General features: G+C 58.2%; 56 protein-coding genes and 6 tRNA genes (2 of these 62 only partly in view). 35 read left to right on the top strand and 27 right to left on the bottom strand.

Annotated features, from left to right (window positions below):
* Positions 1-566: the 3' portion of an ACP phosphodiesterase gene (locus R0I78_RS09805; protein WP_317075198.1), read on the top strand. 22 nt of this gene lie to the left of the window's left edge; 566 of the gene's 588 nt are visible here — the last part of the coding sequence; the start codon falls outside the window, past its left edge; its stop codon occupies positions 564-566.
* Here R0I78_RS09805 and R0I78_RS09800 read toward each other — a convergent pair.
* From R0I78_RS09800 to R0I78_RS09780, 5 genes are all read right to left on the bottom strand, one after another.
* Positions 530-2,353 carry a protein kinase domain-containing protein gene (locus tag R0I78_RS09800; RefSeq protein ID WP_317075197.1) on the bottom strand — a complete coding sequence of 608 codons (1,824 nt, stop codon included), beginning with the start codon at positions 2,351-2,353 and terminating at the stop codon, positions 530-532. The two genes, R0I78_RS09805 and R0I78_RS09800, sit on opposite strands and share 37 nt — an antisense overlap.
* Positions 2,353-3,585, bottom strand: a complete 1,233-nt coding sequence (locus tag R0I78_RS09795; RefSeq protein WP_317075196.1) for a 2-oxo acid dehydrogenase subunit E2 — start codon at positions 3,583-3,585, stop codon at positions 2,353-2,355. Before R0I78_RS09795 ends, R0I78_RS09800 begins: the two co-directional genes overlap by 1 nt.
* A 9-nt stretch (positions 3,586-3,594) precedes the next feature.
* Positions 3,595-4,572 carry an alpha-ketoacid dehydrogenase subunit beta gene (locus R0I78_RS09790; protein ID WP_019934306.1) on the bottom strand — a complete coding sequence of 326 codons (978 nt, stop codon included), beginning with the start codon at positions 4,570-4,572 and terminating at the stop codon, positions 3,595-3,597.
* Positions 4,569-5,729 carry a thiamine pyrophosphate-dependent dehydrogenase E1 component subunit alpha gene (locus tag R0I78_RS09785; protein WP_317075195.1) on the bottom strand — a complete coding sequence of 387 codons (1,161 nt, stop codon included), beginning with the start codon at positions 5,727-5,729 and terminating at the stop codon, positions 4,569-4,571. Before R0I78_RS09785 ends, R0I78_RS09790 begins: the two co-directional genes overlap by 4 nt.
* 145 nt (positions 5,730-5,874) lie before the next feature.
* The gene (locus R0I78_RS09780; protein WP_317075194.1) at positions 5,875-7,473 is read right to left on the bottom strand and encodes an isocitrate lyase; all 1,599 of its coding nucleotides are present in this window, start codon (positions 7,471-7,473) and stop codon (positions 5,875-5,877) included.
* Positions 7,474-8,278: 805 nt separating this feature from the next.
* On the opposite strand from R0I78_RS09780, the gene ahpC reads away from it, so the two are divergent.
* Together ahpC and ahpF are read left to right on the top strand one after the other, a co-directional pair.
* On the top strand, positions 8,279-8,845 hold the full coding sequence (gene ahpC, locus R0I78_RS09775; RefSeq protein WP_019934309.1) for an alkyl hydroperoxide reductase subunit C: 567 nt from the start codon (positions 8,279-8,281) through the stop codon (positions 8,843-8,845).
* An 80-nt stretch (positions 8,846-8,925) separates the two neighbouring features.
* Positions 8,926-10,467 (top strand): alkyl hydroperoxide reductase subunit F, encoded by a 1,542-nt coding sequence (gene ahpF, locus R0I78_RS09770; protein ID WP_317075193.1) that lies wholly within the window; start codon positions 8,926-8,928, stop codon positions 10,465-10,467.
* Positions 10,468-10,516: 49 nt separating this feature from the next.
* Here the strand turns inward: ahpF and yejK are convergent, their stop codons facing one another.
* Entirely contained in the window at positions 10,517-11,518 is a 1,002-nt protein-coding gene (gene yejK, locus R0I78_RS09765; RefSeq protein WP_317075192.1) for a nucleoid-associated protein YejK, read from the bottom strand.
* Between the two features lie 77 nt (positions 11,519-11,595).
* On the opposite strand from yejK, the gene R0I78_RS09760 reads away from it, so the two are divergent.
* Positions 11,596-11,823 carry a DUF1414 domain-containing protein gene (locus tag R0I78_RS09760; RefSeq protein WP_019934312.1) on the top strand — a complete coding sequence of 76 codons (228 nt, stop codon included), beginning with the start codon at positions 11,596-11,598 and terminating at the stop codon, positions 11,821-11,823.
* Positions 11,824-11,856: 33 nt separating this feature from the next.
* The gene (locus tag R0I78_RS09755; RefSeq protein WP_317075191.1) at positions 11,857-13,707 is read left to right on the top strand and encodes a DUF3413 domain-containing protein; all 1,851 of its coding nucleotides are present in this window, start codon (positions 11,857-11,859) and stop codon (positions 13,705-13,707) included.
* 62 nt (positions 13,708-13,769) lie between these two features.
* On the opposite strand, the gene R0I78_RS09750 is transcribed toward R0I78_RS09755, so the two are convergent.
* Positions 13,770-14,213: an NlpC/P60 family protein gene (locus tag R0I78_RS09750; RefSeq protein ID WP_395536348.1), complete on the bottom strand. Its 444-nt coding sequence runs from the start codon at positions 14,211-14,213 to the stop codon at positions 13,770-13,772.
* 153 nt (positions 14,214-14,366) lie between these two features.
* On the opposite strand from R0I78_RS09750, the gene R0I78_RS09745 reads away from it, so the two are divergent.
* Positions 14,367-15,077 (top strand): 4'-phosphopantetheinyl transferase family protein, encoded by a 711-nt coding sequence (locus tag R0I78_RS09745; RefSeq protein WP_317075190.1) that lies wholly within the window; start codon positions 14,367-14,369, stop codon positions 15,075-15,077.
* 12 nt (positions 15,078-15,089) lie between these two features.
* Complete coding sequence (locus R0I78_RS09740; protein WP_019934316.1) at positions 15,090-15,926, top strand: tetratricopeptide repeat protein; 837 nt, start codon at positions 15,090-15,092, stop codon at positions 15,924-15,926.
* 147 nt (positions 15,927-16,073) lie between these two features.
* On the opposite strand, the gene R0I78_RS09735 is transcribed toward R0I78_RS09740, so the two are convergent.
* Genes R0I78_RS09735 through R0I78_RS09725 form a run of 3 tightly spaced genes read right to left on the bottom strand, consistent with a single transcriptional unit; the run spans position 16,074 to position 18,746 of the window.
* On the bottom strand, positions 16,074-17,411 hold the full coding sequence (locus tag R0I78_RS09735) for a sodium-dependent transporter (protein ID WP_019934317.1): 1,338 nt from the start codon (positions 17,409-17,411) through the stop codon (positions 16,074-16,076).
* Between the two features lie 33 nt (positions 17,412-17,444).
* Positions 17,445-18,515, bottom strand: a complete 1,071-nt coding sequence (locus R0I78_RS09730; protein ID WP_317075189.1) for an AI-2E family transporter — start codon at positions 18,513-18,515, stop codon at positions 17,445-17,447.
* 9 nt (positions 18,516-18,524) lie between these two features.
* Positions 18,525-18,746 (bottom strand): sulfurtransferase TusA family protein, encoded by a 222-nt coding sequence (locus tag R0I78_RS09725; RefSeq protein WP_019934319.1) that lies wholly within the window; start codon positions 18,744-18,746, stop codon positions 18,525-18,527.
* 114 nt (positions 18,747-18,860) lie between these two features.
* Here R0I78_RS09725 and R0I78_RS09720 point away from each other — a divergent pair, with 114 nt between their 5' ends.
* Positions 18,861-20,303, top strand: a complete 1,443-nt coding sequence (locus R0I78_RS09720) for a M48 family metalloprotease (protein WP_019934320.1) — start codon at positions 18,861-18,863, stop codon at positions 20,301-20,303.
* A 53-nt stretch (positions 20,304-20,356) separates the two neighbouring features.
* Here the strand turns inward: R0I78_RS09720 and R0I78_RS09715 are convergent, their stop codons facing one another.
* Positions 20,357-20,803 carry a TlpA family protein disulfide reductase gene (locus R0I78_RS09715; RefSeq protein ID WP_019934321.1) on the bottom strand — a complete coding sequence of 149 codons (447 nt, stop codon included), beginning with the start codon at positions 20,801-20,803 and terminating at the stop codon, positions 20,357-20,359.
* A 50-nt stretch (positions 20,804-20,853) separates the two neighbouring features.
* Here R0I78_RS09715 and arsC point away from each other — a divergent pair, with 50 nt between their 5' ends.
* On the top strand, positions 20,854-21,204 hold the full coding sequence (gene arsC, locus R0I78_RS09710; protein WP_019934322.1) for an arsenate reductase (glutaredoxin): 351 nt from the start codon (positions 20,854-20,856) through the stop codon (positions 21,202-21,204).
* Positions 21,201-21,575: a DUF2069 domain-containing protein gene (locus tag R0I78_RS09705; protein ID WP_019934323.1), complete on the top strand. Its 375-nt coding sequence runs from the start codon at positions 21,201-21,203 to the stop codon at positions 21,573-21,575. The genes arsC and R0I78_RS09705 overlap by 4 nt, the downstream gene beginning before the upstream one ends.
* 167 nt (positions 21,576-21,742) lie before the next feature.
* Here the strand turns inward: R0I78_RS09705 and hda are convergent, their stop codons facing one another.
* The 4 genes from hda to upp all read right to left on the bottom strand — a co-directional run bounded on the left by hda (position 21,743) and on the right by upp (position 25,427).
* Positions 21,743-22,465 (bottom strand): DnaA inactivator Hda, encoded by a 723-nt coding sequence (gene hda, locus R0I78_RS09700; RefSeq protein WP_317075188.1) that lies wholly within the window; start codon positions 22,463-22,465, stop codon positions 21,743-21,745.
* Positions 22,462-23,412 carry a DUF2066 domain-containing protein gene (locus R0I78_RS09695; RefSeq protein WP_317075187.1) on the bottom strand — a complete coding sequence of 317 codons (951 nt, stop codon included), beginning with the start codon at positions 23,410-23,412 and terminating at the stop codon, positions 22,462-22,464. The genes hda and R0I78_RS09695 overlap by 4 nt, the downstream gene beginning before the upstream one ends.
* Before the next feature lie 62 nt (positions 23,413-23,474).
* Positions 23,475-24,743, bottom strand: a complete 1,269-nt coding sequence (locus R0I78_RS09690) for a uracil-xanthine permease family protein (RefSeq protein WP_317075186.1) — start codon at positions 24,741-24,743, stop codon at positions 23,475-23,477.
* A 57-nt stretch (positions 24,744-24,800) separates the two neighbouring features.
* Positions 24,801-25,427, bottom strand: a complete 627-nt coding sequence (gene upp / locus R0I78_RS09685) for a uracil phosphoribosyltransferase (RefSeq protein ID WP_019934326.1) — start codon at positions 25,425-25,427, stop codon at positions 24,801-24,803.
* 253 nt (positions 25,428-25,680) lie between these two features.
* Between upp and purM the strand changes: the two genes are divergently transcribed.
* Complete coding sequence (gene purM, locus R0I78_RS09680; protein ID WP_019934327.1) at positions 25,681-26,718, top strand: phosphoribosylformylglycinamidine cyclo-ligase; 1,038 nt, start codon at positions 25,681-25,683, stop codon at positions 26,716-26,718.
* Positions 26,715-27,353, top strand: a complete 639-nt coding sequence (purN, locus tag R0I78_RS09675; RefSeq protein WP_317075185.1) for a phosphoribosylglycinamide formyltransferase — start codon at positions 26,715-26,717, stop codon at positions 27,351-27,353. The genes purM and purN overlap by 4 nt, the downstream gene beginning before the upstream one ends.
* A gap of 46 nt (positions 27,354-27,399) precedes the next feature.
* On the opposite strand, the gene R0I78_RS09670 is transcribed toward purN, so the two are convergent.
* The 4 genes from R0I78_RS09670 to R0I78_RS09655 form a co-directional block, all read right to left on the bottom strand.
* Positions 27,400-29,790 (bottom strand): ATP-binding protein, encoded by a 2,391-nt coding sequence (locus tag R0I78_RS09670; RefSeq protein WP_317075184.1) that lies wholly within the window; start codon positions 29,788-29,790, stop codon positions 27,400-27,402.
* 46 nt (positions 29,791-29,836) lie between these two features.
* Positions 29,837-30,628, bottom strand: a complete 792-nt coding sequence (locus R0I78_RS09665; RefSeq protein WP_317075183.1) for a class II glutamine amidotransferase — start codon at positions 30,626-30,628, stop codon at positions 29,837-29,839.
* 5 nt (positions 30,629-30,633) lie between these two features.
* Positions 30,634-31,215, bottom strand: a complete 582-nt coding sequence (lpcA, locus tag R0I78_RS09660) for a D-sedoheptulose 7-phosphate isomerase (RefSeq protein ID WP_019934331.1) — start codon at positions 31,213-31,215, stop codon at positions 30,634-30,636.
* A 78-nt stretch (positions 31,216-31,293) separates the two neighbouring features.
* Positions 31,294-32,205: a LysR substrate-binding domain-containing protein gene (locus R0I78_RS09655; RefSeq protein WP_317075182.1), complete on the bottom strand. Its 912-nt coding sequence runs from the start codon at positions 32,203-32,205 to the stop codon at positions 31,294-31,296.
* A 115-nt stretch (positions 32,206-32,320) separates the two neighbouring features.
* On the opposite strand from R0I78_RS09655, the gene R0I78_RS09650 reads away from it, so the two are divergent.
* The 3 genes from R0I78_RS09650 to R0I78_RS09640 all read left to right on the top strand — a co-directional run bounded on the left by R0I78_RS09650 (position 32,321) and on the right by R0I78_RS09640 (position 35,891).
* Positions 32,321-32,935, top strand: coding sequence for a LysE family translocator (locus tag R0I78_RS09650; protein WP_317075181.1), 615 nt, complete (start codon positions 32,321-32,323; stop codon positions 32,933-32,935).
* Between the two features lie 72 nt (positions 32,936-33,007).
* Complete coding sequence (locus R0I78_RS09645; RefSeq protein WP_317075180.1) at positions 33,008-34,462, top strand: AAA family ATPase; 1,455 nt, start codon at positions 33,008-33,010, stop codon at positions 34,460-34,462.
* Position 34,463: 1 nt separating this feature from the next.
* Positions 34,464-35,891: a VWA domain-containing protein gene (locus R0I78_RS09640; protein WP_317075179.1), complete on the top strand. Its 1,428-nt coding sequence runs from the start codon at positions 34,464-34,466 to the stop codon at positions 35,889-35,891.
* Here R0I78_RS09640 and R0I78_RS09635 read toward each other — a convergent pair.
* Positions 35,888-36,322, bottom strand: coding sequence for an N-acetyltransferase (locus tag R0I78_RS09635; RefSeq protein ID WP_317075178.1), 435 nt, complete (start codon positions 36,320-36,322; stop codon positions 35,888-35,890). The two genes, R0I78_RS09640 and R0I78_RS09635, sit on opposite strands and share 4 nt — an antisense overlap.
* A 115-nt stretch (positions 36,323-36,437) precedes the next feature.
* Here R0I78_RS09635 and R0I78_RS09630 point away from each other — a divergent pair, with 115 nt between their 5' ends.
* From R0I78_RS09630 to R0I78_RS09620, 3 genes are read left to right on the top strand one after another with little or no spacing between them, the layout of a single operon-like run.
* Entirely contained in the window at positions 36,438-36,803 is a 366-nt protein-coding gene (locus R0I78_RS09630) for a hypothetical protein (protein ID WP_317075177.1), read from the top strand.
* Positions 36,800-37,771, top strand: coding sequence for an NfeD family protein (locus tag R0I78_RS09625; RefSeq protein WP_317075176.1), 972 nt, complete (start codon positions 36,800-36,802; stop codon positions 37,769-37,771). Before R0I78_RS09630 ends, R0I78_RS09625 begins: the two co-directional genes overlap by 4 nt.
* On the top strand, positions 37,768-38,568 hold the full coding sequence (locus tag R0I78_RS09620; RefSeq protein ID WP_317075175.1) for a slipin family protein: 801 nt from the start codon (positions 37,768-37,770) through the stop codon (positions 38,566-38,568). The genes R0I78_RS09625 and R0I78_RS09620 overlap by 4 nt, the downstream gene beginning before the upstream one ends.
* 224 nt (positions 38,569-38,792) lie before the next feature.
* On the opposite strand, the gene kdsA is transcribed toward R0I78_RS09620, so the two are convergent.
* From kdsA to hemA, 5 genes are read right to left on the bottom strand one after another with little or no spacing between them, the layout of a single operon-like run.
* Positions 38,793-39,638 (bottom strand): 3-deoxy-8-phosphooctulonate synthase, encoded by an 846-nt coding sequence (gene kdsA / locus R0I78_RS09615; protein ID WP_317075174.1) that lies wholly within the window; start codon positions 39,636-39,638, stop codon positions 38,793-38,795.
* 9 nt (positions 39,639-39,647) lie between these two features.
* The gene (locus tag R0I78_RS09610; RefSeq protein ID WP_317075173.1) at positions 39,648-40,454 is read right to left on the bottom strand and encodes a SirB1 family protein; all 807 of its coding nucleotides are present in this window, start codon (positions 40,452-40,454) and stop codon (positions 39,648-39,650) included.
* On the bottom strand, positions 40,447-41,289 hold the full coding sequence (prmC, locus tag R0I78_RS09605; RefSeq protein WP_317075172.1) for a peptide chain release factor N(5)-glutamine methyltransferase: 843 nt from the start codon (positions 41,287-41,289) through the stop codon (positions 40,447-40,449). The genes R0I78_RS09610 and prmC overlap by 8 nt, the downstream gene beginning before the upstream one ends.
* Positions 41,289-42,374 (bottom strand): peptide chain release factor 1, encoded by a 1,086-nt coding sequence (gene prfA, locus R0I78_RS09600; RefSeq protein WP_317075171.1) that lies wholly within the window; start codon positions 42,372-42,374, stop codon positions 41,289-41,291. The genes prmC and prfA overlap by 1 nt, the downstream gene beginning before the upstream one ends.
* Positions 42,375-42,396: 22 nt before the next feature.
* Positions 42,397-43,656, bottom strand: coding sequence for a glutamyl-tRNA reductase (hemA, locus tag R0I78_RS09595; protein WP_317075170.1), 1,260 nt, complete (start codon positions 43,654-43,656; stop codon positions 42,397-42,399).
* 125 nt (positions 43,657-43,781) lie between these two features.
* On the opposite strand from hemA, the gene lolB reads away from it, so the two are divergent.
* The 4 genes from lolB to R0I78_RS09575 all read left to right on the top strand — a co-directional run bounded on the left by lolB (position 43,782) and on the right by R0I78_RS09575 (position 46,371).
* Positions 43,782-44,360 carry a lipoprotein insertase outer membrane protein LolB gene (lolB, locus tag R0I78_RS09590; protein ID WP_317075169.1) on the top strand — a complete coding sequence of 193 codons (579 nt, stop codon included), beginning with the start codon at positions 43,782-43,784 and terminating at the stop codon, positions 44,358-44,360.
* Positions 44,357-45,187, top strand: a complete 831-nt coding sequence (gene ispE / locus R0I78_RS09585; RefSeq protein WP_317075168.1) for a 4-(cytidine 5'-diphospho)-2-C-methyl-D-erythritol kinase — start codon at positions 44,357-44,359, stop codon at positions 45,185-45,187. The genes lolB and ispE overlap by 4 nt, the downstream gene beginning before the upstream one ends.
* A 46-nt stretch (positions 45,188-45,233) precedes the next feature.
* The gene (locus R0I78_RS09580; RefSeq protein ID WP_281162849.1) at positions 45,234-45,356 is read left to right on the top strand and encodes a hypothetical protein; all 123 of its coding nucleotides are present in this window, start codon (positions 45,234-45,236) and stop codon (positions 45,354-45,356) included.
* A gap of 67 nt (positions 45,357-45,423) precedes the next feature.
* Positions 45,424-46,371: a ribose-phosphate pyrophosphokinase gene (locus tag R0I78_RS09575; protein WP_040614524.1), complete on the top strand. Its 948-nt coding sequence runs from the start codon at positions 45,424-45,426 to the stop codon at positions 46,369-46,371.
* Between the two features lie 82 nt (positions 46,372-46,453).
* Here the strand turns inward: R0I78_RS09575 and R0I78_RS09570 are convergent, their stop codons facing one another.
* Complete coding sequence (locus tag R0I78_RS09570; RefSeq protein ID WP_317075167.1) at positions 46,454-47,182, bottom strand: TSUP family transporter; 729 nt, start codon at positions 47,180-47,182, stop codon at positions 46,454-46,456.
* 171 nt (positions 47,183-47,353) lie between these two features.
* Between R0I78_RS09570 and pth the strand changes: the two genes are divergently transcribed.
* From pth to R0I78_RS09530, 8 genes are all read left to right on the top strand, one after another.
* The gene (gene pth, locus R0I78_RS09565; protein WP_019934348.1) at positions 47,354-47,950 is read left to right on the top strand and encodes an aminoacyl-tRNA hydrolase; all 597 of its coding nucleotides are present in this window, start codon (positions 47,354-47,356) and stop codon (positions 47,948-47,950) included.
* A gap of 14 nt (positions 47,951-47,964) precedes the next feature.
* On the top strand, positions 47,965-49,056 hold the full coding sequence (gene ychF / locus R0I78_RS09560) for a redox-regulated ATPase YchF (RefSeq protein ID WP_019934349.1): 1,092 nt from the start codon (positions 47,965-47,967) through the stop codon (positions 49,054-49,056).
* Between the two features lie 232 nt (positions 49,057-49,288).
* A tRNA-Met gene (locus R0I78_RS09555) sits at positions 49,289-49,365 on the top strand.
* A 4-nt stretch (positions 49,366-49,369) separates the two neighbouring features.
* A tRNA-Gln gene (locus R0I78_RS09550) sits at positions 49,370-49,444 on the top strand.
* 44 nt (positions 49,445-49,488) lie between these two features.
* Positions 49,489-49,563: transfer RNA gene (locus tag R0I78_RS09545), tRNA-Gln, on the top strand.
* An 80-nt stretch (positions 49,564-49,643) separates the two neighbouring features.
* Positions 49,644-49,720, top strand: a tRNA-Met gene (locus R0I78_RS09540).
* A 7-nt stretch (positions 49,721-49,727) separates the two neighbouring features.
* Positions 49,728-49,812, top strand: a tRNA-Leu gene (locus R0I78_RS09535).
* Between the two features lie 10 nt (positions 49,813-49,822).
* Positions 49,823-49,897 (top strand) — tRNA-Gln (locus tag R0I78_RS09530).
* A gap of 116 nt (positions 49,898-50,013) precedes the next feature.
* Here R0I78_RS09530 and R0I78_RS09525 read toward each other — a convergent pair.
* Positions 50,014-51,183: an FAD-dependent monooxygenase gene (locus tag R0I78_RS09525; protein ID WP_317075166.1), complete on the bottom strand. Its 1,170-nt coding sequence runs from the start codon at positions 51,181-51,183 to the stop codon at positions 50,014-50,016.
* 171 nt (positions 51,184-51,354) lie between these two features.
* Here R0I78_RS09525 and miaB point away from each other — a divergent pair, with 171 nt between their 5' ends.
* The 5 genes from miaB to lnt form a co-directional block, all read left to right on the top strand.
* Positions 51,355-52,785, top strand: a complete 1,431-nt coding sequence (gene miaB / locus R0I78_RS09520; RefSeq protein ID WP_019934351.1) for a tRNA (N6-isopentenyl adenosine(37)-C2)-methylthiotransferase MiaB — start codon at positions 51,355-51,357, stop codon at positions 52,783-52,785.
* A 215-nt stretch (positions 52,786-53,000) separates the two neighbouring features.
* Positions 53,001-54,038 carry a PhoH family protein gene (locus R0I78_RS09515; protein ID WP_019934352.1) on the top strand — a complete coding sequence of 346 codons (1,038 nt, stop codon included), beginning with the start codon at positions 53,001-53,003 and terminating at the stop codon, positions 54,036-54,038.
* Positions 54,035-54,502: an rRNA maturation RNase YbeY gene (gene ybeY, locus R0I78_RS09510; protein ID WP_019934353.1), complete on the top strand. Its 468-nt coding sequence runs from the start codon at positions 54,035-54,037 to the stop codon at positions 54,500-54,502. Before R0I78_RS09515 ends, ybeY begins: the two co-directional genes overlap by 4 nt.
* Before the next feature lie 3 nt (positions 54,503-54,505).
* Positions 54,506-55,387 (top strand): CNNM family magnesium/cobalt transport protein CorC, encoded by an 882-nt coding sequence (gene corC, locus R0I78_RS09505; RefSeq protein WP_026344742.1) that lies wholly within the window; start codon positions 54,506-54,508, stop codon positions 55,385-55,387.
* A protein-coding gene (lnt, locus tag R0I78_RS09500; protein ID WP_317075165.1) for an apolipoprotein N-acyltransferase crosses the window boundary here: on the top strand, positions 55,388-55,394 show its 5' portion. The gene runs 1,514 nt beyond the window's last position; 7 of the gene's 1,521 nt are visible here — the first part of the coding sequence; the start codon lies at positions 55,388-55,390; its stop codon lies beyond the right edge, outside the window.

The raw sequence follows: 55,394 nt of genomic DNA, 5'->3' as shown, positions 1-55,394 counted from the left end.
ATCTGGCGGAACTCAGCAATACCAGCCTGGCCGGTGCCCTGCTGGGGGAATATGCCAGGGGCGCAATAGACGCTTCTCTGCCTGCTCCGCTGCAAACCGGCATTGTGCTGCACAGGCGCATCGACAGCTTTACCGACGCGCACCCGCTCCATGCCGGGCAAGTGCGCGCCCTGCCGCCGCCGTTTCGCCGCTTTGGCGGTATTATTACCGACATGATGTTTGATCACTTTCTGGCCCGGCACTGGCAGCGTTTTCATTCTCTGCCCCTTGAAGGCTTTGTGCAGCAGGCTCATGCTCAGCTTGAGCCCGACCGGCACTGGCCCCATTCCATGGTATTACTGGTGGCGCGCATGAAACAAAATAACCTGCTGCTGTATTACCGGGAGTTTGACGGCATCATTACCGCCCTTGGCCGGATTGATCAGCGCTTTAAACGCCCTACGCCCCTGCCCCGCTGCCGGCCCGTGCTGGAGCAGCACTACACCGGTTTTGAACAGGCTTTTCTCGATTTTTATCCCCAACTACAGCATTACGTTCTGCGCCAGGTGCGAGGGTTGGCCGGATAAAAGCAGTCGGGCTGCACCGGCTTATGCGTAAAGTGACGGGTATTTTTAAAAGGCAGCTTCATAAAGCCCCCCACGCCCACATCGGTGATCAAAGGAATATGCTGCACAATCTGCGCCAGCAGGCCGGCAAATTCCGCCTCTGCCCTGGCGTCGAGCAGACGATAATAACTGTGCAGCTTAAGGTGCTCGGCGGTCACCTCAAAAATAATGCAGCCACTGTGATGAAGCTGGTTCAGCCTGGCAATCACCGCCATGATCTCGGCGGGCAGCATCAGTTGCTCGTCCGGATCCCGGCCATCCTCAAAATAAGAATGCGGCTGGCGGTCGGCACCGGTATCGGGTCTGTCTGCCAGCCGGTAGGGAATCTGCATCTCTGGCGGCGGCACAAAAGGCTGTTCCGGCCCGTTTCGGCTCAGATGCAAGGTATTACGGGCATTAAATAAACAGGCCTTGAACACACCGGTTTTGCTGATGGCCCGGGCCAGGGTCACCACATTATTGACCGCCACCACAAAGGCCGGCTGCAGCGACTCGTCATATAAATTCAGGCTGGAGTCGATATTCAGGCCTCGCTCATGCCAGTGAATGGCCAGCCCCCCCATCACCGGATAACGCCCCAGCCGGCTGACCGCGGCCACAAAGGCTTTTTCGGTTTCGCCCATGCCTTCCAGATATTGCTTGTAGTAGCGCTCCAGCTGGGCATCTGCTACCTGCTGTATATCTTCCTGCTCACTGTGCTCCCGCAGAAACGACTTGCGCGAAGAATACACCACGGTTTCTATCTCCCGCCCGCCCCTGCTGAGCCACACCGGCAGCTGAGGCTCATCGTCAAACAGCGGCAGCTCGGGCAGCACCAGCCGTTTTAACCGGGGCATGGCCGCCAGCCAGTAATCCCCGGCCCGGCGGCTGAGTTCAGCGTCGTCCGACAGCATGGCATCCAGCAGCAAAGCAAACTCTTTGGGCAAGCCCAGACTGGTGGCAGGCATGGCCTTGCGGCCAAAACGACAGGCCTGCCCCGAGGCCAGCGCATACAGGGTGCCGGCTACCCCCTGCTCGTCAAAACGAGGGCTGGACAGCGCGCCCGCCAGTTGCTCGGGGCCGATAAAATACACATCCCCCATGCGGGCATTGGACTGCTGCAAATCTCCCGACAGCAGCGCCAGCCCCTGAGCGCCGGCCCAGTTACCGTCGGCGTCCAGTTGCGCAAACACCGAAGAGCCCCAGTCCACCAGACTGATGCGGCCCGTATTTGAGTCATACATAATATTGGACGGTTTGATATCGCCGTGCACCACGGGTGCCGGCTCGCCATGATTGCGGTGGTTGCGTAATACCAGAAGCACCTCTGCCAGCTGAGCGGCAATGTCGATCACTTCCCGCGCCGGCAGCCGGCCACGGCGCAGACTGTAGTGATCCAGATCTTCACCGGCAGCCCGGCTCATCAGCAAAATGCCCTGACGGCCGCGCAGGGCATAGGCAATATAATCCGGAATTAACCGGTGCTGCACACAAGACAGCATATAGGCCTCGTCTGCCAGCCGCTCCCGCACCGCCTCGGGCAGATCAATGCGGGAGAACTTGAACGCCACCTGCTCATCCTGTGCGCCGGTGCCGGCAAAGGTGAACCCATAAACGCCCTTGCCCGCCAGACTGATATTGCGATAACCCAGCTTTTCCAGCTCGGCAACGCACAGGGCAATCCAGTCTTTCAGCTTTTGGGCATCATTGGCACTGAGCAGATAAACCGACTGCTCTTCGGGAATATAAAAGTTGCCCAGGGCATCCATCAGTGCAGCCGTGCCAGCATACGCCCGGGGTGTTCAAGATACTCCTGCCAGCAGCGGTTAAAGCGAGCCATGGTGGCCCCGTCTATGACCCTGTGATCCGCCGACCAGCATACCGTCATGATATGAGTGGCCACTACCCTGTCCTGCTCGTCAAAGCGGGGCAGGCGCTGCAGCCTGCCCATGGCGGCAATGGCCAGCTGGGGCGGATTAACGATGGGGGTAGACACGGTGCCGCCCAGCATACCGATATTGGACAGACTGATGGTGGCTCCCGTAAGCTCGGCCTGAGTCAGGCGTCCATGGCGCGCCGCGTCCGACAAACGGCTCAGCTCCCGGGCAATGGTCAGCAGTGATTTATCTTCACAGTGATGCAGCACCGGCACCAGCAGGCCCGCCGGCGTATCCACCGCCACACCCACATGATGGCCGTCTTCATACACCAGGCTCTTGCCGTCTTCATCGAGCCGGGCACCCAGCAGCGGATAGTCCGACAGCGCCAGCGACAGCGCCTTGATAAAAAACGGCAGCAGCGTCAGTTTCACTGCTTGCTGCTCAAATTCCGGTGCCAGCTGCTGCTTAAGCGCCAGCAGCTCATTCAGGCAAAACTCATCACAGAAGGTAAAACGAGGAATACTGAGGCTTGCGGTCATGTGCCGGGCCATGGCAGCACGTACGCCGGTAATGGGCTCGCGCCAGCCGGAGTCGCTGTGCATGTGCCGGTGCTTACTGCCCTGCAGCCAGGCTTCCACATCTTCCTTGTACACCCGGCCCTTGTCGCCGGAGCCCGGCACCTCGGCAAGGTCGATATTGTACTCCCGGGCCAGCCGGCGCACCGCGGGGCTGGCCACTGCTCGGCTGCCGGCAGATTCGGATGTCGATGGCAGCTCCGGCTGGCTTTCGGTGTCAGAGCTGACGCCAGAGTCAGAGCTGGAGTCCGAGCTGGAGCCTGAGTCAATATCACTCTCGTGCTCAGGCCCGGCATCACTCTCCTCAACGGCCAGCTCCATTTCAAACAGCGGCGCATGCACTTTGGCCATCTCTCCCTTTTTTACATGCAGCCGGCTGATGATGCCCCCATGCACCGCCGGTATCTGCACCAGCGCCTTGTCGGTCATCACATCACAGATGGCCTGATCCTCTTCCACCCGGTCGCCTTCGGCCACCAGCCACTCCACCAGCTCGCACTCCACTATGCCTTCGCCGATATCCGGCAGAAAAAAGTCCTGCTTCATACCGTTCTCCTAAAAATGAATGGTGGCCTCAAGAGCATCGAAAATCTTGTGCTCATCAGGCATATAATGCTTTTCCAGCGCCAGTGGAAAAGGGGTGTCGGGGCCGCATACCCGGGCGACGGGACTTTCCAGATATAAAAAACAACGCTCCTGCACGGTAGCAGCAATTTCGGCACCCACCCCACCGGTCAGCGGTGCCTCATGGCTTATCAGCAGCCGGCCGGTTTTCAGCACGGAATTGACCACGGTTTCTTCATCCCAGGGCAGCAGGCTCTGCAGATCAATCACCTCGCAGGAGATGCCCTCTTTTTCCGCCATGTCCGCCGCTTTCAGCAGATATTCCAGCTGCGCCCCCCAGCCCAGCAGGGTAATATCGCGCCCTTTTCGCACTATCTCGGCCCGGTCCAGCGGCAACTGATAATAGCCTTCATCCACCTCGGCCACCGCCGCCCGGTACAGCCGTTTAGGCTCGAAAAAGATCACCGGATCCGGACAATCAATGGCGGCCAGCAGCAAGCCCTTGGCCTGCACCGGGCCTCTGGGGATCACCACTCTCAGGCCGGGCGTATGCACAAAATAGGCTTCCGGCGACTGGCTGTGATAATGGCCGCCGGCAATGCCGCCGCCATAAGGAGCACGCACCACCAGGCCTCCCACATTAAACTCGTTACCCGAGCGATACCGAAACTTGGCGGTCTCATTCACCAGCTGATCAAAAGCGGGAAAGATATAATCGGCAAACTGAATTTCTGCCACCGGCTTCAGCCCTTTGGCCGCCAGGCCGTTGGCAAAGCCAGCAATGCCCTGCTCGGTAAGGGGCGTATTAAAGCAGCGCGCCTCACCAAATTTGTCTTGCAGGCCGCTGGTGGCCCGGAACACACCACCAAAGTGGCCCACGTCTTCACCAAAGCAGAGCACACCGTCATCCCGCTCCATGGCCAGATGCAGGGCCTGATTCACCGCCTGCAACAGGTTCATTTGTTTCATTGTGACCCTCCCCGCTTGTTGGCGCTGGCTTTAAGCTGCTCCAGCTGCCGCTGCAAGTGAGCCGGCGGCTCGGCATACACATCCTCAATCAGGCTGTCCAGGGGCGGTTTGGGCACCTGCTCCGCCTGCTTCATCGCCTCCAGAATGTGCCGGCGCAGCGTATCCTGCTGGCGGCGATCCTCGTCTTCGCTGAGCCAGCCCTGATGCTGCAGCCAGCGCCGGTAACGGCCGATGGGATCCCGCTTGCGCCAGCGCTCTTCTTCGGCTTTGGAGCGATAACCGCTGGGATCATCGGAAGAAGAATGCGCTCCCAGCCGGTAAGACATGGCTTCAATCAACACCGGCTGCGGCTCCTTCAGCATCAGTTGCCGGGCCTGCAACGTGGCCTCATACACCGCCAGGGCATCGGCTCCGTCCACCCGCAGGGTGCGAATGCCATAGCCCACCGCCCGGCTGGCAATGCCGTCTCCCACAAACTGCTCGCTGGCCGGAGTGGAAATGGCATAGCCATTATTACGACAAAAGAAAATCACCGGGGTTTTCAGCACCGCTGCCATGTTCACCCCCGCATGAAAGTCCCCTTCCGAGGCGGCCCCTTCGCCGAAATAGCAGAGTGTAACCGCCTCCTCACCGGCCAGTCGCTGGCCATAGGCAAAGCCGGTGGCCTGAGGAATTTGCGTGGCCAGCGGAGAAGAAATGGTCATAAAGTTAAGTTCACGGCTGCCGTAATGCACCGGCATCTGCCGGCCCTTGCCCAAATCCCGCTCGTTGGAAAACAGCTGGTTCATAAATTGCTCAAGGGTAAAGCCCCGGTGCAGCAAGGCCCCCTGCTCGCGGTATTGGGCCATTATCATGTCTTGCGGGGCCAGCGCCGCCGCACTGGCCACCGCCTGGGCCTCTTCTCCCAGACTCTGCAGATAAAAACTGATGCGCCCCTGACGCTGAGCCGCCAGCATGCGTTCATCCAGCAGCCGGGTGGCCACCATGCTGTGATACATGGCCAGTGCCTGCTTTTGGCCGATATTCGGCGCAGTGGCCCCCGCATAAAGCTGGCCGTCGTCTTTCAGCAGGCGAAAGGTAGGAATGGTCAGGCCGTGGCCGTCCACAAACCGGACCCGGTGCATCAGGCTAATGGTGGCGTTATTGGGATTGGTCATGCCGTCCTCACAGTCCAGACTGGAACCCTGAGGCTAATTCTAGTAGAGCGGGCAAAATTGAGCCCAGACGAAAAAAGGCAGCCCTCACAGGGCTGCCAAAAACGAGATGGAATATGCGATGTTATTGTTGTGCGTATGACCCGGCTCAGATGTTTTCGAACTGACCCATGGTGTTGTCTTTACCACCGGCCTTGAGAGCGGCCTCACCGGCAAAGAATTCTTTATGGTCGTCACCAATGTTGGAGCCGGCCATGTCCTGGTGTTTGACGGTGGCAATGCCCTGACGAATTTCCTGGCGCTGAACACCTGCCACATAGGCCAGCATGCCTTCGTCACCGAAGTAACCCTTGGCCAGGTTGTCGGTAGACAGGGCCGCAGTGTGGTAAGTAGGCAGGGTGATCAGGTGGTGGAAGATACCGGCTTCACGGGCTGCATCGCGCTGGAAGTTGGCGGTCCACTCATCGGCCAGCTGAGCCAGCTCGGTGCTGTCGTAATCGGCGCTCATCAGGCGGTCGCGGTCATAGGCGGATACATCCTTACCTTCTTCGGCCCAGGCATCGAACACCTGCTGACGGAAGTTCAGAGTCCAGTTGAACGACGGGCTGTTGTTGTACACCAGCTTGGCATCGGGCACCACGGCGCGAATGCGGTCAACCATGCCTTTGATCTGGCCGATGTGCGGTTTCTCGGTTTCAATCCACAGCAGGTCGGCACCGTTTTGCAGGCTGGCAATACAGTCCATTACCACACGGTCTTCACCGGATCCTTCCTTGAACTGGAACAGACCGGAAGCCAGACGCTTGGGACGAACCAGTTTGCCGTTTTGCTTGATAACCACATCGCCGTTGGCAATGTCGTCGGCACTTTGAATTTCGTCACCGTCAATAAAGCTGTTGTACTGATCACCCAGATCACCCGGCTCATTGGTCACGGCAATTTGCTTGGTCAGGCCGGCACCCAGAGAATCGGTACGGGCAACAATCACCCCATCGTCCACACCCAGCTCCAGGAAGGCCAGACGCACGGCGTTAATCTTGGCCAGGAAGTCGGCGTGCGGCACGGTCACCTTGCCGTCCTGGTGGCCACACTGCTTCTCGTCGGATACCTGGTTTTCCAGCTGAATACAGCAGGCACCGGCTTCAATCATCTTCTTGGCCAGCAGGTAGGTGGCTTCCGCATTACCAAAACCGGCGTCAATGTCGGCAACAATCGGCACTATGTGGGTTTCATGGTTATCGATTTGGGCGGTGATCTCTTTTGCTTTAGCAGTATCACCGGCTTTCTGGGCCTCTTCCAGCGCACGGAACAGATGGTTCAGTTCCCAGGAATCAGCCTGGCGCAGAAAGGTGTACAGCTCTTCAATCAGGGCCGGCACAGAGGTTTTCTCGTGCATGGACTGATCCGGCAGCGGACCGAACTCGGAGCGCAGGGCGGCCACCATCCAGCCAGACAGGTAGAGGTAGCGGCGCTTGGTGCTGCCAAAGTGCTTCTTGATGGAAATCAGCTTTTGTTGGCCGATAAAACCGTGCCAGCAGCCCAGAGACTGGGTGTATTGCGCCGGATCCTTGTCATAGGCAGCCATGTCTTCACGCATGATTTTGGCGGTGTATTTGGCAATGTCCAGACCGGTCTTGAATTGATTCTGCACGCGCATGCGGGCGGCATGTTCAGGTTTAATGGCACTCCAGCTCGGGTTTTGCTTGATAAGAGTGGTCAGGGTATCTATCTCGTTTGCGTATGGCATGGTTCCAGTCCTGTCTTGTTTGAAGTTGTCGTCCATCTCTGTCATACCAGCCTGTTCACCGCCGCTTGGCTGATCTGTCAGTTCACATAGTTATTTTTATAGAGCGCCTGGTAGCGCGTTTCCGTTTGTCTGGCTTGTTACAGCAAAAACTTTACCGAACAGTGCCGTTTCTTGTTGTGTTGCGGTGTGGTTATTAAGTTGCGCAAAAAATCAGATTTGTTCAAGATCCGATTTAACTAAAACACAACACACATCACACTCCTTCACCTGCTTGCTACCAAAGTCGCATGGCACCAAACACCTGATAAAACCCGTCTTGCAAAGGTGACTCAAATCACAGCAGCCCCCACAAAATGAAATAAATTAACGTAATAAAAAAACATAAACCAAACAAAGATTAGAGTTAACCCCACTCTTGGTTATGTACTGTCAGCATAGTGCCATTTCGTTTGAAAAGGCTGAGGGCGGGCTTTACAAGCCGGCGCGGATCATTTTTTGCGATCGCAAAAATAAGCCATTGATGATTAAAAAGGGGTGGCCTGTCACCCTGAGTGGTTGTTTGGTCAGAATTTACTGGCGGACAGGAGCAGCCGGTTTACCTGAGTAAAGTGGCATGATCTGGTGCCATTACAGACTCATGGCCGGCACAAAAATTTTTTTGAAAAACGGCTTAAAAAAAACCAATTGATAGTTTTTAACAATCAATTGGAAAGATAATAACGACTTAACCTAACAATAAATGGTCTCTAGTATGGACAGCGTTCGAGACAGGGTCTCATTCGTTAACCTCAATAAGGAGCTTTACATGGCTGTTTCCATCAATACCGAAATCAAACCTTTCACTGCCGATGCGTTTTATCAGGGCGATTTCGTCAAAGTAAGCGATGCGGATCTCAAGGGTAAATGGTCTGTGGTGTTCTTCTACCCCGCCGACTTCACTTTTGTGTGCCCCACCGAGCTGGGTGATCTGGCCGACCATTATGAAGAGCTGCAGAAAATGGGCGTGGAAGTGTACTCGGTATCCACTGACACTCACTTCACCCACAAGGCCTGGCACGACAGCTCCGAGACCATTGGCAAGATCAACTACTACATGGTGGGCGATCAGACCGGCACCATTACCAACAACTTCGGTGTGATGCGTGAAGGTCAGGGCCTGGCAGACCGCGCCACCTTTATCATTGATCCTCAGGGTGTGATTCAGGCCATTGAAGTCACTGCCGAAGGCATTGGCCGCGATGCCTCCGACCTGGTGCGCAAGATCAAGGCTGCCCAGTATGTAGCTGCGCACCCGGGTGAAGTATGCCCCGCCAAATGGCAGGAAGGCGAAGCCACTCTGGCTCCGTCGCTCGACCTGGTAGGCAAAATCTAAATTTTTGTTGCCCTGTGCCCGCCGCCTGCGGCGGGCCTTTTACAAACCTTTTCTATTTGTTTACCACACAGGACATCACCATGCTGAACGATAATCTCAAACAACAACTTTCTACCTATCTGCAAAACATTACCTCGCCGGTAGCCCTCAGCGTGTCCGGTGATGGCTCTGCAAAATCCAATGAATTAAGAGAGCTGGCCAGCCAGATTAGCGGGCTCTCAAATCAAATCAGCCTGACTGAAACTCAGGCTGCACGCACGCCCAGCATGAGCATTGCCGCCGAAGGCCAGGAGCCGCGCATCAGCTTTGCAGGCATTCCGCTGGGTCACGAGTTCACCTCTCTGGTGCTGGCCCTGCTGCAGACCGGTGGCCATCCGTCTAAGGCTGCCCCCGAGCTGCAGCAGCAGATTCGGGATCTTAAAGGTGAATTTCACTTTGAAACCTATGTGTCGCTGTCGTGCCAGAACTGCCCGGACGTGGTGCAGGCGCTGAACCTGATGGCTACCCTCAATCCCAACATTACTCATGTAATGATTGACGGTGCCCTGTTTCAGGACGAAGTGAACGAGCGCCAGATTATGGCGGTGCCTGCGGTTTACCTGAATGGCGAGCACTTTGGGCAGGGCCGCATGACCCTGGAAGAAATTGTCGGCAAGCTCGATACCGGTGCTGCCGAGCGCCAAGCAGAGGCCCTTAACGAACAGGCCCCCTTTGATGTGCTGGTGGTGGGCGGTGGCCCCGCCGGTGCCGCAGCGGCCATTTATGCCGCTCGCAAAGGAGTGCGCACCGGTCTGGTGGCCGAGCGCTTTGGCGGCCAGGTGATGGACACAGTGGGCATTGAGAACTTTATTTCCGTGCCCTACACCGAAGGCCCCAAACTGGCCGCCAGCCTGGAGCAGCACCTGAAGGAATATGACGTTGAGCTGATCACCAGCCAGCGTGCCGCCGGCATACATCAAAACGAGCTGATTGAAGTGCCGCTGGCAAGCGGTGCCGTACTTAAGAGCAAGTCGGTCATTCTGGCCACCGGTGCCCGCTGGCGCGAGCTGAATGTGCCCGGCGAAGCTGAATACCGTACCAAAGGGGTGGCCTACTGCCCCCACTGTGACGGCCCCTTCTTCAAGGGCAAGCGGGTGGCCGTGGTGGGTGGCGGCAACTCCGGCATTGAAGCCGCCATCGATCTGGCTGGTATTGTCGAGCATGTCACCGTGCTGGAGTTTGCCGATACCCTGCGCGCCGACGAGGTGCTGCAGCGCAAGGCCCGTTCCATGGGCAATATCGACATCATTATGAATGCCCAGACCACACAAGTGCTGGGTGATGGCAACAAGGTCACCGGCATACAGTATACCGACCGCGTCAGCGGTGACAGCAAGCAACTCGATGTGGCAGGTATTTTTGTACAGATTGGTCTGGTGCCTAACACCGAGTTTCTGCAAGGTTCGGAGATAGAGCTGACCCGCTTTGGTGAAGTCATCATAGACGCCAAAGGGGCCACTTCCATGCCGGGCGTGTTTGCCGCCGGCGACGCCACTACCGTGCCCTACAAGCAGATCATTATCTCAATGGGTGCCGGTGCCACCGCCGCGCTGGGAGCCTTTGATCACCTGATCCGGAGTTAACACCCAAGGAATCGGGAATAGTGATTGGGGAATAGTAAATCCCTGGTCCCTATTCCCTGCTCCCTTGCAGTTGCGCCTTGAGGTTGGGCGGCGTGCCCCTGATGGTCAGGGTGTCGGTGGCGGGGTCATATTCAATACGCTCTCCCAGCAGCTTCTGATCAAAACTGATGGTCAGACCGCCGCCGGATCCCACGTATTTGGTCAGCCCTTTGAGGGAAAATCTGTCCACCGGAAAACGCTCTTCCAGCGCATATTCCTCGCTCACAAACTGATAAAAGTCGAGATCGTCGTCCGAGCCCAGCTCGGCCGACAGCTCCCGCAACTCCAGCTCTTCCCCTTCCTTTAACTGCTCCCGGCAGTATTTGCTGATGGTAGCCTTGCTTTCTTCCCGCTCTTCCTTGCTCAGCTGACGGGCATCGCAGTAGTCATCCACCGCCTTCATCAGGCCCTGGCTCTGCACCTTGGGATCCATGCCCTCAACACAAGACAGAAAGTTAAGAAAGAAGTCCGACACCTTGCGTCCGGCCCGGCCCTTGATAAAAGAGAAATACCGTTTTGACTCGGGGCGGGTCTGCAACTCGGTCAGATCCAGCCGTGCCGCCAGCTGCATGCGCCCCAGGTCCAGATAGCTGGCCCGGCTCACATCCAGCTTTTCGGTCACGGTGACGCTGTCTTTGTTATCCAGCAGGGCTATCAGCAGATAACGGGCACCCAGCCACTGATAATGCACAAACAGCAGCACGCCTTCTTCCTGCATATCCAGCCGGTTCAGCTCCCCCAGCAGCCGATCGGCGGCCTGATGAGAAAAGGCCGCAAAGCCCAGGCTCTGATCTTCCATTCGCCGCACCAGATCTCTGAAACCGGTGTCTTCCTCACTGAAATAACCAAACACCTTGCCGGCCTTGGTATTGTAAACATGATGCAGCTCGCTCATCAGCTGATTTACTGCCGGGCCAGTGGCCAGCTCATCGTCACGCTTGGCAAGGGCGGTCTGCCCCTGCTCATTCAGAAACAGGGAATGTACTATGATGTGTTCTATGTCCAGGCTCATATCAGATTGCCATAGAGTTGCCGAATGGGGTGGGGTATTATAGACGCCCTGTTACCAAGTTAAATGACTGAACGCCCATGCCTGTTATTTCCAAATACGACAAACAATTCGACCAGCTGCTGAGTGAACTGGAAGCAGTCATGGACAACCATAAAGCTCCGGCAGATCTTCGCCTGATGGTGCTGGGCAACCTGGCTACGCATATCATCAATCATCAGATTGCTCCCGGCCAGCGCAAAGCCATTGCCGACAAGTTTGCCAGCGTGCTCACTTCATCCGTCGACACACAAAAAGGGGCGCACTAAGCGCCCTTTGCTTCACCGAGAATCATACCGCTCATGGTTGAAACCGGCCCCCAGTATCGTGACCACGTTTCCCGCCTGATTGGCTGGGGTCACTGGTTTGTGTTTTTCAATATTCTGCTGGCCATGGCGGTATCGGTGCGCTATTTGTTTGCCGCCGGCCTGCCCGACACTGTGCTGGGCACCGTCTATATGCTGGTGAGCTGGGTCGGGCATTTTGCCTTTCTGACCTTCTGCACCTATCTGCTGACGCTGTTTCCGCTCACATTTTTATTTCCGAAACTGAAAGCAGTGCAGTTTCTCGGAGCTGGCCTGGCCACAGGGGCACTTACCCTGTTACTGATAGACACTCAGGTATTCAGCCTGTTTGGATTTCATTTAAATCCCTCAGTGTGGCGGCTGCTGCTGGATCAGGCCCAGGCGGAAGGAGCGTCCGGCTGGGGCTGGCTGTTTGCCCTGGTGCCGGTGCTGTTTGTGCTGGAGCTGTGGCTGGGTGCCTGGCTGTGGCGCTGGAGCCCGCGCCGTTCACGCAGACTGTCGCGCCCGCTTGGCCTGCCACTGCTGGTGTGCTTTTTTCTCACCCACAGCGTGCATATCTGGGCAGATGCCACCCTGTATACGCCCATTACTCTGCAAAAAGCCAACTTTCCGCTGTCTTATCCCATGACCGCCAAAAGCTTTTTAATCAAGCAGGGCTGGCTGGATGAAGCAGAATATCGCGAACGCTCCGAGCAAATTATCGATAAACCCAAGCAGCGGCTGAATTACCCGCTCCGGCCGTTATCGGTACAACCGCCGGAGCGGGCACCCAATATTCTGCTGGTGGTGGCAGATGGTCTGCGGGCGGATTATCTCGATCATATTACCATGCCCAATCTGAGCCGTTACGCTGAACGCCATCTGCGTTTTGACGATCACCTCAGTGCCGGCAACCGGCCGGAACCGGCACTGTTCAGCCTGTTTTACAGTCTGCCTGCCCATTACCGCCGGGAAGCCGAGCTGGAGCGCACCGCCCCAGTGCTGCTAAACGAATTGCAGCGTCAGGACTATCGCTTTGGTTTGTTTGTCAGCGGTGGCACCGGCTCACCTCTCTATAAAGACGCTATTTTCAGCAATCTTCGCTCGCCAGGCATGCAGGCGGCTCCGGAAGGTGCCGAAGGTGACCGGCAAGCACTGAGTAATTTTGCCAACTGGCTCAATACTCAGAGTAAGGAGCGGCCCTGGTTTTCTTATGTGTATCTGGATGCGCTGAATTCACTGTCAGTACCCGAGGGATTGCAAGGGCCGTTTCAGCCAGCGCTGGATCAGCTGAACCCGGCAGCTCCTTTTCAGTCCGGGCAAAGAGATGCGCTGCTAAATCATTACCGCAACGCCGTATTTTATACCGATCAGCTGCTGGGTGCTCTGCTGGGGCTGGTACAAAATGCCGAACGCGACACCATAGTGGTAGTGACCGCAGGGCATGGCATGGAGTTTAATGACAACGGTAATAACACCTGGGGTTATGGCAATGCCTATTCACCGGCACAACTGCGGGTACCACTGGTAATAGGCTGGCCCGGCAAACCTGCAGAACACATCAGTTATCCCACCAGTCACCTTGATCTGGCCCCTACCCTGCTGCAACAGGCGCTGGGTGTGACAACGCCGCTGCGCAGCTATGCCAGCGGTCAGTCACTGTTCAGAGCTCGTCCAAATCGCTGGCGGATGGCCTCTGATGAAGAGGAATATGCCATTTATCAGCAAAACGATATTACCCTGTTCAGCCGTCGTGGCGAGCTGCAGCTGGTGGATGCCACAAGCTTTCAGGAGCGCAAAGACAGCAGCCCGGAGCTGACACTGTTAATGCAGGTAATGAACGAACTCAACCGGTTTCAGGGGGAATGAACACCGGGGATTAGGGATTATCGGTTACGATTCCCTGTTCACCAGTCCCTGTTCCCTGTTATTTAATCCAGTACCCGTCGCGCCTGCCAGTAGCGGCTGCGCCAATAGACATTATCCAGGCTGGAAATGGTCACGCCTACGCTGGACGACGCATGAGCAAACTTGCCATTGCCCACATACACGCCGTTATGACGGGTGCTGCGGCCGGTGCGGAAAAACACCAGATCACCGGGGCGAAGCTCACTGCGGTCAATTTCACGCCCCAGCAATACCTGCTCATAGGTACTGCGGGGCAGCTCCATGCCAAACGCTTCCTGATACATGGTCTGAGTAAAGGCAGAGCAATCTATGCCCTGCTCACTCTCACCACCAAAGCGATAGGGAACACCACGCCAGCGCTGATATACCTGCTGCAGATCCGCCAGTGCAGAAAGCGGACGGCTGGGCTTCATGGGCGTTGTACTGATGCTGTAAGTCAGGGAAGAGGACGGCTTTTTACCAGTCATCCTTTTGCCTGACTCGGAATCGTGAGTGCTGCTGCACCCCGTCATTACCAGCAGACTGCCAACAACAATGATATGTTTAAGCATTATGAACAATGACAACCGAACAATGGGTTCCAGCATAGTCCAGTTGCTGCGTATTTTGCAAAGCGAAAAATGAGTAAAAACAAGGATATTTTTGCAGAGCTGTTAATTTGTGATGCCATGGCGATAAATTCGCCGAAAGATGCTTATAAGCTGCTCTCAACTCCGGAAAAACAGCGCCTGGCAGCCATCAAAAATGCGCAGCAGGCGCACCTGTATCTGCTCAGCCGCTACCTGCTGCGCCAGCGGCTGGGCAGTCTGCTGGCTGTGCCTCCCGACAGCCTTGACTTTTATCGTACCGACAAAGGCAAACCCGAGCTGCATGGCGAACCGCTCAGATTCAACCTGAGCCACAGCGGCTCACTGCTGGCACTGGCCATTTCCAGCGAGCCCGTTGGCGTGGATCTGGAAAGCCGGCTGCTGGCACCTGCCGGCATTCAGCGGCTGGCCCGGCGCTATCTGGCAACGCAAGAACAAACCTGGCTGGCACAAAGTACACAGCCTGCCAGTGACTTTCAGCAGCTCTGGACCATCAAGGAAGCGGTCCTGAAAGCTGATGGCAGCGGCATCGCCAATAATCTGCACAGAGTATGCTGGCAGCCCGGCAGTCATAGCGCCCGCTTCAACGAACGGGAATACCGGCTGCAACACTGGCCTGTTGGCACCGGTACATTAACGCTGGCTTCAGCCCGGAGTACGCCGGTGCGGCTGCCGGACCTGGCTGATTATGGGCCGATGCTTGAAATTACCGGTGTGCAACCCAATCTAGCCATAAACCCCTAAAGAGACATTTACATGATCCTTGATATCACGGTAGAAAATTTTCAGCAGGCGCTGATCCAGGCATCCATGGAAAAAACGGTAGTGATCTTCTTTCATGCCGCTCAGGTGCCCGAATGTGAGCCCATGCGCATTCAGGCAGAGCAGCTGATCGGTGCCGACAACAGCCATGTGGATCTGGCCAGGGTAGATGTGGCCGATCCGCAGCTGCAAAGTCTGGCCATGCAGCTGGGACTGCAGGCGCTGCCGGCGCTGGTGGCTTTTAAGGAAGGGCAGCCGGTAGACGTACTGGAAGGCCCGCAGGATGAACATGCCCTCAAGACTTTTCTCAAGCCCTATCTGCCCAACGAGGCGGAACTGCTGCTGGATCAGGCCAAGCAAATGCTCGGTATGGATCCAAAAGCCGCTTACGGTCTGCTGCAGCAGGCCAGAGCGCTGGACGACACCCCGGCCATTCGCCTGACCCTGGCCGAAACCGCCCTCGCCCTGAACAAACTGGAAGAAACTCAGCAGCTGCTCGGCACCATCGGCATGGCAGATCAGGACAGTCAGTATCAGCATATTCTGGCCCGGCTGGAGCTGGCTCAGGAAGCCGCCGACAGCCCCGAGCTGCGCGAGCTGGAGCAGAAACTGGCTGCCGCACCGGACGACCTTGGACTGAAAGAAGAGCTGGCAGTGCAGTATTTTCAGGCCGGCCGGCAGGAAGAAGGTTTACAGCTGCTGATTGAAATATTGCAGAAAGACCTCGCTTTTGGCGAAGCCAAAAAACACCTGCTGGATATGCTCACCAGCATGGGTGCCGATCCGCTGGCATCACGCTACCGCCGCAAGCTGTACAGTATGTTGTACTGATCGGGACCAGGGATATCGTAGGTTGGCGACGAGCGAAGCGAGTCCCAACAATCGAGCAAGCCGTGACAGTGTTGGGATTCGCGCTGCTCATCCCAACCTACTCTTCTTACCGCTGACAGCTTATGGCTTACGGCTCCCCGAAGGGGGTTACCAGCTGGCAGCAATCACCAGCACTACCAGCAGCGGGCACACCAGCCGCACATACCAGGGCCAGATACGCCAGAACAGGCTGCCGGCAAGCTCGGGAGTACCTTTCACCAGCTCGTCAAACAGCTTGGCCCGGCCCCACATCCAGCCCCCCAGCACACAAAAGCCCAGCCCCACCAGCGGCTGAATATTCTGGGTAGACAGGCGAATAACAAAACCGAACAAAGCGCCGAAATTCAGACAGATCACCACACTGAACAGCGCCAGCGCCCCTCCCAGCAACCAGGTCACCATGGGTCTGGGAGCATTAAAACGCTCTGTGGTGTAAGACACAGGTACTTCCAGCATGGAAATCGATGAGGTCAGTGCTGCTATCCCCATCAGCACAAAGAACACCAGCGCCATCACCAGGCCCACGGGCCCCATGGTCTCGAACAAGGCCGGTAGTACCTCAAATACCAGGGTATCACTGCTCAGCAGGCTGCCGTCTTCGGCATAAATGGTCACACCGTTATGCATGGCCACAAACATGGCGGGCAAAATCACCAGCCCCGCCAGAAAGGCCACGCCGGTATCCAGCAACGTCACCTGAAAAGCAGTGGCGGGAATACTTTCCTGCCGGCTCAGATAAGAGCCGTACATCAGCATGGAACAACCGCCGATGGTCAGAGAGAAAAACGCCTGCCCCATGGCACTGATCAACAGCTGACTGTCCATCACTTTGCTGAAGTCAGGCACCAGATAATGACGCAACCCTTCCATGGCCCCATTCTGAGTGAGAATGTAGCCAAACAGCAGAATAAACAGCACAAACAGCGCCGGCATCAGCCGTGCCGACCAGCGTTCTATGCCCTTGCGCACACCGGCCTGCACCACCAGAATGGTGAGCAGGTAAAACACCAGGGTCCAGACAATATTACGGCCCAGGCCAAAGGCTTCCAGCCAGCCGGTGGCGGCCTGCCAGCCCAGCATACGGGTTACGCTGGCGGCCAGAAAAGCCAGCAGCCAGCCCGCCACAATGGCATAAAACGACAGCACCAGGCTGGGTACCAGCATGCCTGCATAACCCACCAGGGCCGCCAGCTGCTTTTGCAGCCGGGTTTTACCCAGTTTACGCACCGAGTCCACCGGGTTGGCCTGACCGTGCCGGCCAATGGCCACTTCCATAATCAGCATGGGAAATGCCAGGATCAGCACCAATACCAGATAGGCCACCAGAAAAGCTCCGCCGCCATTGCTGGCCGCCTGGGTAGGAAAGCCCCAGATATTACCCAGTCCTACCGCTGCTCCCGCGGCCGCCATAATAAACCCGAAGCGGGAAGCAAAATGTTCTCTCACTCTGTATTCCTTGAATTATTGTTTGTTACTAGATCAAGCCGGCTTATCAGGTAATGCATTCTGCCGCGGCCAGGCGTTGATCACCGCCTTTACCAAGGTGGCCAGCGGAATGGCAAAAAACACCCCCCAAAAACCCCAGAGGCCACCGAACACCAGCACAGCGACAATAATGGCAATGGGGTGCAGGTTAACGGCTTCCGAAAACAACACAGGTACCAGCACATTGCCATCCAGTGCCTGAATAATGCCATAGGCCACAATCAGATAGAAAAACGGCGGAGTAAAACCCCACTGAAACAGCCCTACCATGGCCACCGGCACTGTGGCCGCAGCAGCACCTATGTAGGGGATCAGCACCGAAAAGCCCACCAGCACCGCCAGCAGCAGGGAATAATTAAGCCCCAGCAGCGCAAAGGTGACATAACTGACGCTGCCCACTATCAGAATTTCAATCACCTTGCCGCGCACGTAGTTGGCAATCTGCACGTTCATCTCATGCCACACGCGGGAAATAAGCTCCCGGTTTTCCGGCAAAAAACGGTTCATGCTCTGCAGCAGCAACGGCTTGTCCTTCAGCATAAAAAACACCAGCACAGACACCAGAATAAGATAAACCAGCATCACAGCCACATTGGTCAGCGAGCTGATAGAGACACTTAAAATGGCATCAGCTGAGCCCAGCAGCCGGCCGCGCAGCTCGGTCAGCAGGTTTTGCATCAGGGTCACATCCACCAGCTCAGGGTAGTCTTCCGGCAGGGTCAGCAGCACCTCCTGAGCCCGGTTGATCATGGTGGGAATTTCCCGTGCCAGATTAGTGCTCTGATTGAGAATGGAGGGCACCAGACTGACCAGTGACAATACCAGCAAGACCGCAAACAGCAGCAAGACCACCCCCGCCGCCGGCCCCCGGCCCAGCCCGAGGCGGCGCAGACGGCCCACGGGCCACTCCAGCAGATAGGCAATCACAATGGCAGCAAAAAACGGGGTCAGTATGCGGCCCATGAAATACATGACCACAAAGCCGAACAGCAACAGCAGAAACAATACCACGGCACCCGGATCGGAGAAGCGCTGCCGATACCAGTGCTTGATTACATCCAACATGACCTGTCCTTATGAGAGTTTGGTAATGATAAGCCTGAGCCGGTGGGAAGAGTGTGACACTGTTTTCACGCTGTGCCCGACGCGCTCCAGATAGGCGGGAATATCCCGGCGCGAGCCGGCATCAGCCAGCACCAGTTCAAGCTGCTGGCCACACTGTGCCTGTTTTAGCCAAAGCTTGACCTCAAGCAGGGGCTGAGGGCAACGCAGGTGGCTTACATCCAGCTGTTCCATGTTCTGCCCCTTATGCAAAGGGGCATTATCCCCTGCCTGAGGTTCGCAAACAATGCTTGTTCCCCTTGAAACGGCCGGTTATTCTGCCTGTCCCCTTCGGCAAAAGGTTGAACTATGCGGTTTTACTCCACGCCCCTGTTACTGGCTCTTTTTCTTGGCAACAGTCTGCCCGCTCAGGCCGACAACCGTTTGCCCGATATCGGCACCGCCGGTGTCAGTGCCATGTCGGTGGAGCGGGAAGCCCGCTTTGGGGAAGCCTTCAGCCGCTTTGCCCGGGCTAATCAGCCGGTAGTGAATGACCCTGTGCTGAACGAATATATCACCAGTCTGGGACACCGGCTGTTATCTCAGGCAGACTCGGTACGGTTTCCGTTCCGGTTTTTGTTGATCCGAGACGACAGCATCAACGCCAGCGCCTTTCTGGGCGGCGTGGTGCAGTTGCATACCGGTCTGTTCCTGTACGCCGACAACGAAAGTGAGCTGGCCTCGGTAATGGCCCATGAAATCACTCACGTTACCCAGCGTCATATCGCCCGCTATCTGGAGTCCCAGTCGCGCAGCACACCATTAACGATTGCCGGTCTGGTAGGCTCGGTCGCGCTGGCGGTGGTGAACCCGCAGGCAGGCATGGCGGCGTTACAAACCACACTGGGGCTGAAAATGCAGTCGGCCATCAACTACACCCGGGACAACGAATTTGAAGCCGACCGCTTAGGCTTGAGGTTGTTGCATAATGCCGGCTTTGATCCCAATGCCATGGCTGGCTTTTTTCAGAAACTAGCCGAAAAATATCAGTTTGCCAGTACACCGCCACAAATGCTGCTGACCCACCCCCTGCCCGCCAGCCGTATTGCCGAAGCCCGCTCCCGGGCTGCTGATTATAAAGCAGACAAGGTCCCCCCTTCACTCGATTTTCAGTTTGCCAAGGCGCGCATTATGGTGCGCTTGCAGCAGTCGGGAACCAGAGAGCTGCACAAGTACTTTGCCAGAGAGGTCAACGGCCATGGCAGCTGGCTGCCCGACGCCGCCCGTTATGGTCAGGCCCTGGGGCTGCTGGATATTAACAAGCCGGAAGAGGCCAGACCCCTGCTGGAGCAGCTGGCCCAGCGTCATGGCAACAATTTGTTTGTGCTCGATGCACTGACGGATCTGGATAACGCCGAAAGCCGCCATCAGGCCGCCATTACCCGGCTTACTCAGGCTCAGCAACGTTTACCCGAGCACAAGGTGGTGGTAATTAACCTGGCCGATACTCTGCTGCAGGCAGGCCGGCATCAGGATGCCGCCACTCTGCTGGATGACTACGCCCGCCGCCATCCTGAAGAGCCGCTGGTGTGGGATTTGCTGGCCCAGGCGCTGCGTCCATTGGGTGATGAGTCGGCCTTTCGCCGTGCCCGGGCCGAGCTGGCCGCGCTGGAAGGTCGCTATGATATAGCGGTACAGCAAATGGAGCTGGCCGCCACCCTGTCTCAGGACACCATGCAGCGCGCCCGCCTGGGGGCCCGTCTAGAGCAGCTGCGCCAGCAACAACAGGAATGGGACGCACTCAGAAACTAACTTCAGAGAATAGGGAATGGGGAGTAGTGAAGCCATTCCCTGCTCCCCATTCCCTATTCCCAGTACTTTTCCCGCCAGCGGACAATATCTTCCGCCTTCAGCTCCCCCTGATGGCGTTCCGCCAGCTGGCCGTCGGGATCGATTACAAAAGTGGTGGGCAGCACCCGGGGCGACTCAAAGGGCCAGGGGCCACTAAGACTGGCCGCCACCGGCATGGTCATTTGGTGGCGTTCGCCCAGGGCCTGCAGCGCCTCCGGGGCCAGTGCATCAAAACTCACCGCCAGCACCTTGGGGCCCTGCCTGTCGTTCAGCTCATTGAGTAATGGCAGCTCCCGCAAACAGGGTTGGCACCACTCGGCAAAATAGTTCACCACCAGCCAGTTTCCCTTAAAATCATTCAAGGTCTGCTGCCGGCCATCGGCCAGTGTGAGGCTGGCCGGCTCGCCGCAACCGGCCAGCGCCAGCAGCGCCGTTAAAAACAGAAGGCGAAGTTTGCCCATTCCGAGGTCCCTTCTATACAATGCCCGCAGCCACGCCACAGGAGTGAAAAATGAATCTGTTTATCTATCATAATCCCCGCTGCTCTAAAAGCCGGGAAACCCTGGCCCTGCTGCAGGAAAAAGGTCTGGAGCCCGAGATTATCAAATACCTCGACACGCCCCCTGATGCAGAACAAATAACACAACTGCTGAACCAGCTGGGCATGAGCTCGGCCCGGGAACTGATGCGCACCAAGGAAGAAATATACAAAACCCTGGCACTGGCTGACGTGACCGACGAAGCCGCCCTTATCAATGCCATGGTGGCCAACCCCAAACTGATTGAGCGCCCCATAGTGGTATGCAATGGCAAGGCAGCGCTGGGCCGCCCGCCGGAGCAGGTGCTGAGCATACTGCCATGACCACTTCATTTGCGCGCAAACTGGCGCTCACCGGTTATCTCGGGCTGATTGTCTGGGTGGCCTTGTGGCACGGTGTGCTGTCTCCTCATCCTGAGCTGGGATCTGTCTTTATGCTGGTCATGTGGCTGCCCTGGCTGTTTATTCCCATGCCGGGCATGCTCAAGGGTAATCCCTATACTCACGCCTGGGCAGTGTTTTTAATCATGCCCTACTTTCTGCATTCACTGACGTTGCTGTGGGTGGATGAAGGCGAACGCTGGCTGGCACTGGTGGAGCTGCTGCTGGCCACCACCATGTTTGTGGGCAGCACCTATTACGCCAAACTACGCGGCCGCGAGCTGGGCCTGAGCATTCGCAAAAAGAAGGATTAACGGCCAGGGACTGGGGATTAGGGAATTGTAGCCGCCGCTTCAGCTGGCGGGACCTGCTTCGCAGGCCCTGCCGACTAAAGTGGCAGCTACAAAAACATGCCCAGCCCGCATATTCAGGTTTAACTTACAGCTGACCGCTTATGGCTTACAGCTGGCCCGAAGGGCCGTTAAAGCCCCAGTATTTCCCGGGTGAAGGGCAGGCTAAGCTTGCGCCTGGCCTGAAACGAGGCATTGTCGAGCAAATCCAGAGCGGCAAGCAGCGTGCTCATGTCCCGGGACAACCGGCTCAGCAGCAGCCGGCCCACATCGGTGGGCAGCTTGAAACCGCGCAGCTCGGCGCGCAGCTGCAGGGCACTGAGCTTGCCTTCGTCATCCAGGGTTTTCAATTGATAGGCCACGCCCCAGTCCAGCCGTGAGGCCAAATCCGGCAGGCTCAGCCCCAGATTGCGGGACGGTGCCGGGGCGCTGATCACCAGGCTGCCACCGGCCCGCTCCCGCCGGCGGTTAAAGAAGTTAAATACTGCCCGCTCCCATTCTTCCACGCCGGCAATGGCATCCAGATTATCCAGGCACACCAGGGGCAGCAGCTCCATGCCCTCCAGCAGGCTGGGCGTCATACGCTGGTAAGACTGTAAAGGCAGGCAGGTGGCCGCCTCGCCGGCGGCATTTACCTCGGCGCAGGCCGCATGCAGCAAGTGAGAGCGGCCCGAGCCGGGCTGCCCCCAGAGATAAATAACTTCATCCCCCTGACCCACGGCGGCATTTTTAAGGGCGGTGATCAGCTGGGCATTGTCACCCGGATAAAAACTGGCAAAGGTTTCATCATCGGGCAGCTGCACCGCCAGCGCCAGCTGGGCTGGCTGCTGTTCCTCGTCGCCGTCGCGGCTCACTGGTTGCGCTCCAGCCGGTAGCGGCGCTCACCCAGGGCACTCAGTCCGGCCCGGCTCAGCAACGGGCGGACAGCAGCAGACTCAAGTTCAAGCCGAAAACGGGCCTGATCACCGGCGCTGTCAAGCACAGAGACACCGGCCACACCATCAAGGTCGCTCAGTCGCTGCTCCAGACGGACCATATCGGCAAACTGTGTCAGGCCGGTTACCACTATGGTGAGTTCACCGGGGGCATCGGCACCAGCCTGCAGTGCCTGCGCCGGCGCGCTGTTATCTGGTCGGGTCTCGGCCATGGCAACCTGCCGGGCTACCCAGTAGTTATTCACGTCGGCAAGCACTTGCTCTGCCGACGCCGCCGCTCCCTGAGTCAGAGGCTGCTCAGCGTCTTTGTGATAAAGCCGCCAGTTCAGACGATGCTCCTGTTGCTGCACCGCCAGCCACACTTCAGCGCCATAGCGCTGGCTGGCTTCAGCAAGGTTCTGAAGGCTGGTTTTATCAATCTGCATATGCTCCTGCAGATCCCAAAGAGGCCAGAGCAGCGGAATGGCATAATAACGTGATGCCTTGCGCCAGCTGGTGTCGGGCATGTCTTTGGCCTGGCCGTCATTCACCTGCCATACCAGAACCGCCGGGCGTTTGCCCCGCCACAGGCTCAGGCCGGCACTGTGAAACAGGGGGCTCAGCTCGGCTTCGGCAAACTGCACTGTATAGCCCCCCGCGGTTGATGTGCTCAGAGTATAGCGGGACCAGTCATTCAGAATTTCCTGCGCCACCCAGGAGCCGGCGGCAGCACTGCCCCCAAGGCGGGACAGCAACACCTTCACCGCCTGCTCCCGGGCCTTGTCTCGGCTGTAGGGCGCGGCGTCAAGTTTCACATCAAACACGGATGCCGCTGCGGTGGCAGACACACACAGCAGCATCAGCGACAGCAGCAGTTGTTTCAGCATAACCGGGCCATTGTCGAAAACAGGGCGCTTATGATAACCACTGACCGAAGCGCATGCCAGAATCAATGGGGCCGCTCTTTGGGCAGCACCAGGTTCAGCAGAATGCCGACAATGCCGCACAAACTGATGCCCTGCAGGCTGAACTCACCAATGCCAAAGGCCATGCCGCCAATACCAAATACCAGGATCACCGCCACTATGCACAGGTTGCGTGCCTGCGACAGATCCACCTGATGCTTGATCAGGCTGTTAAGGCCCACGGTGGCAATGGAGCCGAACAGCAATATCATGATGCCGCCCATCACCGGCACCGGAATGCTCAGCATAAGGGCGCCGAACTTGCCCACAAAGGCCAGCGCAATGGCAAAGCCGGCGGCCCAGGTCATGATCACCGGGTTGAAGTTTTTGGTCAGCATAACGGCCCCGGTCACTTCGGAATAAGTGGTGTTGGGCGGCCCGCCAAACAGAGAAGCCGCGCCCGTGGCCAGGCCGTCGCCCAGCAGGGTGCGGTGCAGGCCGGGCTTTTTCAGATAATCCTTGCCGGTCACGGAGCCAATGGCCAGCACATCGCCAATGTGTTCAATGGCGGGGGCGATGGCCACCGGTATCATGAACAGCACCGCCTGCCAGTTCCACTCCGGAGCCACAAAGTTGGGCAGTGAGAGCCAGGCTGCCTCCCGCACCGGAGAAAAATCCACCACGCCCATAAACAGCGCCATGCCATAACCCACGGCGATGCCGGCGGTTATGGGCACCAGCCGGAATACGCCTTTGGCCACGGTAGACACCAGCAAAGTGGTGACCAGAGATGCCAAAGACAGCCACAGCGCCGTGTTGTGCTCCACCAGCACGGCGCTGCCGTCGCCGCTTTTGCCAATGGCCATGTTCACCGCCATGGGGGCCAGCCCCAGACCAATCACCATGATCACCGGACCCACCACCACAGGCGGCAGCAAGCGGGTTAACAGGGCGGTACCGCGCCAGCGCACCAGCTGGCTCAGCAGCACATACATAATGCCCGCCGCCATCAGGCCGCTCATGGTGGCGGGAATGCCCCAGGTTTGCACGCCGTAAAGAATGGGCGCAATAAAGGCAAAGGAAGACGCCAGAAAAATCGGGATCTGGCGCCTGGTGCACACCTGAAATACCAGAGTACCGATACCGGCGGTAAACAGCGCCACGTTTGGATCCAGGCCGGTGATCAGCGGCATCAGCACCAGGGCACCAAAGGCCACAAACAACATCTGGGAGCCGGCCAGGGCCTGGCGCAGGGGCGTGTTCACCACCGGCTGGCCGGATGCCAGCTGCTCGGTGCGTTCAGCGGAATTCATTAACTGCTAACCTCAAAAAATAACAGAAAAAAACCGGCCATTGCCGGTTTTACGTGCTTACTTGGTACCAAAAATCTTGTCGCCGGCATCGCCGAGACCAGGAATGATATAGCCGTGCTCATCCAGCCGCTCATCCACGGAAGCACAATACAGCTCCACATCCGGGTGAGCTTCGGCCAGCGCCTGCACCCCTTCCGGTGCCGCCACCAGTACAATTACCTTGAAGTGGGTGCAGCCGTTTTGCTTGAGCAGGTCTATGGTGGCGATCATGGAGCCGCCGGTGGCCAGCATGGGGTCCACTATCAGGGCCATGCGTTCGTCAATGTGGCTGACCAGCTTACTGAAATAAGACACCGGCTGCAGGGTTTCTTCATCCCGGTAAACCCCCACCACACTCACCCGGGCGCTGGGCATATGCTCGAGCACGCCGTCCATCATGCCCAGGCCGGCACGCAGAATGGGCACGACCGTGACCTTTTTGCCTTTCAGCTTGTCGACCTCGGTGGGGCCGGTCCAGCCGTCTATGGTGGTTTTTTCGGTTTCAAAATCGGCAGTGGCTTCATAGGTCAGCAGGCTGCCAACCTCCTTCGCCAGTTCACGAAAGCGTTTGGTGCTGATATCGGCTTCCCGCATCAGACCCAGCTTGTGTTTCACCAAAGGGTGCTTAACCTCAACGACTTTCATTGACAACTCTCCCGACGCACTGAATAACGAATCAAAAAACCGCGGAACTTTAGCATAAAATAGTGAACCACGGCAGACTTTCAGCACTTATTTTAGCAAACCCAGGGCCGGCTGCTTACGCCATCTGTTGCCGCTGCCAGTGGCACTGACACCCGCATTAAATTAGAATAGCCGGCGAAACATATACCCCCGGGCCGGCAAGGGTGCCGAAGAGCACCGCGCAGGCCAAACACCAATGACAAGGTAACAACACGTGACGCAGAACAAACCCCTGAGCTATAAAGACGCCGGTGTCGATATTGACGCGGGCAACGCCCTGGTTGAACGCATTAAAGGCGTTAGCCGCCGCACTCAGCGCCCGGAAGTCATGGGCGGCCTCGGGGGCTTTGGTGCCCTGTGCCAGCTGCCCACCGGTTATAAAGAGCCGGTGCTGGTAGCCGGCACCGACGGTGTGGGCACCAAGCTGCGCCTGGCCATTGATCTCAAGCGCCATCAGGGCGTGGGCATCGATCTGGTGGCCATGTGCGTAAACGATCTGATTGTGCAGGGTGCCGAGCCGCTGTTCTTCCTCGACTATTACGCCACCGGCAAGCTGGATGTAGACACTGCCGCCGACGTGGTAACCGGCATTGGCGAAGGCTGTGAGCTGAGCGGCTGTGCCCTGATTGGTGGTGAAACCGCGGAAATGCCCGGCATGTATGAAGCCGGCGACTATGACCTGGCAGGCTTTTGTGTGGGTGTGGTAGAGAAAAGCGGCATTATCGACGGCACCAAGGTGGCCGCCGGCAACGCCCTGATCGCCCTGGGCTCAAGCGGCCCGCACTCCAACGGCTATTCCCTGATCCGCAAAATTCTGGAAGTAAGCCAGGCCGATCTCAACCAGCCCCTGGGCAACGCCACCCTGGCCGATGCCCTGATGGCCCCCACTCGCATCTATGTGAAGCCGGCGCTGGAACTGATTAAACAGTTCGACATTCACGCCCTGAGCCACATTACCGGCGGTGGTTTCTGGGAAAATATCCCCCGCGTGCTGCCCGAGGGTGCCAAGGCGGTGATCGACGGCGCCAGCTGGCAGTGGCCGGAAGTCTTCACCTGGCTGCAGCAGGCCGGCAACGTGGAAACCCATGAAATGTACCGCACCTTCAACTGTGGTGTAGGTATGGTGATTGCCCTGCCCGCCGAGCAGGCCGACGCCGCCGTGAAGTTTATGCAGAACGCCGGCGAAACCGCCTGGGTGATCGGCCACATTGAACAGGCCGCCGAGGGCGAAGAGCAGGTCGAGATTAAATGAACCGCATAGTGGTGCTGATCTCCGGCAACGGCAGCAACCTGCAAAGCTTGCTTGATCAGGCGGCTAACCGCCGCCTGAATGGCAGTGTGGTAGCGGTGATCAGCAACAAGGCCGACGCCTATGGCCTGGAGCGGGCCCGCGCCGCCGGCGTGGCCACGGCGGTGCTGCCGGGCAAGGACTATGCCGAGCGGGAACGCTTTGATGCCGATTTGATGGCGCTGATAGACAGCCACCAGCCCGACTTGCTGGTGCTGGCCGGCTTTATGCGCATTCTCACTCCCGGCTTTGTGCGCCACTATGCCGGGCGCATGCTCAATATCCATCCGTCTCTGCTGCCCAAATATCAGGGTCTGAACACGCATCAGCGGGCCATTGATGCCGGCGACGCCGAGCATGGCTGCAGCGTGCACTTTGTTACCGAAGAGCTGGACGGCGGCCCCGTGGTGTTACAGGCCCGGGTGCCGGTATTTGCCGAAGACGACGCCGCCGCCGTGGCCGAGCGGGTGCAAGTGCAGGAGCACGCCATTTATCCGCTGGCAGTGCGCTGGTTCTGCGACGGCCGGCTGGCCATGAAAGACGGCCGGGCCTGGCTCGACGGTGCCCCCCTGCCCCCGCAGGGTCATGCCGGCGACTGAGCCGCTCAAAACACTGAATAAAAAAGAATGCCTCGGCATTCTTTTTTTATATCTGCTCCTTATTATCTGACTGAGCCTGCAGCTTATTCTGCACCTTTGCCAGCCGTGCCAGCCGCTGCTGTACCCGGCCATTGACCGAGCTGGCAGGATATTGGCCGTTTTTGCCGGGCTTGCCGGCGCTGATGCCGGTAAGCAGCGACAGTGCTTCATCCAGCTCGCTGACGGCATAAATACAAAAAAGCCCTTGTGCGACTGCCTGGCGAACTTCCTGGTTCAGCATCAGATTATCCAGATTAGCGGCAGGAATAATCACCCCCTGCCCGCGGGCCAGCCCCCGCGCCCGGCACACCTCAAAAAAGCCTTCAATTTTTTCATTGACGCCGCCAATGGGCTGCACCCGGCCAAACTGGTTAATGGAGCCGGTCACTGCCAGCGCCTGATTAACGGGCACCTCACCCATGGCAGAAATCAGCGCGCAACACTCGGCAATGGACGCGCTGTCACCTTCTATCATGCCGTAAGACTGCTCAAAGGCGAGACTGGCAGATACCGGCATGGGCCCTTCGGCGGCATAACGCTGGCTTAAAAAACGCGATAAAATCAATATGGCCTTGGCATGCACGGCACCGCTCAGTTTTACTTCCCGTTCAATATCGAGCACAGCTCCTGTACCCAGCCTGGCGGTGGCGGTAATGCGCGCCGGCTGACCAAAACGGTAATTACCCAGATCCAGCACCGTCAGACCATTTACCTGCCCCACCACTGTGCCTTCGGTATCAATCAGTTTGCTGCCCCGCAGAATCGACTCTTCCATGCGCCTGTGAATACGCGCCGCCCGCATGCGGGCGGCTATTTGTGCTCGCTCCACCGCCTCACCATTTATATGAGGCTGGCCGTGACTTTCACTCAGATAGTTGGCTTCCTGCAGTAAATCGGTCAGATGCTCGATCAGGGCCGACAGCCGCTGCTGATCACTGGCCAGCCGGCCGGCATATTCAATGACACGGGCCACACCGCAGCGGGTAAGCGGACGCAGATCCTGCTGACGGGCCAGCCAGCCAATAAAACGGGCATAGCGCTGCAGGTTTTCATTACTCACTTCTATGTCATCGTTGTAATCCGCCTGCACCTTGAACAGCTTGCCAAAGTCAGGATCATGGGCCGCCAGCAAATAATAAAACCGCCGGTCACCTACCAGGATCACTTTAAGATCCAGCGGCACCGGCTGGGGCTCCAGGCTCACAGTGCTGGCCAGACCATAGACATGCTCCGGTGATTCAATACGGATCTCCCTGGCATAAAGCGCCCGTTTAAAGATCTCCCACACCATGGGCTGCTGCAGCAAGCGATGCACATCCAGAATAAGATAACCGCCGTTGGCTCTGTGCAAGGCACCGGCACGGATCAGCGTGAAGTCAGTTAACAGCGCCCCCTGCTCCACATGATGCTCCACCCGGCCCATTAATCGCGCCAGATTGGGCCAGTCTTCATAAATAACCGGGGCGCCGTCGGTGTCCGCATTATCTACCAGCAAATTCAGCCGGTAGCGGGTCAACAGGGCTGCCGGCAGCTCACCTTCTCGCATGTGGGTCAGCAGCAGGTTCACATTGCCCGACAAGTCCTGCTGAATGGCTTCCAGATGCTGAATAACCGGCTCGCAGCCTGCATATTCAGCGCGCAGCTCATCAATCAGGCTGCCAACGGCAAATACCAGCATCTCTTCATTCAGCCACTGTATATGCTGCTGGGTTTCCCGCTTCCATTGAGGAAACTGCTGCAATACCGCCTGCAGGCGAGCCTCTACCCGTTCAATGGCCTGTTCCAGTGCCATCCGCTCTGTCTCGGGTAACTGTTCAAACTGCCGGGCGCTCATTACGTCATCGTTATAACCGGGGACCAGGTTAAATCCGGTGGGCGTTTTAAGCAGCGCCACCTTTTCGGCTTCTGCCAGTGCCTTGATTTCATTGATGGCCGTGGTCTGACGCTCGGCCAGCTGCTGATTCAGTTCATCCACCCGGCTCTGGTATTCTTCTGCCTGAAAAATAGCCGGAATGGCCTGCAGCAATTCATCCACCAGCCGATCCAGACTGGCACGAAAGCGCCGCCCCACTCCCGCCGGCAGACGCAGCAGCCCGGGCTTTATCGGATCTTCAAAACCGTGCACATAGCACCAGTCGGCGGGCACGATTTCACTTTCGGCCCGGCCACGAAGAAAGCGGTTAATCAGGGTATGCCGGTTACAGCTTTCCGGTGCCATCATGTAAATATTAAAGCCCTGCCGGCGAATGCCGGTGCCAAACGCCAGCGCCTCAAGCAACTGCTCCTGCCCGACCAGGGCACCGCTGTCGCTGAGTTCGTCTGTGGTAGCAAAACTGAACAAAGCTTCATCGCAGGCGCGATAAAGCCGGTGGGGTTCAAGCGGAGATATAGCTGTCATGGCAAGCCTCATGCAAACTTTCTGCACAAAGCTTAGCCAATAAGCCTTAAGGCGTGGGATTTTTGCCGTTACCAGCCACCCGCTCGCCCAGCCAGAACAGGTTGTATTCTCCTGGCTGCATTTTGTGCCACTGCTCGTTATTGGTCAGCGGTTGAGTGGCAATTACAGTAACAATGTCGTTGGGGGTGGTTTCTTTCTGAAAGTCGATTTCCACGTCTTCGTCAATGAGCCGGGCCGGGCCAAAGGGCGCTCGCCGGGTGATCCAGTGCAGATTATTGCTGCAGTAGGTCATCAGATATTCGCCGTCGGTAAGCAGCATATTAAATACGCCCAGACCACGCAGCTGATCGCACAGGGTGGCCACATAGCGGAACATGGCCGCCATATTGCCGGGCTTGCGCGGATATTTCTGCTCCAGCTCGTGCAATATCCAGCAAAAGGCCAGCTCGCTGTCGGTGTCGCCCACCGGCTTGTGGCGGCCGGTTTTCAGCTTGTTATAGCCACTCAGCTGGCCATTATGGGCAAAGGTCCAGTAACGGCCCCATTGTTCACGGGTAAAGGGATGGGTGTTTTCCAGGGCAATACCGCCCCGGTTGGCCTGGCGTATATGGCTGACCACGGAGCAGCTTTTGATCGGATATTCCTGCACCAGCTGCGCAATACGCGACTGGCTGGAGGGCTGCGGATCCTTAAAGGTGCGCAATCCCTTGCCTTCGTAAAATACAATACCCCAGCCGTCTTTATGGGGGCCGGTACGCCCGCCCCGCTGCATCAGGCCGGTAAAGCTGAAGCAGATATCGGTAGGTACGTTGGCGCTCATCCCTAGCAGTTCACACATGGCGGTTACTTGTTCTCCATTTCCTTTTCAACCAGCTGGATCAGAATATGAATGATCTTGATGTGCACTTCCTGAATGCGATCGGCATAGCCAAAGTGCGGCACACGAATTTCCACGTCGGCCAGGCCGGCCATTTTGCCACCGTCTTTGCCGGTAAGGGCAATGGTTTTGATGCCGTTGGCTCTGGCCACTTCAATGGCCCTGAGAATATTGGCCGAGTTGCCGCTGGTGGATAAGCCCAGCAGCACATCGCCCTGGCGGCCTACCGCTTCCAGATAGCGGGAGAACACAAATTCAAAGCCAAAGTCGTTAGACACACAGGACAGATGGCTGGGATCGGAAATGGCAATGGCGGGGTAACCCGGGCGGTTTTCCCGGTAGCGGCCGGTCAGTTCTTCGGCAAAGTGCATGGCGTCGCAATGAGAGCCGCCATTGCCGCAAGACAGCACCTTGCCACCGGCCTTGAAGCTGTCGGCCAGCAGTTTTGCGGCCTGCTCAATGGCGGCAATATTGGCGTCATCGGCCAGAAAGCGATTCAGTACCTCGGCGGCTTCGTTCAGCTCACTGCGGATCAAACTCTGATACATGTAATGGCCTCATTCTTGCGGTAAAAACGCATTTTGGCATAACTGCTGCAAAGCGGAAAGCCGGCGGCGGTCCCCGGGTTAGTTCAGCCGCACCTGCGCTATATTGCCGGGCAGTTTTTCAGGCCGCCGGCTGACAATAAATTCATAAAACTGATCAATCTGCTGCCGGCACCGCGTGTTGACGGGCCAGACCAGATAATAACCGTCGCCGGTGGCCACCGCCGTGTTAAAAGGCAGCGCCAGCAGGCCGCTGTTGATTGCCTCCCGGCTGAGAAACAGATCTCCTACCGACACGCCATGACCGCTGATGGCCGCCAGACTGCCCTGCTCCAGGGTGTCGAACACCTTGCCGGTGAACAGCTCAACCTGCTCGCTGCGGCCGGTGGCGGCCAGCCAGCGCTGCCAGTCGCGCCGGTCCGGCGAAGGATGGATCAGCTCACACTCAGCCAGATTTTGCCGGGCCCGGGACAGCAGTGCCGGCGCACACACAGGGATCAGCCACTCTTCAAACAAGGGCAGGCTTTGGGTGCCCGGGCCGAACTGGCCCTTGCCCAGCAAAATGGCGCAGTCAAAGGCTTCCCGGCTGAAGTCCACCTCGTCCACATCCATCCACACACTGCTTATTTGCACCAGCGGCGTTTTGTGGCGCTGCTGAAACTCGCTCAGCACCTGCAGCAGCCAGCGCATGGTAAGGGTGGACGGTGCCTTCAGCCGCAGCTCCTGCTGCTGCCGGCGAAAGCCGTGACAGGCTTTTTCCAGCAGCTGAAACCCTTCGCCCAGCTGGCCCGCCAGCACCTTGCCGGCGGCGGTAATGTCCACCCTGGGGCCCTTGCGCACAAACAGCTCACAGCCAAACCAGGCTTCCAGAGTGCGAATATGCCGGCTTACCGCCCCCGGGGTCACATGCAGGCTGGCGGCGGCCCTGCTGAACGATCCCAGGCGGGCGGCGGCTTCAAAGGCGCGTAAGGCATAGAGAGGCGGAAGAGACACGGCAGGCTCCATATTGAGTTTTACTCACATTAAATGGCAGCTTTATCCGCTTTTCAAGCACGGCGGTCATGGCAACAATGCCGTCATATTTTATTGAGGATACCGAGTTGTTTATATGAACCTTGCTCTGCTGCTGGCCTATATCAGCGCCGTACTCCTGCTGCTGCTCACTCCCGGCCCTGTGGTAGCCCTGATCACCGGCACCGCCGCCCGTCATGGTCCGCGCCGGGCCTTTGCCACTGTGCTGGGCACCAATGCTGCGTCTCTGGTGCTGATTATGCTGGCGTCTCTGATGCTGGCGGGCCTGCTCACCCTGCCCGGGCCGCTGTTATACGGGCTGGCACTGGCGGGCTCCGGTTATATTGGCGTAACGGCCTGGCAGGATTTGCGGGCCGGCCCGGCTTTCGCTAGTGCTGAGCAAGCCGGCGGCGGTGTGGCCAGAGGATTCTGGACCGGCATTTCCAACCCCAAGGATCTGTTGTTCTTTGTGGCGTTTTTTCCTCAGTTCATCAGCATTACTCACAATACCGGTGCCAGCCTGCTGATCCTGTCCGGCCTGTGGGTGCTGTTCGATCTGCTGGTGCTGTCTTTATACATTTGGGTTATCGGCCGCTGGATGGCGGGCAAACAGGGCGAGCGGATTGGCCGGCTTTCCGCCTGGCTGCTGTTGCTGATGGGCCTGGCGGGGGTGTTTTATAACGGGGCTCGCTGCCTAGAATTGTTTTCGTGACATTGGTCACACTCGGCTTTTTAAGTACAATGTTGCCAAGCTTTTAATACAAATTACTTACAGGTCTGGCACATGGACGCAAAAAACCGCATTGCGGCACTGATCGAACACCTGCAGCATGGCCTGCTGGAGCGGGAAACCCCGGCCCGGCTGGCGCTGCTGGCGGCCCTTTCCGGCGAACACCTGCTGCTGCTGGGCCCGCCCGGCACCGCCAAGAGCGAGCTGTCGCGCCGGCTGCATACCCTGATGGCCGACGGCAGCTATTTTGAACGGCTGCTCACCCGCTTCTCGGTACCGGAAGAGCTGTTTGGCCCGCTGTCCATCAAGGCGCTGGAGCAGGACCGCTACCTGCGCCAGACGCAAGGCTACCTGCCCGAGGCGTCCATTGCCTTTATTGATGAAATCTTCAAGGCCAACAGCGCCATTCTCAACAGCCTGCTCACCCTGCTTAACGAGCGCCAGTTCGACAACGGCAACGCGCGCCTGCCGGTGCCGCTGGTGTCTGTGATTGCCGCCAGTAACGAGCTGCCGGAAGGGGCCGAGCTGAACGCCCTCTATGACCGTTTTCTGCTGCGCTTTCAGGTGGCCCCGGTGGGCGACGACACCTTTACCGGCCTGCTCACCCTGAACAGTGACTATCAGGCTCCGGCGGCCGAGCTGAAGCTGACCAGCGCCGAGCTGACCTCGCTGCGTAAAGCAGCCGAACAGCTGCCGTTGTCGCCGGCGCTGATCCGCCTGCTGCACAGCCTGCGCCGTTTTCTCGCCGAGCAGGAAATTCCGGTCTCGGACCGGCGCTGGCGCAAGGTGGTCAAGCTGCTCAAGGTGTCGGCCTGCTGCAACGGTCAGTCACAGGCAGACCTGCTTGATGCCTGGCTGCTGCCCCACTGCCTGTGGCAGCAGCCGGATCAGCATGGCCGCCTCACCGACTGGTTGCACGAACACATTGCCGCCGACCCGGGCTTCAGTCCGCAGCTGGTGAGCGATATGGTAGACAGCTGGCAGGAGCGGCTGGATCAGGATGCCGATCCGGTACTGCCGTCCCTCAACGAGCAGGGCTATCAGCTTTATCTCGACGAGCAGGGCCAGCCGGTCACCGAAGCCAAAGGCCAGCGCCACAAGCGCAATGAAAGCGGCCAGCTGCTCTATCGTCAGCCCCGGCTGCCCGATTCAGTATTTACCGAGCAGGAAATTCGCAACCTGGGCGGCAACCTGGATCAATATCAGCCGCTGCTGGAAGATTATGTGCGCCCCAGCGCCCTGCAGCCCAAGGCCTGGCCCGCCAGCCACGTGGCCTCGCGTCTGCGCCAGCTGGATGAACGCATTAACGAGCTGGCGGACTATCTGGCCTGGCTGGATACCCAGCAACAGGGTCTGGGCCAGCGTTTGCGTCAGCACCTGTGGCTGAGCCCGGAGCTGGGTGAGCGCGCCCGCGCTCAGCTGGAGCAGCAGCAGGCCGGCCTGAGCCACCAGCATGAGCGGCTGCAGGCCCTGCGTGAGGCCTTTGCCGACCTGCCGGTAGAAGGCTGACATGGCCTCTGCCCAAAGCACCGGCCTAGCGCCGTTAAGCGAGCTGCCCGATAGCCTGTTCAGCCTGGTGGTCACTCACCCCCTGGGCAGCCTGCTGCCCAGGGCAAGCCGGGTGCTGGCCATGCTGAGCGAGCTCGACAAGGGCCGGCTGCCGGCCCCCGGCAACTGGCTCAGCACCAGCACGGAGCGGCGCATTCGTCAGCTGCTGGTGCGCGCCAATGCGCTGGAATACAGCAAGGAAACCCCGGACGTGGCCCGGGCCATCGTGCAGGACATATTGCTGGTGCTGGAGCAAGTGGAGCTGGACTGGCCGGCCACCGCCGGTTTGCTTACGCAACAACTGGGCATTGCTGCCGAGCGGGCCGAGTGCCGTGCCCGGGCCCGGCACACACGGCGGGCCCTCACCAGACTGGCGGAGCAATGGCAACAGCGCATCACGCTTTGGCAAGCACTGGATGACGTGGCCGAGGAATTCGGCATAGCGCCGGCCATCGGCACCGATAAAGACAGCGGCAACCTGCGCGATCGCGCCTGGTTTGATCTGCTGCGGCTGGCCCGCTGGGTGGCGGAGATTCGTGAGTTACAAAAACTGCTTAAACTCATGGGCCAGCAGCGTCCGGATCCGGAGCAGAGCGCCACCCTGAGTCAGCTGCAGCAGATGATGAGCCCGCGGGAAAACGGCCCCAGAGAGCGGCGGCTGCCGGGCATTCCCATGGAAACCCAGGGCATTACCCGCTCCGATAACCTGTCCCGCATGCTGGCACTGGAAGCGGCCCTGCTGGGGCATCCGTCTTTGCATATGCTGTGGCACGCACGCCGGGCCGAGCAGAGCCTGCTCAGCTACGCCGTGGCCGGGGTGATGCCCATCGACTCGGGCAACGACTGGCCCCTGCCCCGGGCGGGCAAGGGCGAAGGTGACGGCAAGGGCACTCAGCTGGGCCCCATTATTCTGTGTCTGGACACGTCCGCCTCCATGCACGGCCTGGCGGAGCAGGTGTCCAAGGCCATGGTGCTGGAAGCCCTGCGCATGGCCAAAAAGCAGCAGCGAGGTTGTCTGGTGTATCTGTTTGGCGGTGCCGGTGAATTACTGGTGCTCGACAATCAGACCCTGACCCTGCCCGAGCTGCTCGACATGCTGCGCGGCTCCTTCAGTGGCGGCACCGACGTGAGCACACCACTGAACGCTGCCCTCACCCGGCTGCAGCAGCAGGAGTGGCGGCAGGCGGATATTCTGCTGGTGAGCGACGGCGAATTTGAAGTGTCCAGCGAGTTGCAGGCGCAGGTGAAGCACGGCAAGGAGGCATTGGGCGTGCGCCTGTTTGGCCTGCAGCTGGGCTACGCCACCGCCCTGCACGCCATGCGCAAGGTGTGCGATCCTGTGCACCTGTTCAGCGACTGGCGCAGCCTGGAGCAGGCAACCAGAGCTTAGTCTCTCACCATCACCAGCCTTGGCTCGCCGGGGCCGAAGTAGTCGTTTTCCCGGCCGGCTTCAATAAAGCCGAGGCGCTGGTAAAGCTGCAGTGCCGGATTGTCGGGCAATACCGTCAGTTTAATGCGCGCGCAGCCCTGCTCTTCCAGTGCGGTGACCGCCGCCTGCAGCAGTTGCCGGCCCAGCCCCCGGCCCCGTGCCGCCGGTGCAACTGCCAGCGACAAGATCCAGCCCTCGTTTACTTTCTCTCCCCTGCCCGCCAGCACATAGCCCTGCAACTCTCTTTCACTTTCTGCCACCAGCAACGAGCCTGGCCACAGATCCCAGGCCTGGCGCAGAAAAAAGTCCGGATAACCATGCTCGCCAAAGGCGACGTATTCCAGCTGGTAAACCTCAGCCAGATCGGCCTTGGTGGCTGCTCTTATTTTCATGTTTTGTTCCTGATCTTTGTATTGCGGACAATATGGTAAGGCATGGCCCCTGCTTTAACTGTTTAAATAATAATCAAACAGCTAAGCTTCAAAGTATGAACAAAAAGGAGGCAGCATGACGTGGCGAACAGGCTGGTGGGCATGGTGGCTGCTGCTGGTCAGCGTTATGGTGCCGGCCGAGGAGCGTTACTGGCAGCTCGATATCAAGGGGGCCATCGGCCCCGGCATTTCCGACTATCTGGTGACCGAGATTAATCAGGCCCAGAGTGAACGCCCGGCGCTGGTGCTGCTGACCATGGACACCCCCGGCGGCCTGTACAGCGCCACCCGCGATATTATCAGTGCCATGCTGGAGTCCAGTGTGCCTGTGGTGGTTTATGTCTCGCCCGGCGGTGCCAGAGCCGCTTCTGCCGGTACTTATATTCTTTATGCCAGCCATCCCCGGGCACTCACCTGGGGGCCGCCACCCCGGTACAGATGATGCCCGCCGGCACGCCACCAGCCGGCGAGGCGGATAAAGACGAAGAAAAGGATGACAGCGGTCCGCCTGCCGGCAGCGCCATGGAGCGCAAGTCCCTTAACGATGCCATCGCCTATCTGCGCAGCCTGGCCCAGCTGCGCGGCCGCAATGTGGAGTGGGCCGAGCAGGCGGTACGCGACGCTGCCACCCTCACCGCCCCCGAGGCACTGGAGCAGAACGTGATTGAGCTGGTGGCCAGTGATATTGCCGAACTGCTGCAGCAGCTCGACGGTCGCGAAGTCTTCCTTAAAAACGACACCCTTACCCTGGCCACCTCCGGACTGATTGCCGAACAGCGCCGGCCCGACTGGCGGCAGCAGTTTATTATTACCATCAGCAACCCCAATATCGCCTACCTGCTGATGCTGGTGGGCGTTTATGGTCTGCTGCTGGAGTTTTACAGCCCGGGCTTTGGCGTGTCGGGCGTGATTGGTGCCATCTGCCTGCTGCTGGCCATGCTGTCGCTGCAAATGCTGCCCTTTAATATGGTGGGGCTGGGGTTGCTGGCGTTGGGGCTGGCGCTGATGGTAGCGGAAGGCCTGTCCCCCAGTTTTGGCATTCTTGGCGGCGGTGGTCTGGTGGCCTTTGTGATTGGCTCTGTGCTGCTGTTCGACACACCCGATCAGGCCTTTCGCGTGGCCTGGCCCTTTATTGCCGCCTTTACCCTTGTCTCCCTCAGCCTGGTGCTTGTAGTGGTGCGCTTGATCGTAAAACAGCGCCGGGCGGCTCCGGTCTCGGGGGCGGCGGCCATGATTGGCGAGCAGGCCAGAACAATAACGGCGCTGGATCCCGACGGCACCGTATTGCTGCAGGGCGAACGCTGGCAGGCGCACAGCCACAGCCGGATTGCCGCCGACAGCGCCGTGGTGGTGGTGGCGGTGCACGATCTGGTGGTAGAGGTAACACCGATACAGGAGGCCGAAGCATGATCATTGATTTTATTTATTTTCAGCTGTTGATCGTTATTCTGCTGGTCATGCTGTTTGCCAGCATGTTCCGCATTCTGCGGGAATACGAGCGGGGCGTGGTGTTTCTGCTGGGGCGCTTTCACAAGGTAAAAGGACCCGGCTTTATTATTCTGATCCCTTTGGTGCAGCAAATGGTGCGGGTGGATCTGCGTATTGTGACCATGGATATTCCCTCTCAGGATCTGATCTCCAAAGACAACGTGACCGTGCGGGTCAACGCCGTGCTGTATTTTCGTGTGCTGGATCCGCAAAAGGCGATCATTAACGTAGAGAATTATCTGGAGGCCACCAGTCAGCTGGCCCAGACCACAATGCGCTCTGTGCTGGGGCAACATGAGCTGGACGAGATCCTCTCCGCCCGGGACACCTTAAATGCGGATCTGCAGCGCATTCTGGATCAAAGCACCGATAACTGGGGCATCAAGGTATCGGCAGTGGAGATCAAGCATGTGGATCTTGACGAGTCCATGATTCGGGCCATTGCCCGGCAGGCCGAGGCGGAGCGATCCCGCCGGGCCAAGGTGATCCACGCCACCGGTGAGCTGGAGGCCTCAAAACAACTGCTGGAAGCGGCCCGCATGCTGGGGCAACAGCCGGAAGCCATTCAGCTGCGCTATCTGCAGACCCTCACCGAGATCAGCAGCGACAACAGCAAAATCGTGGTGTTTCCCCTGCCCATGGAGCTGGGAAAAATATTGCAGAAAATGAGTTCGGAAGCACAGCCTGACGACGCCGACGGGCCAACGCAAATGACTTAACAAGTCGCCAGAGAGAGCGAAACGCGAAGCATCAGTGCGGTTGCACTCCGCCGACACGCTACAAGTACTTCCCTGTAACGCTCGAAAATGCCATCCATGGCATTTAATGGTCGGCTGCGGCAATCCCCACTGCTGCTTCGTGCAACATCGGCGTTGCCTGCCAGACTGGATTACTTCCAGCTTCCAGCTTCTCGCTTACAGCTCACCTGCGCAGCAGGTGTCGGTTACCGAATATTCAGGGGCTCAAAACTCTTGATCAAGTCATCCAGCGCCTTGAGCTGGGTCAGGAAGGGCTCGAGTTTGTTGAGTGGCAGGGCGCTGGGGCCGTCGCAGCGGGCCTTGCTCGGATCCGGGTGGGCTTCCAGAAAGAGGCCGGCCAGACCGGTAGACAGGCCGGCCCGGGCCAGATCCAGCACCTGTTCACGACGACCGCCGGACGCTTCACCCAAAGGATCCCGGCACTGCAGGGCGTGGGTCACGTCAAAGATGATGGGGGTGTCATTCGTAGCCTTTTTCATTACGCCAAAGCCGAGCATGTCCACCACCAGGTTGTCGTAACCAAAGTTACTGCCCCGCTCGCACAGAATAAGCTGGTCGTTGCCGCATTCAATAAACTTGTCGGTGATGTTTTTCATCTGCCCCGGGCTGAGGAACTGGGGCTTTTTGATGTTGATCACCCGGCCGGTGTCGGCCATGGCCTGCACCAGATCGGTCTGGCGGGCCAGAAAGGCCGGCAGCTGGATCACGTCTGCCACCTCGGCCACGGTTGCCGCCTGATGGGGCTCGTGCAAGTCGGTGATCACCGGCACCTTAAAGGTGTCTTTTACTTCCTGCAGCAGCTTCATGCCTTCTTCCAGACCGGGGCCACGGAAGGAATGAATGGAGGAGCGGTTGGCCTTGTCCCAGCTGGCCTTGAACACATAGGGAATGCCCAGCTTTTCGGTCACCTTTACATAGTGCTCGCAGGCCTGCATGGCCAGATCCCGGGACTCCAGCACGTTGATGCCGCCAAACAGCACCATGGGCTTGTTGTTGGCGACCGCAATGTTATTGATGTGTACGGTTTTCATATCGGCTTCCTAGTGAAGGGTTTTGGGGCTGAGATCCAGGCCGGCTATCTGGGCTTTGAGCACATCGGCAATGGGATCATCCGGTCTGTGCTCAATAAAGAATTCAAAGTCGTCGGCGGCCAGTTTGCCGCAGTCCAGCTGCTCATACAAAAAGCCCCTGTCCCGCCGCTCAAAGGGGCAGTCGGGCTTGAGCCGCAGCAGCAGCTCGCTGCAGGCCAGCGCCTTGCCAAACTGCTGTTGATTGATATAGGCGGCCTTGGTCACGTTCAGCAGCCGCACCAGCACTTCTGTGTCTGAGGTGCCTTTAAGGTGCTCCGGTGTCAGCCGGGCCAGGTTGCCCCGGGCACCCCGCAGCAACAGCTCTACTTCATGACGGGGCAATTGCCGGCCGGTGAAAGGGTCGATCACCGCCCCTTCTTCTTCCGACCACATACGAACAAGAAAATGGCCGGGAAAATTAATGCCTTCGGCATCCACCCCAAAGCGCCGGCACAGATGAATAAGCAGGATGCCGAGGCTCACCGGAATACCTTCCCGCCGGGCCAGTACCCGGTTCATCAGGCAGTTATCAACGGAGAAAAAGGTGTCGCTGTCGCCGGCAAAGCCCAGTCCGTCATAGAGACAGGGCAGCAGATGCAGGGGGGCTATCATGTCTTCCAGCTCTTCCGCCAGCGCCCGCTCCAGCGCAAACAGCTCCCGCTCGGCTTCATCCCGGGCCGCCGGCCCTTCCAGGCTTTCCACCACATCCAGCGCCAGCGTCATCAGATCCAGCGGTTCGTCGCTGTGCCAGCGCTCACTGATATTACTTTCAAGCATGCTTCCTCCCGGGCCACTGGCCCAGGGTCACTCTGTCCTGCCCGCCGTAGTCGCGCAGCGTTGTGACCTGTTCAAAACCATTGTCGGTAAAAACGGACTGCACCGCCTCACCTTGCTGCCAGCCGTGCTCCACCAGCAGCCAGCCGCCGGCCAGCAGATGAAGCGGTGCCTGCTCGGCAATATGGCGAATATCAGCGAGTCCCTGATCGTCGGCCACCAGGGCCGACAGCGGCTCAAAGCGCACATCGCCCTGAGCCAGATGCGGATCGGCGGCGTCAATATAGGGCGGATTGGACACTATCATGTCAAAGGTCAGGCCGGTCAGCGGTGCCAGCCAGCTGCCTTCAAGCACTTCTATGTCAAGCCCCAGCCGCTCGGCATTGCGCCGGGCCAGAGCGGCGGCTTGCGGGTTAAACTCCACCGCCATAACGGTATCGTCAGGGCGCTCGCACTTGATGGACAGCGCAATGGCACCGGTGCCGGTGCCCAGATCCACCACCCGTGCCGGCCTTTCGGGCAGGCGCTCAAGTGCAGACTCAACCAGCACTTCGGTATCAGGCCGGGGAATAAGGGTATCCGGGCTCACCTCCAGCATCAGGCTCCAGAACTCCCGCTGGCCGGTAAGATGAGCCACCGGCTCGCCCTGCTGGCGACGGCGAATAAGCTCGGCCAGCTCGGCCTTCTGCCCGGCAGACACCTCAAACTCGGGCCAGGCCAGCAGAAAGCTGCGGGGCTTGTTCAGCACATGGCACAGCAGCACGTCCGCATCCAGCGCCGGGGATTCGCCGCCGGCCAGTTGCTCGCGCAGTTGAGCGCGCAGTTCGCTCAGGCGCATTATTGTCCCGCCAGGGCGGCAAGCAAATCGGCCTGGTGCTCCTGCAAAATGGGCTGGGTGAGCATATCGAGCTGGCCTTCCAGCACTTCACTCAGCCGGTACAGAGTCAGGTTGATGCGGTGGTCCGACACCCGGCCCTGCGGGTAGTTGTAGGTGCGAATGCGATCGGAGCGGTCACCGCTGCCCAGCAGGTTGCGGCGGGTGCTCTGCTCTTCGGCGTGGCGCTTGTCCTGCTCGGCCTGAGCCAGACGCGAGGCCAGCACCGCCATAGCCTTGGCCCGGTTCTTGTGCTGGGAGCGTTCGTCCTGACATTCCACCACCATGCCGGTGGGCAGGTGAGTAATACGAATGGCAGAGTCGGTTTTGTTAACGTGCTGACCACCGGCACCGGAGGCGCGGAAGGTATCTACCTTGAGATCCGCCGGATTGATCTCCGGGGCCTCGGCCTCGGGAATTTCCGGCATTACCGCCACCGTGCAGGCAGAGGTATGAATGCGGCCCTGAGATTCGGTTTCCGGCACCCGCTGCACCCGGTGACCGCCAGACTCGAACTTGAGCTGGCCGTACACGCCGGTGCCCTCAATGCGGGCAATGATCTCCTTGAAGCCGCCGTGCTCGCCCTCGCTGGCGCTGACAATTTCCACCCGCCAGCGCTGAGTCTCGGCATAGCGGCTGTACATACGGAACAAGTCGCCGGCAAAAATGGCCGCCTCGTCGCCGCCGGCCCCGGCGCGAATTTCCAGAAAGCAGTTGTTATCGTCGCGCGGATCCTTGGGCAGCAGCAAAATCTGCAGCTCCTGGCTCAGGGTCTCGATGGCGGCTTCGGCGCTGTCGATTTCTTCCCTGGCCATGGCTTTCATTTCGGCGTCGTCTTCCGCCAGCATTTCTTTGGCCTCGGCCAGATTCTCCTCGGCCCGGCGGTAACGCTGAAAACAGGCCACCACGTCTTCCAGCTGAGCATATTCCCGGGTCAGGGCGCGATATTGATCCTGGTTGTTGATTACCGAGGCCTCGCCCAGCAGCGCCTGCACTTCCTGGTAGCGCTCTTCCAGGCCTTCCAGTTTTTTCAGTACGGATTCGTTCATCAGCGTCTCGCGGTTGTGCCGGTCAGGGCCGGCTGATGCCCAGGCTGCGGGACAGCACCGCCAGCATGTCCTGATCGCCGTCTTTGCCGGCCTGACTCAGGGCCTGGGTGGGAGTATGAATAAGCTTGTTGGTCAGCCGGCGGGTCAGCTGCTGCACCACCTGGGTGGCGTCTTCGCCCTGGGCCAGCGCCTGCAATGCCCGGGCCAGCTCCTGCTCGCGCACCGCCTCGGCCTGAGCGCGGTAATGGCGGATCAGATCCACCGAGTGCAGCGAGCGGTACCAGGCCATAAACTGATCCCGTTCTTCCAGAATAATGCGCTCGGCCTGAGCGGCGGCCCGTTTGCGGGCTTCCATATTCTGCTCAATGATGCCCTGCAGATCGTCCACGGTATAAAGGTAGGCGTCGTTCAGTTCATCCACCTCGGGCTCAATGTCCCGGGGCACGGCAATGTCCACCAGCAGAATGGGCTTGTGCCGGCGGGCCTTGAGCGCCCGCTCCACCATGCCTTTGCCGATAATGGGCAGGGGGCTGGCGGTGGAGCTGATCACTATGTCGGCCTGAGGCAAAAAGTCGGGGATCTGCTCAAGCGTCATCACCTCGGCTTCAAATTCCTGCGCCAGGTTCTGAGCCCGCTCCAGAGTACGGTTGGCCACCATCATTTGAGTGACCGACTGCTCGCGCAGGTGCCGGGCCACCAGCTCGACCGTTTCACCGGCCCCTACCAGCAGCACCTTGGTGCGGCCCAGATCCGAAAAAATGCGCTTGGCCAGGCTGACGGCGGCAAAGGCCACCGACACGGCACTGGCACCAATGTCGGTTTCAGTGCGTACCCGTTTAGCGACAGAAAATGACTTCTGAAACAGCCGCTCCAGCAGGCCTTTCAGGCTGCCCGCCTGGTGGGACTGACTATAGGCCTGCTTGATCTGCCCCAGTATCTGCGGCTCGCCCAGCACCAGAGAATCCAGCCCGCAGGCCACCCGCATTAAATGGCGAATGGCCTCTTCACCCTGATGCTGATACAGGCAGGCAGTGAGTTCATCTTCGTCAAGATGATGAAACTGCTGCAGCCAGTGGCGCACCACGTCACTGTCGCCGTCCTCACTCAGGCTGCAATACAGCTCGGTGCGGTTGCAGGTAGACAGGATCACGGTTTCTGCCACACCTGGAGTAGCCATCAGCTCCTGCAGTGCCCGGGGGGCAAGATCAGGGCCAAACGCCACCCGCTCGCGCAGGGCGACGGACGCTGTCTTATGATTGATTCCCAGTACCAGCAGGCTCATGAGGATTTTATGCGGCTCACATCGTTTTTCGATTAGCCGTCTATTGTACGAGAAAGGCCAAATCTTTAAAAGTCACCGGCCTTGCCCTTATACTGGCTTTCTCTTTTTTCAGCGGGGTGCCTTACGTGCGTACTGTATTGATTTTTATTGGCTTGTTGCTGGTTTCCGGCTGTGCCTACCGGGCCGAACAGGCGCCGGCAGGTTCCTGGCTGGCTCAGAAGCAACAGCTGAGTGAGCTGGAAAACTGGCAGCTGGCGGCCAGACTCGGCATCATCACCCCCGACGAGCGCGGCAGCCTGAGCCTGTTCTGGCGCAATAACAGTGACGATTACCGCCTTAATCTCACCAATGTGGTGGGCAAACGGGTATTTGATCTCAGCCGGCGCAATGGCCGTATTGAACTGATCGACAGCGAAGGCCAGCGCCACACCGCCAGCAATGCCCGGGATCTGGTGTATGCCCTTACCGGCTGGGATCTGCCGGTGGAACAGCTGGCCGACTGGATAAAAGGCATGCCCGGCGATGCCGACACCGTCAGTTTTGATGCCGATGGCCGCCCGGCACAAGTACAGTCTCATGGCTGGCAGCTGCGCTATCTGGGGTATACCCAAATCGACCGGCTCTGGCTGCCCAGCCGGCTGGAGCTGAGCCACGATAACACCACCCTGAAACTGGCCGTTAACCGCTGGGAGCTGAATCCATGATGCGCCTGCCCGCCCCGGCCAAACTCAACCTGTTTTTGTACATTACCGGCCGACGGCCCGACGGCTATCACAACCTGCAGACATTGTTTCAGTTTGTGGACTTTGGCGATGAGCTCAGCTTTGAAACCGCCGATGAACTGACCTTGTCTCCTGAGCTGCACGGCGTCGCACCCGAGAGTAATCTCATCATAAAAGCCGCGCGCCTGCTGCAGGCACACACCGGCAGCCATAAAGGCGCACATATTACCCTCACCAAGCGGCTGCCCATGGGCGGTGGACTGGGCGGCGGCTCCAGCGATGCCGCTACCACCCTGGTGGGGCTGAACCGGTTATGGCAGCTGGGTCTTGGTAATGACGAGCTGGCAAGCCTGGGACTTCAGCTGGGTGCCGATGTGCCGGTGTTTGTGCATGGCCGCGCCGCTTTTGCCGAAGGGGTGGGCGATATTTTTACCGATGCGGTGCCACCCGAGCCCTGGTATCTGGTGTTGAACCCGGGGGTGGAAGTGTCGACGCCGGCTGTTTTTACCGATCCTGAACTGCCCCGTAACAGTCCGGTAATGAGCCTCGAACAGCGCCTTAACTCACCCTGGCAAAACGACTGCGAAGCACTGGTTAAAAAGCGACACCCCGAGGTTGCCAAACTTCTGAGCTGGTTGCTAGAATATGCGCCGTCACGAATGACGGGCACAGGTGCGTGTGTTTTCGGCACCTTTGACAGCCGGAAAGCAGCTGAAAATGCGCTTGAAAATGCGCCGGCAGGCACAGTGGGGTTTGTTGCCAAAGGCTGCAACCAGTCTCCTTTGCTTACGGCAATCAAGGCCCTGTAAGCAACCGTCAATAACCCGTGAACAGACAGAATCAGGCAGCGATGGCATGAAAACGGGGTGGGCTCGTTTTCTCCCTTATCCCAAGGGTCAGTTCGCTGCCGGCGGTCGCCAGCAGGACGACACGGCCAATGGCCGGCTCACCGTTGAGTGCTCTCATTCAACACCCTGACTGACGTTCCGAACCAGACTAAAATTCCGAAACCACCACCCACGAAGCAACCCCGAGGTTTTAAACCGTGCCCGACATGAAGCTGTTTGCTGGTAATGCAACGCCGGAACTCGCCCAACGTATCGCCGATCGTCTTTTCATCAAACTGAGTGCTGCCGATGTTGGCCGTTTCAGCGATGGTGAGATCAGCGTACAAATCAACGAAAATGTACGCGGCGGCGATGTCTTCATCATCCAGTCCACCTGTGCGCCCACCAACGACAACCTGATGGAGCTTATCGTCATGGTCGACGCCCTGCGTCGGGCCTCTGCCGGTCGTATTACCGCTGTCATTCCCTACTTCGGCTACGCTCGTCAGGATCGCCGTGTGCGTTCTGCCCGGGTGCCGATCACTGCCAAGGTAGTGGCCGACTTCCTGTCCAGCGTGGGTGTAGACAGAGTACTCACCGTAGATCTGCACGCCGAGCAGATTCAGGGCTTCTTTGACGTGCCGGTAGACAACGTATTCGGTACCCCGGTACTGCTGGAAGACATGAAAGCCAAAGGCCTGCAGGATGCCGTTGTGGTGTCTCCCGACATTGGTGGTGTGGTGCGTGCCCGTGCCGTGGCCAAACTGCTGGACGAAACCGATATCGCCATTATCGACAAGCGCCGCCCCCGCGCCAACGTGTCTCAGGTAATGCACCTTATCGGTGACGTGGAAGGCCGTGACTGCGTGATCGTCGACGACATGATCGACACCGGCGGCACCCTGTGCAAGGCCGCTGAAGCGCTGAAAAACCGTGGTGCCAAGCGCGTATTTGCCTATGCCACCCATGCCGTGTTCTCCGGCAACGCCGCCCAGAACATCAAGGACTCAGTAATCGATGAAGTCATCATCACCGACTCCGTGCCCCTGAGCGATGAAATCAAGGCCATCAGCAAGGTCAAGCAACTGACCCTGTCGCCCATGATGGCCGAGGCCATTCGTCGCATCAGCAACGAAGAGTCCATCTCCGCCATGTTCGAGCAATAAGCACGGACAAAACAGCTGGAAGCCTGAAGCTGAAAGCCGGAAGTAAAAGCCCGCGAGATTCGCGGGCTTTTTTGTGGCGTTTTTATCCGTAAAAACGGATAAAGTAGTACCCGCTCAACGCCATACCAAAGGCGACAATGCCCCAGGCCAGCAGGCGGGGTTTTATCCATTCCAGCACCCGGGCACCCAGCTTGCCGCCAAGCAGATAACCCAGCGCCAGCAGCAGCGCCTCATGCCAGTACACCAGCCCCGACACGGAATACACCACTATAGTGGCACCGCTGGCCAGCATCGACAGATACAACTTGATGGCATGTTGCTGCAGACTGGAGCCCATGCGCAGCTGGCCCATCAGCGCCATCAGCAGAACCCCAAGGCCACCGCCAAAAAAGCCGCCGTAAAAACTGCCCCCCAGGAGTGCCGGACAGGCTGCAGGTTTCATCAGCAAAGGTCCCTCAAACCCTTTGCTGCTCAGCAGCTGGCGGCCATAAAGCAGGCTCACCCCCAGCAGCAGCCAGGGCACCAGATAGTTAAAATTGTCAGCCTGAAACCGGGTCAGAGCAAAAGCGCCCAGACCGCCACCGGCCAGGCCAATCAGCGTCAGCGCCAGCAGCGGGCCGCCCCGCAGGCGCTTGCGCATGCCCCAGAAGGCGCTCACATAACCGGGCCAGGACGCCACACTGGCGGTGGCCACGGCCCCGGTGCTGGGAATGCCTGCCCCCAACAGTGCCGGCAGAGTAAAAAACAGACCGCCACCGGCCAGCGCATTAACCACGCCGGCAAGCAGGGACCAGCCCAAAAGTTCAAGCATGATGATGTCCGTAAAATAGATTCTGTGCAGATAAAGCAAAAAGTGAAGGACTCACTTTTGAATGAACAATCATAACACAGATTGTAAACAATTAATCTGAAAGTCCCTCATGGTGGCCATTATCACCGCACTTCATTAGAATATGGCGTCATTTTAACGGCCAATTCAGCTATGCAATCTATCGAACTTATTGTCGGACTGGCTAACCCCGGCCCGGAATACGCCCAGACCCGGCATAATGCCGGTGCCTGGTATGTGGCCGAGCTGGCCCGCATGCACGGCACTCAGCTCAAGGAAGAAGGCAAATTCTTCGGCTGGACCGGGCGCGTGCGCATTGGCGGCAAAGAGGTGCGTCTGCTGGTGCCCGCCACCTTTATGAACCGCTCGGGTAAAGCGGTAGCGGCTCTGGCCAACTTTTACCAGATCCCGCCCGAGTCAATTCTGGTGGCCCACGACGAGCTGGACCTGTCACCGGGCATAGCCCGCTTCAAGCAGGGCGGCGGCCATGGCGGCCATAATGGCCTGCGCGACATTATCAGTTGCCTTGGCAACAACAAGAACTTTTACCGGCTGCGGCTGGGCATAGGCCATCCGGGCGATAAATCCCGGGTCTCTGGCTTTGTACTGACCAAGGCCCCGGCTGCCGAGCAGACTCTGCTTGATGCCGCCGTGGACGAAGCTGCCCGCGCCACCGATATTTTATTCAGTGACGGCATGGTCAAGGCAATGAACCGCCTGCATGCCTTCAACGCCAATTCCACCAAGTAATTCAGGACATTATCATGGGTTTTAAATGCGGTATTGTGGGTCTGCCCAACGTGGGCAAATCCACCCTGTTCAACGCACTGACCAAGGCCGGCATCGAAGCGGCCAACTTTCCGTTCTGTACCATAGAGCCGAACACCGGCGTGGTGCCGGTGCCGGACAAGCGTCTCGACGCCCTGGCCAAAATTGTTAACCCTCAGCGGGTGCTGCCCACCACCATGGAGTTTGTGGACATCGCCGGTCTGGTAGCAGGTGCTTCCAAGGGCGAAGGTCTTGGCAACAAGTTCCTGGCCAATATTCGCGAGACAGATGCCATCGGTCATGTAGTACGCTGCTTTGAAAACGACAATATAGTGCATGTGGCCGGCAAGGTATCACCGAAAGACGATATCGAAATCATTAATACCGAGCTGGCCCTGGCGGATCTCGACACCTGTGAGCGTGCCATTACCCGCAATGCCAAGAAAGCCAAGGGCGGCGACAAGGATGCCAAGTTCGAGGTCTCGGTACTGGAAAAACTGCTGCCGGTACTGGAAGAAGCCAAAGTGCTGCGCAGCGTGGAGCTGACCAAGGAAGAGCGGGCGGCCATCGACTATCTGAACTTCCTTACCATCAAACCCACCATGTACATTGCCAACGTCAATGAAGACGGCTTTGAAAACAATCCCCTGCTGGCCGAGGTGGAAGCCATTGCTGCCGCTGAAAACGCCATCGTAGTGCCGGTATGTGCCGCCATGGAGTCGGAAATTGCCGAGCTGGATGCAGAAGAAGCCGCCGAATTCATGGACGACATGGGTCTGGAAGAGCCGGGCCTGAACCGGGTGATCCGCGCCGGCTATGAGCTGCTTAACCTGCAGACTTACTTTACTGCCGGAGTGAAAGAAGTACGCGCCTGGACCATTCCTGTGGGTGCCACCGCCCCTCAGGCCGCCGGTAAAATTCATACCGACTTTGAAAAAGGCTTTATACGCGCCCAGACCATAGCTTATGAAGACTACATCACCTATAAAGGTGAACAGGGTGCCAAGGAAGCGGGCAAACAGCGTGCCGAGGGCAAGGATTACATCGTTAAAGACGGTGATGTGATGAACTTCCTGTTTAACGTGTAAGTCCTTTTGAGGGAGTGGGGAGCAGGGAATGGGGAATGGCCTAATCCCTAATCCCCATTCCCTCCAGCCTGCTGTTAATCTCACCGGCTTTTGCTCAGCTTCAAGACAAGCCGTTCAGTTTGTGGCCAACCGGCTGCTGCAAAGCAATTTTTTGAAGAAAAGAGGTTGACGCTGTCGGAACGGATACGCATAATGCGCCCCGTTCGGTGACGGAAGGTCATCAACAAGCAGTGGCTATGTAGCTCAGTTGGTTAGAGCACATCACTCATAATGATGGGGTCGCAGGTTCGAATCCCGCCATAGCCACCATTGCTGGGGTATCGCCAAGCGGTAAGGCAGCGGGTTTTGATCTCGCCATTCCCAGGTTCGAATCCTGGTACCCCAGCCATTTTCAAATGTGCTGGTATATGTTAAAAATACGGGCGCAGCTGTTGGGGTATCGCCAAGCGGTAAGGCAGCGGGTTTTGATCTCGCCATTCCCAGGTTCGAATCCTGGTACCCCAGCCATTTTCAGGAAATGTTGAAGATACAGCACCAGATGCACTTCAGACGTTTCAGGAACATTGAGGCGACTCAATGCTTTATGTGGCTATGTAGCTCAGTTGGTTAGAGCACATCACTCATAATGATGGGGTCGCAGGTTCGAATCCCGCCATAGCCACCACTCTTTTGCGGGAGTGGCGAAATTGGTAGACGCACCAGATTTAGGTTCTGGCGCCGCAAGGTGTGCGAGTTCAAGTCTCGCCTCCCGCACCATTTAAAAAATTGGGGTATCGCCAAGCGGTAAGGCAGCGGGTTTTGATCTCGCCATTCCCAGGTTCGAATCCTGGTACCCCAGCCATCTAAAGCAAAAAACCAGCCTTCCGGCTGGTTTTTTGCTTTCTGGGATTAGGGATTAGGGATTAGGGATTAGGGAATCGTACCTGTCCCAATTCCCCATTCCCTGCTCCCCCGCAGTTAAAGTCCCATGGCGTATTTCATCACTTGCTTTTTCAGCGGTCCGCTGTGCTCGGCGGCCTTTAGCCCCAGGTTACGCAGCAGCTTGAGCGGTGGCAGCTCGTTGCTGAAGGCCTGATAAAACACATCCATGGCCCCCTGCATCAGCAGGTTGTCGGGACGGCGGCGGCGTTCAAAGCGCTTGAGCAGCTCAGGGGCGGCAATATCCTCACCCTGCTCCACCGCCTGATGAACCAGCTCACTCAGCACCGCCACGTCCTTGAAGCCCAGGTTTACCCCCTGCCCCGCCAGCGGATTGATGGTGTGGGCCGCATCCCCCAGCAGCACCACACTTCCCTTTACGTACTGGTTGGCATGACGCCGGCGCAGAGGAAAGTGGCCTTTATCGAGCACGGTCACCGGGCCAAGCCGGGGCGGAAAATGCGCCGCCACCTCGGCAGCCAGCGCCTCATTACTCAGGGCCGCCAGCTGTTCAATACGGTCTTTGCTGTCATACCACACCAGCGAGGCTTTGCCGTTGCCCAGCGGTAACAGCGCCCGGGGGCCGGATGAACAGAACTGCTGCCAGGTAATGTCCTGCTCAAGCTGCGCTCCTGCCACGCTGATCAGCATACACTGCTGGGCATAATCCCAGGCGGTGACGCCCATGCCCGCCAGCTGCCGCACCCGGGACTCGGCCCCGTCGCAGGCCAGCACCAGCCGGGCCTGCAATTGCTCGCCATTACCCAGGGTAAGCAAGGCACCTTCGGGGGTTTGTTGCAGTGTCTCCATGGTCTGAGGGCAGTCGATGGTCACGTTATGCCACTGGGCCAGGGTCTGCCACAGACCCAACTGAATAATACGGTTTTCCAGCATGTAGCCCAGATACTCACAGTCCAGCTCTTCAGCACTGAAATGAGTGGCAAAGCCCTGCCACTCGCTCGCCTCCAGCTTTTGGTAAGGCCAGGCGCGCATGTGAGTAATGGCCTGCCAGGCACCGGCCTGCTGCAACAGCCTTACCGAGGCGGCACTGATGGAAGAAATACGCAGATCATGAGGTTGTGCGGGTGAAAACTCGACGGGCTGGCGGCCTTCCAGCACGCGAATGGATAGCCCGGCAGGTGCCAGCATGGCAGCGGCCAACGCCCCTACCATGCCGCCGCCTACAATAGCGATATCACACTGTTGCATTGTTTACCCTCCGGATTTTTCCGTTATTCTACCCTAACTCTCATTGTTTGGCCGACGGCAATTTGCTCATTTGGCACCGGACCGCGACTGGATATTATCTGGCCACTGTGCAGAGAAAAGAGTAGAATGCCCGGTCCAAAATGCACGACTCACAGCAGTAACTAGAGCGCCATGAGCAAAAAACTTCATATCAAAACCTGGGGCTGTCAGATGAACGAATACGATTCATCCAAGATGGCCGATCTGCTGGATGCCAGCCACGGCTACCAGCTTACCGAAGAAGCAGACCAAGCCGATGTGCTGCTGCTTAACACCTGCTCCATTCGCGAGAAGGCCCAGGAGAAGGTCTTTCATCAGCTCGGGCGCTGGCGTCCGCTCAAGGAAGCCAACCCCAAACTGGTGATTGGTGTGGGCGGCTGCGTGGCGTCCCAGGAAGGCGATGCCATTCGTGCCCGCGCGCCTTTTGTGGACATTGTGTTCGGTCCGCAAACCCTGCACCGGCTGCCCGCCATGATCAAATCCGTACTTGAGGGCCGTGGTGCTCAGGTAGACGTGGCATTCCCGGAAATTGAAAAGTTCGACAACCTGCCCGAGCCCAAAGCCGAAGGTGCCACCGCCTTTGTGTCCATTATGGAAGGCTGCTCCAAATATTGCTCCTTCTGCGTGGTGCCCTATACCCGCGGCGAGGAAGTGAGCCGCCCGCTGGACGATGTGCTTTATGAAATCGCCCAGCTTGCCGATCAGGGCGTGCGGGAAGTGAACCTGCTGGGCCAGAACGTCAACGCCTACCGGGGCGAAACCCATGACGGCGACATTTGCACCTTTGCCGAGCTGCTGCGGCTGGTGGCCGCCATCGACGGCATCGACCGCATTCGTTACACCACCAGTCATCCCATCGAGTTCACCGATGACATTATTGAGGTGTATAAAGACACGCCGGAAGTGGTAAGTTTCCTGCACCTGCCGGTGCAAAGCGGTTCGGATCGCATCCTTACCCTGATGAAGCGCCCGCACACCGCCATTGAATACAAGTCCAAGATTCGCAAGCTCAGGGCCGCGCGCCCCGATATCACCATCAGCTCCGACTTTATTGTGGGCTTTCCCGGTGAAGAGGCCGACGACTTTGAAAAGACCATGAAACTCATTGAAGACGTGGGCTTTGATATGAGCTTCAGCTTTATTTACAGCCCCCGCCCGGGCACGCCGGCCGCCGATTTGCCCGACGATATTTCGATGGAAGAGAAAAAACAGCGCCTGTACCGGCTGCAGAACACCATCAATAATCAGGCACAGCTGATCAGCCGGCAGATGCTCGGCTCCGTCCAGCGTATTCTGGTGGAAGGGCCGTCCAAGCTGAACCCCATGGAGCTGCGCGGTCGCACCGAGAACAACCGGGTGGTGAACTTTGAAGGCCCGCATACCCTGATTGGCGGTTTTGCCGATGTGGAGATCACCGAAGTGATGCCCCACAGCCTGCGCGGCAAATTCCTGCACGGCGAAGACGGCATGGATCTGCGCACTCAGGTGTCACCCCAAAGCATTCTGGCCCGCCGCCCAGACGGCGTGCCCGACGACACCGGTGTCGCCACTTTTACCCCTTAACAGCAGCTGTAAGCTATCAGCTTTAAGCTGTAAGACAAACAGCATCGGCTGCCATTGCCAGGCTTGGTTCAGACTACACAGCCATATTAGTTTATGGTGCTGAACCAGCCCGGTACTGTAATCAGACTACCGACACAGCTCCAACAGGAGTATGTTTGTTTTTAGCTTCAAGCTTACGGCTTACAGCTTAAAGCTTTTTGGCAACAGGAGTTACCTTGACAGCCAACGTCACTCATCTGGACCTTGAACTGCAACCCGCCGACGGCCAGCGTCTGGTCAGCCTGTGCGGCCCCTTTGACGACAATATCAAACAGCTGGAACGCCGTTTAGGGGTGGAAATCAACCACAGCGATGAGCACTTTCAGATTGTCGGCCCCGCGCGTCTGGCTCAGGTGGCCAACGACATTCTCACCCGCCTTTACGTCGACACTCAGTCCGTCAAGGGCCAGCCCGTGCCCGATATCACCCCTGAGCAGGTACATCTGGCCATCAAGGAAAGCCGCGTGCTGGAGCAGGACGACGAAGACGATGCCGGCTATCGCTACGGCAAGGAAGTGACCATCAAGACCAAGCGGGGCCTTATCAAGCCGCGCAGCCCCAATCAGGCGCACTATGTGGCCCATATTCTGAGCCACGATATCACCTTTGGTATTGGCCCGGCAGGCACCGGCAAAACCTATCTGGCGGTAGCTGCGGCAGTCGACGCGCTGGAGCGTCAGGAAATCCGCCGCATTCTGCTTACCCGGCCGGCAGTGGAAGCAGGCGAGAAGCTTGGCTTTCTGCCCGGCGACCTGAGCCAGAAAGTGGATCCTTACCTGCGCCCGCTTTACGATGCCCTGTTTGAAATGCTGGGCTTTGAGCGGGTGGAAAAGCTCATTGAGCGCAACGTCATTGAAGTGGCCCCGCTGGCCTACATGCGCGGGCGCACCCTGAACGATGCCTTTGTAATCCTGGATGAAAGCCAGAACACCACGGTGGAGCAGATGAAAATGTTCCTTACCCGTATTGGCTTTAATTCCAAGGCGGTGATCACCGGTGATATCACTCAGATTGACCTGCCTCGCAACGCCAAATCCGGCCTGCGCCACGCCATTGAGGTCTTGAGCGGCGTAGAAGGCCTGTCGTTCAACTTCTTTCGCGCCGAAGACGTGGTACGCCACCCTGTGGTGGCCCGCATTGTGCGCGCCTATGAAGCCTTTGATGACGCCCAGAAGCGCCAGCAAAGCAACACCAACGGAGCATCATCAGCATGACACTGTGGCTGGATCTGCAAATCGCCTGCGATGAGGCACCTGGCCTGCCAACCGAGCAGGATTTTGAGCGGTGGCTGACTGCCGCCCTCAACGGTGAGCGCGATGAAACCGAAATGACGGTGCGGCTGGTAGATGAAGCAGAAAGTCAGGCGCTTAACCGGGACTACCGCGGCAAAGACAAACCAACCAATGTGCTGTCGTTTCCTTTTGAGGCACCACCCGGCATAGCGCTGCCGCTGCTGGGCGATCTGGTGATCTGCCGGCAGGTAGTAGAGCGGGAAGCCGCCGAGCAAAATAAGCCCTTGCAGGCACACTGGGCGCACATGGTGGTGCATGGTTGCTTGCATTTACTCGGGTTTGACCATATTAAGGATGATGAAGCCGAAGAAATGGAGGCCAGAGAGATTGTTATTCTGGCCGGGCTGGGCATGGATAACCCCTATCAAGACGACGACGAAGGTTAACAAGTGAGCGACGACAATTCACACTCAGACAACGGTTCGTCCGCAAAGAAAAACTGGCTTGAACGACTGGGCCAGATGTTTCAGGGCGAACCGAAGAACCGGGAAGAACTGGTAGAAGTAATCATGGACGCGGGTGAACGGGATCTGATTGATCAGGACACCAAAGACATGATTGAAGGCGTACTGGAAGTGAGCGAACTCAGGGTTCGCGACATCATGATCCCCCGCTCCCAGATGGTGACGGTGGAAAAATCCCAGCCGGTCTCCAGCTTTTTGCCCATGATCATCGAGTCTACCCACTCCCGTTTTCCGGTGGTGAACGAAGACAAGGATCATATTGAAGGCATACTGCTGGCCAAGGATCTGCTGCCCTACGGCTTTGGCCTCACCGAAGAAGACTTTTCCATTGAAAAGGTCCTTCGTCCCGCCGTGGTGGTGCCCGAGAGTAAACGCCTCGACAAGCTGCTCAAGGAATTCCGCGAAGAGCGCTACCACATGGCCATCGTCGTGGATGAATTTGGCGGCGTGTCGGGCCTGGTCACCATTGAAGACATTCTCGAGCTGATTGTGGGTGATATTGAAGACGAGTTTGATGCCGAAGAAAGCGCTGAAATCCGCCAGATCAGCAAGCGGGTGTTCTCGGTGGCGGCACTTACCGACATTGATGATTTCAACGACTTTTTCAACTCCGACTTCAGCGATGAAGAAGCCGATACCGTCGGCGGTCTGGTGATGCACGCTTTTGGCCACCTGCCCGGCAAGGGCGAACAGCTGGAGCTGAACGGTTTTGTATTTAAGGTGGCTCATGCCGACCGTCGACGCCTGCTGCAGTTACAGGTTAAGATACCGGACAATCAGGAAACCTCCTCATCGGAGCCGGCATAAGTGTATA

It is taken from the genome of Oceanimonas sp. CAM02 (assembly GCF_032842915.1).
Taxonomy (GTDB): Bacteria; Pseudomonadota; Gammaproteobacteria; order Enterobacterales; family Aeromonadaceae; genus Oceanimonas; species Oceanimonas smirnovii.
Note: the sequence above shows the minus strand (reverse complement) of the source record. Positions and strands in the feature narration are given on the sequence as shown.

Coding starts and splice junctions, on each gene's coding strand:
- R0I78_RS09800 (WP_317075197.1), bottom strand. CDS start 2,353: ATGGATGCCCTGGGCAACTTTTATATTCCCGAAGAGCAGTCGGTTTAT.
- R0I78_RS09795 (WP_317075196.1), bottom strand. CDS start 3,585: ATGAAGCAGGACTTTTTTCTGCCGGATATCGGCGAAGGCATAGTGGAG.
- R0I78_RS09790 (WP_019934306.1), bottom strand. CDS start 4,572: ATGAAACAAATGAACCTGTTGCAGGCGGTGAATCAGGCCCTGCATCTG.
- R0I78_RS09785 (WP_317075195.1), bottom strand. CDS start 5,729: ATGACCAATCCCAATAACGCCACCATTAGCCTGATGCACCGGGTCCGG.
- R0I78_RS09780 (WP_317075194.1), bottom strand. CDS start 7,473: ATGCCATACGCAAACGAGATAGATACCCTGACCACTCTTATCAAGCAA.
- ahpC (WP_019934309.1), top strand. CDS start 8,279: ATGGCTGTTTCCATCAATACCGAAATCAAACCTTTCACTGCCGATGCG.
- ahpF (WP_317075193.1), top strand. CDS start 8,926: ATGCTGAACGATAATCTCAAACAACAACTTTCTACCTATCTGCAAAAC.
- yejK (WP_317075192.1), bottom strand. CDS start 11,518: ATGAGCCTGGACATAGAACACATCATAGTACATTCCCTGTTTCTGAAT.
- R0I78_RS09760 (WP_019934312.1), top strand. CDS start 11,596: ATGCCTGTTATTTCCAAATACGACAAACAATTCGACCAGCTGCTGAGT.
- R0I78_RS09755 (WP_317075191.1), top strand. CDS start 11,857: ATGGTTGAAACCGGCCCCCAGTATCGTGACCACGTTTCCCGCCTGATT.
- R0I78_RS09750 (WP_395536348.1), bottom strand. CDS start 14,213: ATGACTGGTAAAAAGCCGTCCTCTTCCCTGACTTACAGCATCAGTACA.
- R0I78_RS09745 (WP_317075190.1), top strand. CDS start 14,367: ATGAGTAAAAACAAGGATATTTTTGCAGAGCTGTTAATTTGTGATGCC.
- R0I78_RS09740 (WP_019934316.1), top strand. CDS start 15,090: ATGATCCTTGATATCACGGTAGAAAATTTTCAGCAGGCGCTGATCCAG.
- R0I78_RS09730 (WP_317075189.1), bottom strand. CDS start 18,515: ATGTTGGATGTAATCAAGCACTGGTATCGGCAGCGCTTCTCCGATCCG.
- R0I78_RS09725 (WP_019934319.1), bottom strand. CDS start 18,746: ATGGAACAGCTGGATGTAAGCCACCTGCGTTGCCCTCAGCCCCTGCTT.
- R0I78_RS09720 (WP_019934320.1), top strand. CDS start 18,861: ATGCGGTTTTACTCCACGCCCCTGTTACTGGCTCTTTTTCTTGGCAAC.
- R0I78_RS09715 (WP_019934321.1), bottom strand. CDS start 20,803: ATGGGCAAACTTCGCCTTCTGTTTTTAACGGCGCTGCTGGCGCTGGCC.
- arsC (WP_019934322.1), top strand. CDS start 20,854: ATGAATCTGTTTATCTATCATAATCCCCGCTGCTCTAAAAGCCGGGAA.
- R0I78_RS09705 (WP_019934323.1), top strand. CDS start 21,201: ATGACCACTTCATTTGCGCGCAAACTGGCGCTCACCGGTTATCTCGGG.
- R0I78_RS09695 (WP_317075187.1), bottom strand. CDS start 23,412: ATGCTGAAACAACTGCTGCTGTCGCTGATGCTGCTGTGTGTGTCTGCC.
- R0I78_RS09690 (WP_317075186.1), bottom strand. CDS start 24,743: ATGAATTCCGCTGAACGCACCGAGCAGCTGGCATCCGGCCAGCCGGTG.
- upp (WP_019934326.1), bottom strand. CDS start 25,427: ATGAAAGTCGTTGAGGTTAAGCACCCTTTGGTGAAACACAAGCTGGGT.
- purN (WP_317075185.1), top strand. CDS start 26,715: ATGAACCGCATAGTGGTGCTGATCTCCGGCAACGGCAGCAACCTGCAA.
- R0I78_RS09670 (WP_317075184.1), bottom strand. CDS start 29,790: ATGACAGCTATATCTCCGCTTGAACCCCACCGGCTTTATCGCGCCTGC.
- R0I78_RS09665 (WP_317075183.1), bottom strand. CDS start 30,628: ATGTGTGAACTGCTAGGGATGAGCGCCAACGTACCTACCGATATCTGC.
- lpcA (WP_019934331.1), bottom strand. CDS start 31,215: ATGTATCAGAGTTTGATCCGCAGTGAGCTGAACGAAGCCGCCGAGGTA.
- R0I78_RS09650 (WP_317075181.1), top strand. CDS start 32,321: ATGAACCTTGCTCTGCTGCTGGCCTATATCAGCGCCGTACTCCTGCTG.
- R0I78_RS09645 (WP_317075180.1), top strand. CDS start 33,008: ATGGACGCAAAAAACCGCATTGCGGCACTGATCGAACACCTGCAGCAT.
- R0I78_RS09640 (WP_317075179.1), top strand. CDS start 34,464: ATGGCCTCTGCCCAAAGCACCGGCCTAGCGCCGTTAAGCGAGCTGCCC.
- R0I78_RS09635 (WP_317075178.1), bottom strand. CDS start 36,322: ATGAAAATAAGAGCAGCCACCAAGGCCGATCTGGCTGAGGTTTACCAG.
- R0I78_RS09630 (WP_317075177.1), top strand. CDS start 36,438: ATGACGTGGCGAACAGGCTGGTGGGCATGGTGGCTGCTGCTGGTCAGC.
- R0I78_RS09625 (WP_317075176.1), top strand. CDS start 36,800: ATGATGCCCGCCGGCACGCCACCAGCCGGCGAGGCGGATAAAGACGAA.
- R0I78_RS09620 (WP_317075175.1), top strand. CDS start 37,768: ATGATCATTGATTTTATTTATTTTCAGCTGTTGATCGTTATTCTGCTG.
- kdsA (WP_317075174.1), bottom strand. CDS start 39,638: ATGAAAACCGTACACATCAATAACATTGCGGTCGCCAACAACAAGCCC.
- R0I78_RS09610 (WP_317075173.1), bottom strand. CDS start 40,454: ATGCTTGAAAGTAATATCAGTGAGCGCTGGCACAGCGACGAACCGCTG.
- prmC (WP_317075172.1), bottom strand. CDS start 41,289: ATGCGCCTGAGCGAACTGCGCGCTCAACTGCGCGAGCAACTGGCCGGC.
- prfA (WP_317075171.1), bottom strand. CDS start 42,374: ATGAACGAATCCGTACTGAAAAAACTGGAAGGCCTGGAAGAGCGCTAC.
- hemA (WP_317075170.1), bottom strand. CDS start 43,656: ATGAGCCTGCTGGTACTGGGAATCAATCATAAGACAGCGTCCGTCGCC.
- ispE (WP_317075168.1), top strand. CDS start 44,357: ATGATGCGCCTGCCCGCCCCGGCCAAACTCAACCTGTTTTTGTACATT.
- R0I78_RS09580 (WP_281162849.1), top strand. CDS start 45,234: ATGAAAACGGGGTGGGCTCGTTTTCTCCCTTATCCCAAGGGTCAGTTC.
- R0I78_RS09570 (WP_317075167.1), bottom strand. CDS start 47,182: ATGCTTGAACTTTTGGGCTGGTCCCTGCTTGCCGGCGTGGTTAATGCG.
- pth (WP_019934348.1), top strand. CDS start 47,354: ATGCAATCTATCGAACTTATTGTCGGACTGGCTAACCCCGGCCCGGAA.
- ychF (WP_019934349.1), top strand. CDS start 47,965: ATGGGTTTTAAATGCGGTATTGTGGGTCTGCCCAACGTGGGCAAATCC.
- R0I78_RS09525 (WP_317075166.1), bottom strand. CDS start 51,183: ATGCAACAGTGTGATATCGCTATTGTAGGCGGCGGCATGGTAGGGGCG.
- miaB (WP_019934351.1), top strand. CDS start 51,355: ATGAGCAAAAAACTTCATATCAAAACCTGGGGCTGTCAGATGAACGAA.
- ybeY (WP_019934353.1), top strand. CDS start 54,035: ATGACACTGTGGCTGGATCTGCAAATCGCCTGCGATGAGGCACCTGGC.